Origin of the sequence: Azonexus hydrophilus (assembly GCF_001956855.1) — a bacterium.
Taxonomy (GTDB): domain Bacteria; phylum Pseudomonadota; class Gammaproteobacteria; order Burkholderiales; family Rhodocyclaceae; genus Azonexus; species Azonexus hydrophilus_A.
The window spans coordinates 398,427-454,255 of the sequence record NZ_MTHD01000002.1 but is presented as its reverse complement, the minus strand read 5'-3'; the positions used below and the strand labels follow the sequence as shown (position 1 = coordinate 454,255).

The window sequence follows — 55,829 nt, the reverse complement described above, 5'->3', positions numbered from 1 at the left end:
GGGTTTCGCCACGGGTGAACAGGGCCGAACCGTGGGTGCGCGGCAGGACGCCGGAACGCATGGTGATCGGACGCACGGTGCGGGTATTGCGGCCGTCGATACGCGGCGCGCCACTCAGAATGCGGCCACGCACGATGGCGGCTTCGATTTCATGGAACAGGTTGCCGACGGTATTCTCGTCCGGCGCACCTTCACCCTGACACAGGGCGGCGATGGCTTCGGCACGGATTTCCTTGACGGCCTGGCTGCGCGTCTGCTTGACGGTGATGTTGTAGGCTTCTTCGAGCTTGGCAGCGACCAGATCCTTCAGCTTGGCGACCAGGGCTTCGTCCTGGGCCGGCGCTTGCCAGTCCCATTCCGGCTTGCCGGCTTCTTCGACCAGTTCGTTGATGGCGTTGATCGCCTTCTGCATTTCGGTATGACCGAACACGACGGCGCCGAGCATGACATCTTCCGGCAGTTGGTCGGCTTCGGATTCAACCATCAGCACGGCAGCTTCGGTACCGGCAACGACGAGGTCGAGCTGGCTGGTCTTGAGCTGGCTCAGGGTCGGGCACAGGACATACTGGCCGTCGATGTAGCCGACGCGGGCGGCGCCGATCGGGCCGTTGAACGGCACACCGGAGATGGCCAGGGCGGCCGAAGCGCCAATCAGGGCCGGAATGTCGGAATCGACTTCCGGGTTCAGCGACATCACGGTGGCGATGACCTGGACTTCATTGTAGAAACCATCCGGGAACAACGGGCGGATCGGACGATCGATCAGGCGGCAGGTCAGCGTTTCCTTTTCGGAAGGACGGCCTTCGCGCTTGAAGAAGCCACCGGGGATACGGCCGGCAGCGTAAACTTTTTCCTGGTAATCAACGGTCAGCGGGAAGAAGTCCTGGCCCGGCTTGGCATTCTTGGCCGCAACGACAGTAACCAGAACAACGGTTTCTTCCATGGAAACGAGGACGGCACCGCCAGCCTGGCGGGCGATTTCGCCGGTCTCGATGGTGACCTGATGGTCGCCATAGGCGAAGGTTTTTTTCACGACATTAAACATATCTTCCTTTCACTCTCATCACAATTAACAACAATAACAATAGCTTGCATGACAACAAAGAACAACGGTACGACTGAAAAACAAAAAAGCGGCCGGGAAGAATCCGGGCCGCTTTTCGTGGCTGCTGCCGCGCTTACTTGCGCAGGCCGAGCTTGGTGATCAGGGCGCGGTAACGCTCGACGTTCTTGCCCTTCAGGTAGTCCAGCAGCTTGCGACGCTGGGACACGAGGTGCAACAGACCACGACGGGAGTGGTGATCCTTGACGTGTTCCTTGAAGTGCGGCATCAGATCATTGATGCGGGCGGTCAGCAGGGCAACCTGGACTTCCGGGGAGCCGGTGTCGCCCTTGGACTGTGCGTATTCGGCAACGATGCTTGCCTTCTGTTCGGTAGTAACGGACATTTCAAAACCCTCTTTCGTTAAAACGACGCAGCCCCGGTTTGATAGAGCGAACGCCAATTGGAAAATTTTTCCGACGACATCGGAAAGCGGCGGATTGTATCAGTTTACAGCGCCAACTGCACCAGTCTTTTCGGCCACAGACGCCCACCAGAGCCCGGCTCACCAACACCGATCAGGACGTCATCTGCATAGACCCGGATCTTGCCGGCAAAACCGGTCGGCAGATCGACCGGATTGCCATGGCGGAAACGCTGCTCCGCCTCGCCGGCGACATCCAGACGCGGCAGACTCTGCAACAGTGCATCGACCGGCCGCAGGCAGGCCGTACGGGCACCCTCCTCGATCGCGTCGATCTGCGCCAGCGTCAGCGCCCCGTCGAGCACCAGATCGCCGACCCGGGTCCGCCGCAACGCGGTCAGGTGCGCCCCGCAACCGAGCGCTGCCCCGATATCGGCCGCCAGCACCCGGATATAGGTACCCTTGCTGCAACTGACGGAGATACGCAGGCGGTCGCCGGCAAATTCAAGCAATTCGATCGAATGAATGGTCACCGGCCGCGCCTCGCGCTCGACAACGATGCCCTGGCGCGCCAGTTCGTAGAGCGGGCGACCATCGCGCTTGAGTGCCGAGTGCATCGGTGGCACCTGCAGGATGTTTCCGGTCAACGCCTGCAAAACGGGGAAAATGTCGCTTTCACGGACGTTGACCGCAGCAGTGGCAATCACCGCGCCTTCGGCGTCACCGGAATCGGTGACGACCCCCAGCTTGAGTTCGGCCTCGTAGGTCTTGTCGGCATCGAGCAGATCGGCGGAGAACTTCGTCGCCTCGCCGAAGCACAGCGGCAGCAGGCCGGTCGCCAGCGGATCGAGGGTACCGGTATGGCCGCCCTTCGCCGCCGAGAACAGGCGACGCGCCTTTTGCAGCGCGTCGTTGGAACTCATGCCCAGGGATTTGTCGAGCAGCAGCACACCATCAACCTGCTTCCAGGTTTTCTTGACCCTCGGCTCCATCGGCGCCTCAGTCTTCCGGCGTCTGGTCGCTGATGGCGTTGGCCTGCTGGATCAGCGCCGTCATGCTCGCGCCGTATTCGAGCGAACTGTCATAGATGAAATGCAGTTCCGGCAAGGTGTGAATGTGGATGCGCCGCCCCAGTTCGCGCCGCAGGAAACCCGCAGAGCGCTTCAGCCCCTGCTCGATCTCGGGCAGGTGCTCGGAATTGAGCGTCGTGAAGTACACCTTGGCGTGCGCGTAATCCGGCGTCAGCTCGACCGCAGTCAGACTGATCATGCCAACGCGCGGATCCTTGAGTTCCGTACGGATCAGGTCGGCCAGATCGCGGCGTACCTGCTCCGCGACCCGGTCTCCCCGTTGAAAGCCTCGTGTCTGCTGCTTCTTCATTACAGCGAACGTGCCACTTCCTGGATTTCGTACACTTCGAGCTGATCGCCTTCCTGGATGTCATTGTTGCCACGCAGCGACAGACCGCACTCGAAATTGGAACGCACTTCCTTGACGTCGTCTTTGAAGCGCTTGAGCGAATCGAGCTCGCCATCCCACTGTACGACGTTGTTGCGCAGCAGACGGACACGCGAATTGCGCTTGATGAAGCCTTCCAGCACATAACAGCCAGCAATATTACCCACCTTCGAAACGGTGATGACCTGGCGAATCTCGACCATGCCGGTAATCTGCTCACGCTTCTCCGGCGCCAACATGCCGGTCAGGGCTGCCTTGACCTCGTCGACCGCGTCGTAAATCACGTTGTAGTAACGGATGTCGACCCCGAAGCTCTCGGCCAGCTTGCGCGAACCGGCATCGGCACGGATGTTGAAGCCGATGATGACGGCACCCGAGGCTTGCGCCAGGTTGACGTCGGATTCGCTGATCGCGCCGACCGCGCCGTGAATGATCTGGACACGGACTTCCTCGTTGGACAGCTTGGCCAGGGTCTGCACCAGGGCTTCCTGCGAACCTTGCACGTCGGCCTTGACGATCAGCGGCAGGGTCTTGACTGCGCCCTCTTCCATCTGCTGGAACATGTTTTCCAGCTTGGCCGCCTGCTGCTTGGCCAGCTTGACGTCGCGGAACTTGCCCTGACGGAACAAGGCGATTTCCCGTGCCTTCTTTTCGTCAGCCAGCACAATGGCTTCTTCGCCAGCTGCCGGCACATCCGACAGACCGAGGATTTCCACCGGGATCGACGGACCTGCCTCGTTGATCGGCTTGCCGTTTTCGTCGAGCATCGCCCGGACACGACCAAAGACCTGGCCGGCCAGCACGATGTCGCCACGTTTCAGGGTGCCGGTCTGGACCAGCATCGTTGCCACCGCACCACGCCCCTTGTCGAGACGCGCTTCGATGATCAGCCCCTTGGCCGGTGCATCCTTCTGCGCCGTCAGTTCCAGCACTTCAGCCTGCAACAGCACCTGCTCGAGCAACTCGTCGATGCCGGTACCCTTCTTGGCCGAAACACCAACGAAAGGTGAATCGCCGCCGTACTCTTCCGGAATGACGCCTTCGGCAACCAGTTCCTGCTTGACGCGGTCCAGGTTGGCATCCGGCTTGTCGATCTTGTTCACCGCGACCACCAGCGGCACACCGGCCGCCTTGGCGTGGTGGATCGCTTCCTTGGTCTGCGGCATCACGCCGTCGTCAGCCGCCACCACCAGGATAACGATGTCGGTTGCCTTGGCACCACGGGCACGCATGGCGGTAAACGCTTCGTGACCCGGTGTATCGAGGAAGGTGATCATGCCGCGTTCGGTTTCGACGTGGTAGGCACCGATGTGCTGGGTAATGCCGCCGGCTTCGCCGGAAGCCACCTTGGCACGACGGATGTAGTCGAGCAGCGAGGTCTTGCCGTGGTCGACGTGACCCATGACGGTCACCACCGGCGCACGGTGCTCAAGCGGCACGTCCTTGTGCTCGGCGTGATCCTCGAGGAAGGCGTCCGGATCATCCAGCTTGGCAGCAAATGCCTTGTGGCCCATTTCCTCGACGACGATCATCGCCGTTTCCTGGTCCAGCACCTGGTTGATGGTGACCATCGAACCCATCTTCATCATGACCTTGATGATTTCGATGGCTTTCACTGCCATCTTGTGCGCCAGGTCAGAGACGGAAATGGTTTCCGGAATATGCACTTCGCGGCTGACCGGCTCGGTCGGCGCCTGGAAGCTGCCCTGCCCGTCATCGGACTTGTGCGACTTCTTGTGACCGTGGCGATTATCCTTCCAGCCACTGCCGCTGTCAGAACCGCGGGTCTTGATACCGCTCTTCTTCTTGCCATCATCGGAAGCACGACCGCCCTTGTCGCCCTTCTTGGCAGCACCCGGTGCGTCAGGCTTCTTGTGCAGCGTACCCTTCTCACCTTCGTTGGTACGCGCCTGCGCCGCCGCCTGTTGCTTGGCCTCTTCGGCAAGCTTGGCTGCCGCGGCAGCCGCTTCGGCCTGCTGGCGCATCTGCGAAAGACGGGCTTCGCGCGCCTGCTTTTCCTTGAGCTCGCGCTCCTGGATTTCACGCAGACGATTGGAACGACGAGCCTCTTCCTCGCGGTTCTTGAGTTCTTTTTCACCGATGATCGATGCCCGGTCCAGCGTACGGCGGACAGGTGCGGGCGCGCTGGCCTCAACGGCTTCCGCTGCGGCCTCGACAACCGGTTCGGGTTCAGGTTCCGGCACGATTTCCGGCTCCGGCTCGGGTTCCGGCTCAATTTCGACCACCGGCTCCGGCACTTCCTCGATCACCGGCTCGGGAGCGACATCGGCGACAGCCTCGGCCTGAATATCCAGCACCTGATCGATCACCTCGGACTCTTCGTGCTCATCGTCGGCTGCATCCGGCAGATGCTCAGCAACATCGCGCTTGACCAGCACGCGCTTCTTGCGCACTTCGACCTGGACGGTACGGGCACGACCATGCGAATCGGTCGCCTTGATTTCCGAAGTCTGCTTGCGCATCAGGGTGATCTTGGTCTTGGGATGATCCTCACCGTGCGAACGGCGCAGGTAATCAAGCAGACTGGTCTTGTCCTGATCGGACAGGGAATCGTTACCGCCTGACTTGCCGACACCGGCACGGCCCAATTGCTCGAGCAGTGCCTCGACCGGCATTTTCAGTTCAACGGCAAATTGTGAAACAGTTGTTGCGGACATACTTCCTACCTCCTGCTCACTCGAACCAGTGAGCTCGTGCCTTGAGAATGATTTCCTTGGCACGCTCTTCGTCAATGCCGGTCATTTCCGTCAGTTCATCAACCGCCAGTTCGGCGAGATCATCGCGCGTCTTGACATCGTGTTCGGCCAGTTTGGCGGCCAGTTCCTTGGTCATCCCCTCAAGACCAATCAGGTCTTCGGACACACTCTCAAGTTTTTCCTCGGTGGCAATGGCTTCCGTCAGCAACACATTACGGGCGCGATTGCGCAATTCGTTGACGATACCCTCGTCCAGACCTTCGATTTCCAGCATTTCGGCGAGCGGTACGTAAGCGACTTCTTCCAGCGTCGAGAAACCTTCCTCGATCAGCAGATCGGCGAGTTCCTCGTCGATATCCAGCTTTTCCATGAAGGTGACGCGGGTTACTGCGTATTCGGCCTCGGAACGCTTGGCCGATTCGTCCTGGGTCATCAGGTTGATGGTCCAGCCAGTCAGCTCGGAAGCCAGACGAACGTTCTGGCCGCTGCGGCCGATGGCGATCGCCAGGTTGTCTTCGTCAACCACGACATCCATCGCGTGCTTTTCTTCATCGACGACAATCGAGGTGACTTCAGCCGGCGACAGCGCGCCGATGACGAACTGGGCGGGATCGGCAGACCACAGCACGATATCGATGTTCTCACCGCCGATTTCATTACGCACGGCGGTGACACGCGAACCGCGCAGGCCAACGCAGGTACCGATCGGATCGATACGCGGATCATTGGATTTAACGGCAATCTTGGCGCGCATGCCAGGATCGCGGGCACAAGCCTTCAGCTCCATCAGGCCATCTTCGATTTCCGGCACTTCGAGCTCGAACAGCTTGATGACGAATTCCGGCGCAGTGCGCGACAGGATGATCTGCGGACCACGGGCACCGCGATCGATACGCAGCAGATAGGCACGGACCCGGTCGCCGACGCGCAGGTTTTCCTTCGGGATCATCTGGTCGCGCGGCAGCAGCGCTTCGATCTTGCCGGCTTCGATCACGGCATTGCCACGTTCCATACGCTTGATCGTACCGAAAACGACATGTTCCTTGCGGTCGAGGAAGTCAGCCAGGATCTGCTCACGCTCGGCGTCGCGGATTTTCTGCAGGATGACCTGCTTGGCAGCCTGGGCACCGATACGGCCGAAATCGATCGGCTCCAGCGGCTCTTCCAGGTAATCGCCCGGCTCGATGTCCGGATCGTCCTTCTGGGCTTCCGGCAACGGAATCTGGAGGTATTCGTTGACGTATTCGTTCTCCGGCACGACCAGCCAGCGGCGGAAGGTATCGTAATTTCCGGTGGCACGATCGATGACGACACGCACTTCGGCTTCGTCGTGGATACGCTTCTTGGTCGCGGATGCGAGCGCCAGCTCAAGGGCACCGAACACGATTTCCTTGGCGACGTTCTTTTCGCGGGCCAATGCATCGACCAGCAGCAACAGTTCACGGCTCATGGGCTAAAACCTCCAGGTACTTCAGTCGAATTTCGGCACCAGACGTGCCTTTTCGATATTGTTGAATTCGAGTTCCGTGTCTTCCTTGTCAAGGCGAAGACCAACCTTGCCGTCCTTGCAGCCGAGCAGATGCCCCTGGAAGTTGCGGCGATTATTGTGCGGGATGCGCAGCTTGATCTGGATTTCCTGACCGGCGAAACGCTCGAAGTCGGCTTCCTTCTTCACAACACGGTCCATGCCGGGCGAAGAAATCTCAAGCCGGTCAAAATCGATGTTCTCGACCTCGAAAACGCGCGTCAGCTGGTTGGAAACCTTGGCGCAGTCGTCCACATCGACACCACGCTCCTTTTCCGGGGCATCGATGAAGACACGAATGGTCCTGCCGCGCGGCGACATTTCGACATCAACGAGTTCATAACCGAGGCCGGTCACCGTCGTTTCAAGCAGCGAATTCAAATCCATAGGCACAAATAAAAAATGGGCGAAACGCCCACCTCAGAAAAATAAGATGCCTGCCGAAACGGCAGGAGGAACAAACCCGTGAATTATAACGAGTTTATTCCTCCCTAACAATCGCTTCACAGGCTACGGCGTGCTTTTTCCCGCCTCGGCCAGGGCTTCCTGGGCCTTATCGGACTTCGCCAGCTCGCGCATCAGGACCTTGACCTCGTTTTCGTTCAGTTCCTGGCAACGACCACGCTTGAGTTGCGGCGGCAGCGCAAACGGCCCGTAGCGGACACGGATCAGACGGCTGACCGTGCAACCAACCGCTTCGAACATGCGCCGCACTTCGCGGTTGCGCCCTTCGAACAGACTGACGCGGTACCACTTGTTGGCCCCCTCACCGCCGGCATCGACCAGACTGGAGAAGCTGGCCGGTCCGTCTTCGAGCTGGACCCCTTCGAGCAACTGCTGCTGCGCTTCCAGGGTCAGTTCGCCGAGCACGCGCACGGCGTACTCGCGTACCAGTTCGGAACTCGGATGCATCAGCTTGTTGGCCAGTTCGCCCGAGGTGGTGAACAGCAACAGACCGGAGGTATTGAAATCGAGGCGACCGACGTTGATCCAGCGGCCGCCGCGCATGCGCGGCAGCGCCGCGAACACCGACGGACGGCCATCCGGATCATCGCGCGAGACGATCTCGCCTTCCGGCTTGTGATAGATCAGCACGCGCGGCGGACGCGAACTGCTGCCGGTGAAGCGGATGTTGATCAGACGACCGCCGATCTTGACCTTGTCGGTCGGAATCACCGACTGGCCGATGGTGGCGACAACGCCATTGACGCTGACCTTGCCGGCGGCAATCCATTCCTCCATCTCCCGGCGCGAGCCGACACCTGCCTGGGCCAGCGCCTTCTGCAGGCGTTCCGGCTTGGCTTCGATCAGCGGCTTGCCGTTACGGCCGATCGTGCCGCGATTGGCCCGGCCGGTCTGCGGCACGCCCTGACGCCGCCGCGGCGCCGGCTTGTCGACGGCTTCGTCGGCAACCGGCGGCGCCTCGTCCTTGGTGCGCGCGACGAATTCGCGGGCTGGTGCCTTGTTGCGGTCAACACCCCGGCGCGGGCGATTTTCGGGACCGCTTTCAGCCTTGTTTTCCGCGGCGCGGAATGGCGTACGTTTATTGGTTTTCATGGTTCAGCTCCAGTGTCTGGCTGATTTGTTCAAGCGGCGGCAGTTCGCTGACGCTGCGCAGGCCCAGATCATCGAGAAATTGTTTCGTCGTGGCAAACAGTGCCGGACGACCTGGCGTGTCGCGGTGACCGACCACATCGATCCAGCCACGCTCTTCCAGGGTTTTGACTACATTGGTATTGACCGCGACGCCGCGGATTTCCTCGATATCACCGCGCGTCACTGGTTGACGGTAGGCGATGATGGCGAGGGTCTCCAGCACCGCCCGCGAATATTTCGGCGGCCGTTCGGGATTCAGGCGTTCGAGATAAGGCAGATACTCGGCCCGCGTCCGGAAACGCCAACCCGATGCCAGCTGGATCAGTTCGACCGGCCGCTCCGCCCACTCGGCACGCAACTGGTCGAGCAGCTTGCGCAGGGTATCCGAAGAAAGGTCCTCGTCGAACATTTTCTTCATGTCGTGCGTCGTCATCGGCTCGCGCGTGGCGAGCAACGCCGCCTCAAGGATTTTCTTGACCTGACTCGGTTCCATCATCCTCTTCCATGACCGGTTCGGGCTCGCCGTCGCGCAGATTGACGTAGATCGGCGCAAAGGCTTCCGTCTGCGTGATGCGGATCAGCTTCTCGCGCCCGAGTTCGAGCATCGCGATGAAATGCACGACCAGCCCGGGCGGCCCCATCGCCGGATCGAACAGCGTCTCGAACTGGACGAAACCGCCCTTCTCCTGCAGATGGCGAAGGATGATGCCCATGTGCTCGCGCACCGACAACTCCTCGCGACTGATCTTGTGGTTGCGCTTCAGTACGGCCTGGCGCACCACGTTCATCCAGGCCTCCTTGAGATCATCGACCGATACTTCCGGCAGACGCACGTGCAGCGACTTCTCGACCAGCGTCTCGACCCAGAAGAACTCACGCTCGGCCTGCGGCAGCGCGTTGAGATTCTGGCCGGCGATCTTCATCTGCTCGTATTCCATCAGCCGGCGCACCAGTTCGGCGCGCGGGTCCTCGGCTTCGTCGCCCTCGCCCAGCTTCGGTCGCGGCAGCAGCATGCGCGACTTGATCTCGATCAGCATCGCCGCCATCACCAGATATTCGGCAGCCAGTTCGAGATTGTTCGCCTCCATCTTGTCGATGTAGTCGAGGTACTGCCGGGTCAGCGGCGCCATCGGGATATCGAGGATATCGACGTTGGCCTTGCGGATCAGGTAGAGCAGCAGATCGAGCGGCCCTTCGAAGGCGTCGAGCATGATCGCCAGCGCATCCGGCGGGATGTACAGATCCTGCGGCAAAGCCGCCATCGGCTCGCCGTAGATGCGGGCAACCGGCGGGAAAAGTGCCGGTTGCGGCAGGTCGACCGCAATATTCATGCGCCGACCGCCGGACAGCGGAAGCGGAACGACGCAACGGACATCAGTGGTATTCCAGGCCCATCGACTCGCGTACGTCGCGCATCGTCTCGCGCGCCATTTCGCGTGCCTTCTCGCAACCGTCGGCGATGATGTTCTTGACCAGCGTCGGATCGTCGAGATAGACCTGAGCACGCTCGCGCATCGGCGCCTGCTCCTTCAGAATGCCCTCGATCACCGGCTGCTTGCACTCGATGCAGCCGATACCGGCAGTGCGGCAACCCTGCTGCGCCCATTCCCGGGTCGCGTCATCGGAATAGACCTGATGCAGCTGCCACACCGGGCAGCGCGCCGGATCGCCCGGATCGGTGCGACGCACGCGCTGGGTATCGGTCGGCATGCCCTTGATCTTCTTGGCCACCGACTCCTCGGATTCGCGCAGCGTGATCGTGTTGTTGTACGACTTCGACATTTTCTGCCCGTCGAGACCCGGCATCTTCGATTCCTCGGTCAGCAGGTAGCCCGGCTCGACCAGGATCATCTTGCCGGTGCCTTCAAGGAAACCAAACAGACGCTCGCGGTCCTGCGTCGACAGGTGCTGGATGTCGTTGAGCATGGCTCGCGCCTGCTCGACGGCATCCTTGTCGCCATCCTGCTGGAAGCGCACGCGCAATTCCTCGTACAAACGGGCTTTCTTGCCGCCAAGCTTCTTCACCGCCTCACGCGCCTTGTCCTCGAAACCGGGTTCGCGGCCATACATGTGGTTGAAGCGACGCGCCAGCTCGCGGGTGAATTCGACGTGCGGGATCTGGTCCTCGCCGACCGGCACCTTGTCGGCACGGTAGATCAGGATGTCGGCACTCATCAGCAGCGGATAGCCGAGGAAGCCGTAGGTCGACAGATCCTTGTTGGCGAGCTTTTCCTGCTGGTCCTTGTAGGTCGGCACGCGCTCGAGCCAGCCGAGCGGCGTCATCATCGACATCAGCAGATGCAGTTCGGCATGCTCTGGCACCCGCGACTGGATGAACAGCGTCGCCTGGTTCGGATCGACACCAGCGGCCAGCCAGTCGATGACCATGTCCCAGGTCGATTTCTCGATGCTCTGCGGGTTGTCGTAATTGGTCGTCAGGGCGTGCCAGTCGGCGACGAAGAACAGGCAGGGATATTCGTGCTGAAGCTGGACCCAGTTCTTCAGGACCCCGTGGTAATGACCAAGATGCAGCGCCCCGGTGGGACGCATGCCGGAAAGGACACGTTCTGCGTACATAGCGTTTTTTAATAAAGACCGAAAATGGTTGTGATGATCTGCGCCGAAAACAGCACCAGCGGATTCAGGATGTCGCCGAGGATACCGGTGAACAGCAGGACCAGCAAAATCGGAAAGCCCCAGGGCTCGATGCGCGAGAACTGCCAGGCGAGACGGTGCGGCAGCAGGCTGACGGCGATGCGACCACCGTCGAGCGGCGGCAACGGCAACAGATTGAGGACCATCAGCACACAATTGATGATGATGCCGTACTCGGCCATGCGCGCCAGCGGCACGCTGAAAAACTCCGGCACCGCCCAGGACAGTTTGAACATCAGCGCCCAGAAGCAGGCCATCAGCAAGTTGGCAGCCGGTCCTGCAGCGGCGACCCAGAGCATGTCGCGCTTGGGGTTGCGCAGCCGGGTGAAATCCACCGGCACCGGCTTGGCATAACCAAACAGGAAGCTGCCCGCCGAAAACAGCAGGATGGCGACCGGGATCACGATGGTACCGATCGGATCGATGTGGCGCAGCGGATTGAGACTGATGCGCCCCAACTGCCAGGCGGTCGGATCGCCGAAGTGGCGCGCCGCGTAACCGTGCGCCGCTTCGTGCAGCGTGATCGCGAAGATCACCGGCAAGGCGGCGATGGCAATCGTCTGGATCAGGGCGTTGATGTCGAGCATGTCATTCGAACCCGAACGGCGCCAGCGGCCCACGCCCGGCGCGTACCAGCTCCGGCGCCGGGCCGGTCAGATCGACCACCGTCGTCGGTTCGATACCGCAAGTGCCGGCGTCGAGAATCAGTTCGATCTGATCTTCCAGGCGATCCTGGATTTCCCAGCCTTCGGTCAGCGGATTTTCGTCGCCCGGCAACTGCAGCGTCGTCGTCAGCAGCGGCTCTTTCAGTTCTTCGAGCAGGGCCAGCGCAATCGGATGATCCGGCACGCGCACGCCGATCGTCTTGCGCTTCGGGTGCATGACACGGCGCGGCAACTCCTTGCTGCCTTCGAGAATGAAGGTATAGCTACCCGGCGTAGCTGCCTTCAGCAAGCGGTACTGGGCGTTATCGACGCGGGCGAAATGGGCGATTTCCGACAGGTCGCGGACCATCAGCGTCAGGTGGTGACGATCGTCCATCTGGCGGATCAGGCGGATGCGGTCAAGCGCTTCCTTGTCGCCGAGGTGGCAGCCAAGGGCGTAGCAGGAATCCGTCGGCAGCGCGACGATGGCGCCATTGCGGATGAATTCGGCCGCCTGCACAAGCAGGCGCGACTGGGGAGAATCCGGGTGAATATTGACGACGCGGGCCATGGTTCAATCGATGAGGCGCCAGACCGGTTTCAGGTCCTGGGGCAATTGTGGCAGGCGACCGAGGTCAACATAGCTTTCCTCGGGGCCGTGAAAATCCGAGCCGCGCGACGCATGAAAGCCATAATGGCGCGCCAGCCGGGCAAAGTGCAGCACATGGTCGGGCGAATGGCTGCCGCTCGTCACCTCGATGGCTCGCCCGCCGAGATCCTTGAACTCATCGAGGAACTTGCGCATGTCACCGCCGGACATCTTGTAACGACCGGGATGCGCGACGACGGCGACACCACCGGCTGCGGTGATCCACGCCACCGCCTCGGCCAGCCCGGCCCAGCGATGATCGACGTAACCGGGCTTGCCCGGCGTCAGGTAATGCTGGAACACGCCCGACATCTCGCGGGCGATGCCGATCGACACCAGGTAGCGGGCGAAATGGGCGCGCGAAATCAGGTTGGGATTGGTCACATACCCCATGGCGCCTTCGAAGACGCCGGGGATACCGATGGCGGCAAGCGCCTCGCCCATCCGCCTGGCGCGTTCGAGACGGCCGCTGCGCAGGGCTGCCAGGCCACCGGTCAGATCCGGGTGATGCTGGTCAAAACCAAGCCCGACGATATGGATCGGCAGATTGTTCCACTCGATCGATATTTCGACCCCGGAAACAAACCGCATGCCCGCCGCTTCGGCAGTTTCCCGGGCGATGTCGAGGCCGCCCAGATCGTCGTGATCGGTCAGCGCCCACAGATCGACGCCATTGGCAGCCGCCCGCCGGGCAACCTCCGCTGGCGGCAGCAAGCCGTCGGATACGGAAGAATGGCAATGGAAATCGAAATTGGCGGGATTCACGGAAATCAGGACAAAAGCAAACGCGGAGTTTATCACGAAGGCAGGCGCCGGCCGGCAGGCTTGTGCAGCGCAGCATGTTGCTAGGACAACGATGTCCGGCTATAGTGCGATCCATTCCGTGGGAGAGAGCAGGAACACCTGCCGCCGAAGGCGCAAACCCACCCGAAAACGCTCAGGCAAAAGGACCGCGGAATCAGTAGCTTGGCTGCTGAAACTCTGGAGAGTGATGAAGACTTTTGCGGTCGACATCCACCGATGGGGCAAATCTCTCAGGTATCGAGGACAGAGGGGTGAAACGCAAGATCCAATCTTTCGTTTCACCCCTTTTCCGTTTCTAGAACTGACGTTAAAAATCGTCTGTAAAGGATTGATATGCTGAAGAAAACAGTGCTCAACGCCGCCCATCGCGCGCTCAATGCCCGGATGGTCGATTTCGGCGGCTGGGACATGCCGGTGAACTACGGCTCGCAGATCGAGGAACACCACGCGGTGCGCAAGGACTGCGGCATGTTCGATGTCTCGCACATGTGCCCGGTCGATGTTGTCGGCGCCGATTGCCGGCCCTTCCTGTCCCGCCTGGTCGCCAACGACGTGGCCAAACTGACGGTTTCCGGCAAGGCGCTCTACGCCGCCATGCTCAACGATGCCGGCGGCGTCATCGACGACCTGATCATCTACTTCCTCACCAACACGCGTTTCCGTATCGTCGTCAATGCCGGCACCGCCGACAAGGATCTGGCCTGGATGCAGGCCAAGGTCGCCGAATGGAAGCTGGACGTGACCATCACCCAGCGCCGCGACGGCGCGAACAATCTCGGCATCATCGCCGTGCAGGGCCCGAACGCCCGCGCCCGGGTGTGGCAGGTGCTGCCGCAGGCCAAGGCGGCAATCGCCGATCTGAAGCCGTTCTTTGCCGCTGAAGTCGACCAGTATTTCATTGCCAGCACCGGTTATACCGGTGAAGACGGCTACGAAATCATGCTGCCGGCCGGCGAAGCCGAAGCCATGTGGAACGCACTGAAGGATGCCGGCGTCGCGCCCTGCGGCCTCGGTGCCCGCGATACGCTGCGCCTGGAAGCCGGCATGAACCTCTACGGCCAGGACATGGATGAAACCGTCTCGCCGCTTGATGCTGGCCTGGCCTGGACCGTCGCCATGAAGGACGAGCGCGATTTCGTCGGCAAAGCCGCGTTGACCGCAAACGGCCAGCAGAAGCAATTCCTCGGCCTCATCCTGCTCGACAAGGGCGTGCTGCGCGGACACCAACAAGTCATTACAAAACAAGGCAATGGAGAAATTACCTCAGGTAGTTTCTCACCAACGCTGCAGCAATCCATCGCCCTCGCCCGACTGCCGCTCGGCGTCGCCATCGGTGACGAAGTCGAGGTCGATATCCGTGGCAAGCTGCTCAAGGCCAAGGTCGTCAAACCCGTATTCGCCCGCAACGGCAAAGCCGTCATCTAATTCAAATTCACCCAATCAGGAGAAAACCATGTCCAACGTCCCGTCCAACCTCAAGTACGCTGCCTCCCACGAATGGGTTCTGAAGAACGCCGATGGCACCGTCACCGTCGGCATTTCCGACCACGCGCAGGAAGCGCTGGGTGATCTGGTCTTCGTCGAGCTGCCGGAAGTCGGCGCGCATTACGACGCCGAGAAGGAAATCGCCGTGGTCGAGTCGGTCAAGGCCGCCGCTGATGTCTATGCGCCGATCGCCGGCACCGTCACCGAAGTGAACCAGGCTGCTGCCGATGCGCCGGAATCGGTCAACGCCGATGCCTACGCCGCCTGGCTGTTCAAGATGACGCCGGACAACCTGGCCGATATCGACGCCCTGCTCGACGCCGCTGCCTACCAGGCTGTCGCCGACGCCGCCTGATCAAGGAAGACTCATGCCGCTCAACCAACCGCTCTCGGTGCTGGAACAGCACGACGAGTTCATCGAACGCCACATCGGCCCCTGCGCCACCGAGATGACCGAGATGCTGGCCACCATCGGCGCCGCCAGCCTCGACCAGCTGATCGATCAGACCGTGCCGGCTGCCATCCGCCTGCCGGCCGACCTGCCGCTGCCGGCGCCGCGCCGCGAACATGAAGCGCTCGCCGACCTGAAAGCCATCGCCGGCAGGAACGTGATCCAGAAATCCTGCATCGGCATGGGCTACTACGACACGCTGACGCCCAAGGTGATCCTGCGCAACGTCATGGAAAACCCGGGCTGGTACACCGCCTACACGCCCTACCAGGCCGAAATCGCCCAGGGCCGCCTGGAAGCGCTGATGAACTTCCAGCAGATGGTTGTCGACCTGACCGGCCTGGAAATCGCCAACGCCTCGCTGCTCGACGAAGCCACCGCCGCCGCCGAAGCCATGACCATGGCCCGCCGCGTCTCGAAATCGAAGTCGAACCGCTTCCTGGTCGATGCCGCCTGCTTCCCGCAGACCATCGACGTCGTTCGGACGCGCGCCGGCTACTTCGGCTTCGAACTGGTGATTGCTGCGGTCGACACGGTAAAAGACGAAGAATTCTTCGGCGCCCTGCTCCAGTACCCGAACGACAACGGTGAAGTGCGCGACCTCAGCGACATCATCGCCGGTCTCAAGTCACGCGGTACCACGGTCGCCGTGGCCAGCGACCTGATGGCACTGGTACTGCTCAAGTCGCCGGGTGCCATGGGCGCCGACATCGCGCTCGGATCGAGCCAGCGCTTCGGCATCCCGATGGGCTTCGGCGGCCCGCACGCCGCCTTCTTCGCCACCCGCGAAGCCTTCGTCCGCTCGATGCCGGGCCGCATCATCGGCGTCTCGAAAGACGCCCGCGGCAAGACCGCCTACCGCATGACGCTGCAGACGCGCGAACAGCACATCCGTCGCGAAAAGGCCAACTCCAACATCTGCACCTCGCAGGTACTGCTCGCCAACATGGCCGGCATGTACGCCGTCTATCACGGCCCGCAGGGCCTGAAGACGATCGCCGCCCGCATCCACCGGCTGACGGCAATCCTCGCCATGGGTCTGAAAAGAGCCGGCGTCAAGCTGTTGACCGCGCAATTCTTCGACACCGTGCACATCGACCTCGGTGCCCGCGCCGAGAGCATCTACAACGCCGCCGTCGCTGCCGGTTACAACCTGCGCCGCGTCTCGGCCGGCGTCCTCGGCGTCTCCTTCGACGAAACGACGACCCGCGCCGACGTTGCCGAACTGTTCAAGCTGATCACTCAGGTCACGCTCGACATGGCAACCCTCGACGCCCAGGTTGCCGCCGCCGACCCGGCGCTGCCGGCGACGCTGTTCCGTGACGATGCGATCCTGCAGCACCCGGTGTTCAACACGCACCACACCGAACACGAGATGCTGCGCTACCTGAAGTCGCTGCAGAACAAGGACCTGGCGCTCGACCACTCGATGATCTCGCTCGGCTCATGCACGATGAAGCTGAACGCGACCAGCGAAATGATCCCGGTCACCTGGCCTGAATTCGGTGGCATCCACCCGTTCGCCCCGCGCGAGCAGGTCGCCGGTTACCACGCGATGATCGCCGGCCTCACCGACTGGCTGAAGACCGTCACCGGCTTCGACGCCATCTGCATGCAGCCGAACTCCGGCGCCCAGGGCGAATACGCCGGTCTGGTGGCGATTGCCCGCTACCACGCCAGCCGTGGCGAAGGCCACCGCAAGGTCTGCCTGATTCCGAAATCGGCGCACGGTACCAACCCGGCCACCGCCCAGATGTGCAACATGCAGGTCGTCGTCGTCGATTGTGACGACAACGGCAACGTCGATGTCGCCGACCTGAAGGCCAAGGCCGAGGAACACAAGGACGACCTCGCCTGCCTGATGATCACCTACCCGTCGACGCACGGCGTGTTCGAGGAAGCGGTCAAGGACATCTGCGCCATCGTGCATGCCAACGGCGGCCAGGTGTACATGGACGGCGCCAACCTCAACGCCCAGGTCGGCCTGACCTCGCCCGGCTTCATCGGTGCCGACGTCAGCCACATGAACCTGCACAAGACCTTCGCCATCCCGCACGGCGGCGGCGGACCGGGCATGGGCCCGATCGGCCTGAAGGCCCATCTGGCGCCGTTCATGGCCAACCACGCGGTCGCCGCCATCGACGGTCCGCACGGCGGCCAGGGCGCGGTCTCGGCGGCGCCCTTCGGTTCGGCGTCGATCCTGACCATTTCCTGGATGTACCTGGCGATGCTCGGCGGCGCTGGTGTCAAGAAGGCGACTCAGGTCGCCATCCTCAACGCCAACTATGTTGCGAACAAGCTCAAGGACCACTACCCGGTGCTCTACGTCGGCAAGAACGGCCGCGTGGCGCACGAGTGCATCCTCGACATTCGCCCGATCAAGGCCGCCACCGGCATCGCCGAGATCGACATCGCCAAGCGCCTGATGGACTACGGTTTCCACGCGCCGACGGTGTCCTTCCCGGTCGCCGGCACGATCATGGTCGAGCCTACGGAATCCGAATCGAAGGCTGAACTGGACCGCTTCATCGGCGCGATGGTCAGCATTCGTGAAGAAATCCGCCAGATCGAGAACGGCGCATGGACGGCCGACAACAACCCATTGAAGAATGCCCCGCATTCGCAGGCGGATGTGATCGACGCCGACTGGCAGCATCCGTACAGCCGCCAGCAGGCCGTCTTCCCGCTGCCTTGGGTGGCCGCCAACAAGTTCTGGCCGAGCGTTAACCGCATCGACGATGTGTACGGCGACCGCAACCTGAACTGCGCCTGCCCGCCGATGTCGGCGTACGAGGACTGAGAAGCTTGCAGTGAATAACAAAACGGCCTCTTGCGAGGCCGTTTTCAATTTTGCTTACTGGCTTCGAATCAACGCAGCGCCTGACCATCCTTCTGGTACTGCGGCGAGCGCGGACCGTGCAGAATGCCGTTCGGCATACCGGCACTCAACAGACGCGAACTCGTCTGCCCGGCGATAACATGACCCTGTTCGGCGATCGTCTCGATGATCTGGCGAACAACCGCCTTGATCAACATGCCCGCCAGGCCACCGCTGTTGTTGTCGCCTTCGGCACTCGATGCCGTCGCCGCACCATGCCACAGCTGGTTGCCGGTACGCAGATCGACCAGCCGTGCCTCTGCCGTGACCCGGGTTTCACTGGCAATCACCTTGTATGACGTGCCGTATTGCTTGACGTTGATATAAAGCGCCGCATCGGCACCAAATATTTCGCGCAGCTTGGCCGGTGCCACCTCGTGAATATCTGCCGGAGCCGTCAAACCATTGTGCTTGAAGGTTTCGTCGACCAGGGTGACAGGAAAGACGTAATAACCGGATTCGGCAAGCGGTGCCGTGGCATGTGCAAGCATGCTATGCGTCGCCTTGATATCCGGGGATTCGTTCACCGGCGGCAGCACCAGAATGGATGCCGGCCGTGCCTCGCGAAAAGCAGTGTAGTCATAAGCCTTGTGTGATGTTGCACAACCACCAAGCAGGGCCAGGATAACTACCAGCAGAGGCGTTCGCGCCAGAGAAAGAAAAGTGTTTTTCATCGCGCGACCTCCTGTTTCTGATTTTTCTTGAGCAGGAAGTCGAGATAGACCGAGCTTTCGGGAAAGCTCTGCTTCTCGGCCAAAAGATTCTGCTCGAACAGATCGGTACGACCGGTCAGTCCGTAGAGCATGCCAAGATGCGCCTGCAAGCCGGGTGGCACATTGCGGCCGTTGGCACGGGCCTCCTCGCGAACCTTCTCAAGCGCGATGATGCCCTCCTCAGGCCCCTTGTCACCCTTGAAATGACTGTACTGGACCGACTGAAAATTTCCCCAGTGATAAAGAGGCTGCCGTTGCTGCGCGCACCCCGAGAACAGCACCGAGCAAGCGCATGCCAACAGCAGGCCATGTCGTATATTTTTGCTTTCCATCTCTCCCTCCGAGCCAATATCAGCGTACCGGACGCCAGGCACCGGCTTCGACACCCTTGACCAAACCATCAACCGCCTCACGGATGGCCAGATCGAGAACCTTGCCGTTCAGCGTCGAGTCGTAGCTGGCGGTGCCACCAAAACCGATCACTTCACGATTCGAGAGGGCGTACTCGCCGGCACCGAAAGTTGAATAAATGACTTCCGATGTCTCGACATCAACCACGTTCAGCGCAACCTTGGCATACGCCACTTGCTGCTTGCCCCGGCCGAGCAGACCGAAAAGCTGATGGTCGCCAACCTCTTTCCGGCCGAATTCCGTGACATCCCCGGTAATGACGTAGCGCGCCCCCTTGAGCGCTTGCTGCTTGCGGGCAATTTCCGCTTCCTGTTTGGTTTCGCTCAGGTTCTGGCGATCCAGGACGGAAAAACGGTTGCTCTGCTGCAAGTGGGAAACCAGAATTGTCTTGGCCTGACTGCCCAGGCGATCGACGCCATCGGAGAAAACCCCGCGCATGAAGCTTGAACGATTATCGAACTTGCCCACCGACACTGGCTGACGTTCGCCGACATATGGCCGCGTTGCAGCGGCAGTTTGCTGGGACTCAATCGCACGCGACGTTTCGGTTGCACATCCCGAAAGCGTGGCGACCAAAGCCACAGCACAAATTATTACGGCGTTTTTATTCGAGTTCACCGCAAGCTCCTTGAGTTGAAATAAATAGATTCAAATGGACGAACAACTTGCGAAAGTCATTCGCTAAAAAAGCTCGAATTGTCCGCCATTTCAGGATATCCAGGCAACCGTGCCAATCACGACCCGCGTAGAACATGCATTTTTGACACTGGCTAGCATGCGGAAAAATTCGACCGAGGCGCAGAACATGCATACCATGACACACACGCACTATCCGGAAGAAAAATGACTTCATCCCCCCCTCACTTTCCCGGTCAGACTAAATGGCCCAACGTCCCCGCCTGTTACGAGTGGCTTTCGCTCGACCGGCGCGGGGACTGGCGTTTGCAGGGAGAACGGGTGACGCACCGCGGCCTGATCGAGTTCATGAACCGGCAGTACGGTTCGGACGAGACAGGTCGCTGGTTCGTCCAGAACGGTCCGCAGCGGGTCTATGTTGATCTCGCCTGCACACCGTGGATCTTCCGCCGCGAGGGGGAAACCTTCATCAGCCACACCGGCGCTCCGGCCGGGCGCATTGATGCCGTGCTGCTCGATACCGATGGCAGCATCCTGCTGGCTGCCGAACTTGGCATCGGCCTGCTCGACGACCGCGATCTCGCCGGTATTCTCGCCGAGTGCCAATTGCCCGATGGGCGCCCCGCCGACGAAACGGCTTTCGCTGAATTGATGGAAAACGGCATTTCTGCCGTCAGCTGGCACGGGCTGCAGCTGACGATGATTGCTGCGGTCGACCTGCCCGAACGCTACAAATTCAAGCCGCAACCGCGCGCCTGAACCTTATTCCTCGCTGCCTTCCTCGTCACTGGCCTGCATCCACCAGAGCAAATCCTCGCCCTGCAACGGCGTCGGCACCATCTGGTTGCGCTTCCAGCGGAACACCGGCCCGAACGGCACATAACGCGCCATCACTTGACCCTGACTGGTAACACCGAAGAAGGGCCAGCCTGAACGGATTGCCGTACGAATCTGCTGATTGGTCATGATCATCTCACTGCTTGAGAACACACCCAGAGTATCCTGCGTGGGCGCTTGCCGGACAAGCCTTGTCGGCCAGACTCAGCGCAAGCCGTGGCTATCCTGCCAGTCGGCAACAGGGGGCAGGCTGTCATCGATGCTGTCGAGCATGTCCTGGTGCGCCTGTATCAGCAGCTTGCGCTGGCGCGGGCTGAGTTTGGCGGGAAAGATTGCGTCCAGCGTGACCACCAGATCGCCGGCCTGCTTGTTACCGCGACCGGGATAGCCTTTGCCCGGGATACGGATTTCGCGGGCATCGGTGCTGCCGGCATCCAGCGTGTGGACAAGCGTGCCGGCCGGGGTCGGCAGTTCGATGTCGCCGCCGGCCAAGAGGACCAGCGCACCAACCGGCATGCGGTAGTGGATGTCGCGCCCATCGAGGCGGTAGAGGCGATGGCTCGTCAGCACCACGGTCAGGTACAGGTCGCCGGCAGCCAGTTGCTCGTCGCCCGGCTCGCCCTGCCCGGCCAGGCGCAGTTCGTCGCCGGAGAGCATGCCGGGCGGGACGACGATTTCGATATTGACGTCGGCCGTTTCGCGGCCGCTACCGTGACAATCCGGGCAGATGCGCTCGGTGAAGAAACCACGCCCGCCGCAGGCCGTGCACGAGACCAGCTTGCGTTGCGCGTCGTGGGTGCGGCCGCTGCCGTGGCAAGCTTCGCAGAAGCGCGTCCGCGACATGCCGGCTTCGCCACTGCCAGCGCAGGTCGGACAGGCCTTGCCGCGCGTATAGGTGATCGTCTGGCGGCAACCGGCGGCGGCCTCTTCAAGGCTGATGGCGAGATTGAGGCGGATGTCGGCGGCACGGGCCTGCGCTTCTTCCGGCGCCGCATCCGGTGCGGCTTCGGTTTTTTCGTCTTCCGGGGCGTCGACCGCAATCAGGCACTCATAGGCCGCGCTGATTTCCTTGAACCGCTCGGTCGCCTCCGGGTGGTCGTTTCGGTCCGGATGCCAGCGCATGGCCAGACGACGGTAAGCCCGCTTCCACTCGACCGGGCCGGCCTCCGGCGAAACGCCGAGCACAGTGCAGGCTTTCAGGATCATGAGGAATGTTTGCCCGGCGGCAGGATTTCGCCGATCAGATCGGAAAGCAAGGCGGCCGTGCTGCCGTGGCGGTCGCGGTCCGGGTTGTATTCGACGATTTCCAGCGCCTGCAGACCGGGCATGCCGGCAATCCAGTGCACTGCCGTCAGCACATCGGTGGCCAGCAGGCCGTCCGGTTCCGGACTGCCGACGCCGGGCGCCAGGCGCGGATCGATCGCGTCGAGATCCAGCGTCACGCCAAAACCCGCCGGCGCTGCCGCGACGATGGCCATCGCTTCGTCCAGGCAAACGGCAAAGCCGCGCTGGCTGATTTCTTCACTGTCGATGATGCGCACGCCGGCACGGCGCAGAAAATCCAGTTCTTCCGGTTCATGACTGCGCGCCCCGAGCACGACCGTGTGTCCGGCACTGACCTGGGCGCCGGCCAGGCCGATGTTGAGCAGACGCTTGTCGCCATGACCGAGCAGGCAGGCCAGCGGCATGCCGTGGATGGCGCCGGAATAGGAGGTTTCCGGCGTATGGCTGTCGAGATGTGCGTCGATCCAGAGCAGCCCGGGCGGCTGGCCGAGATGGCGCGCGAGGCCGCTCCAGGTGCCGATGGCGACCGAGTGATCACCGCCGATGACCACCGGAAAGCGGTTGTCGGCCAGCGTCGTGGCCACTTCGTCGGCGAGATGGCGGCAGAATTCGGCAATGCGCTGCACCGGCGCCTCGCCGCTGCGCGCGGGCGGTGCATACAGCGTCCGCCCCCAATCAAGCTGCGGATGCCCGGCCAGTTCATGCCAGGCTTGCGAATGATGAAAAGCGACCGGCCCGTCCTCGCAAGCCTTGTCCTGGGCACCCAGACCGCAGGCCGCGCCGGTGATGCGGATACCGGCGCGGAGCTTGTGGCGAATTTGGCTCACGTCAGCATCGCCGGCAAGCGCCGGAAATCCGGCTTACCAGAGTTTTTCCAGCGCCTTCAGGGCGTCGCGCCGGGACAGCTGACCAACCAGCCTGCCTTCGGAGAGCACCGGGTAGCAGTGGAAATGATTGGCAACGAACAATTCGATGGCATCGGCCATCGATGACGAGGCGTCGAGCGTCTTCAGCTCGCGCGTCATGTACTGGCCAACCGGGCCGCCCGGCTGTTCGTAGTACGACGCATTGAGGGCAACGCGCAGACCGTCCTTTTCCGAGAAGAACCCGACCAGATGACCGGCCGCATCGACCACCGGCGCACCGGTCAGATGATGTTCGAGCAACTGGTGAACAGCGGTCAGCACGTCCATCTCGGGATTGAAGGCCAGATGATCGGCCGTCATGTAATCCTTGATGAGCAGTGATTTCAGCATGCCTATTCCTTTTTTTCTTCAGCTTCTGCCTGCGCCTTCATGCGCGCCAGACGCTTTTCACAGGGGTCCTTGCAGCCGGCGGCGCACTCGACGTCGATTGCCTTGTAGCCGCCGCAACTGCCGGCGATCGGCTTGCGTCCGAAGAGCACGCCAACCGCCATCAGCAGGACCAGCAGGACGATGGCCCCGAAGGTGACCAGAAACATTTCCATGGTGGTCCCTTTCTACCTTTCCTGTTTTAACCGCCGAAGTCGTCGAGCATGATGTTCTCGCGCTCGACACCCAGATCCAGCAACATCTTGATCACGGCCGAGTTCATCATCGGTGGTCCGCACATGTAGAACTCGCAATCCTCGGGCGCCGGATGGTCCTTCAGATAGTTGTCGTACAGCACGTTGTGGATGAAGCCCTTGTAGCCGGTCCAGTTGTCTTCCGGCAACGGATCGGACAGCGCCAGGTGCCACTTGAAGTTCGGGTTCTCGGCAGCCAGCTTGTCGAATTCCTCGACATAGAAGGCCTCGCGCATTGAGCGCGCGCCGTACCAGAAGGTGATCTTGCGCTGCGACTTCAGGCGCTTGAGCAGGTCGAAGATATGCGAACGCATCGGCGCCATGCCGGCACCGCCACCGACGAAGACCATCTCGTTATCCGTATCGCGGGCGAAAAACTCGCCAAACGGACCGTAGACCGTAACTTTATCGCCCGGTTTCAGGTTGAACACGAAGGAGGACATCTTGCCCGGCGGGATATCGTCGCGATTCGGCGGTGGCGAAGCCACGCGGATGTTGAACTTGACGACGCCCTTTTCATCCGGGTAGTTGGCCATCGAGTAGGCGCGGATCACCGGCTCATCGACCTTGGAGACAAAGCGCCACATGTTGAACTTGTCCCAGTCGCCGCGGTATTCCTCCTGGATGTCGAAATCCGAATACTTGGCAACGTGCGGCGGGCACTCCAGCTGGACGTAACCGCCAGCGCGGAAGTCGACGCTCTCACCTTCCGGCAGACGCAAGGTCAGTTCCTTGATGAAGGTGGCTACGTTCGGGTTGGACTCGACCGTACATTCCCACTTCTTGACGCCGAAGACCTCTTCCGGCACTTCGATCTTCATGCTCTGCTTGACCGGGGTCTGGCAGGACAGGCGCCAGCCTTCCTTGGCTTCGCGCTTGGTGAAGTGCGACTCTTCGGTCGGCAGCATTTCGCCGCCACCATCGTGCACCTGGCACTTGCACTGGGCGCAGGTACCGCCGCCGCCGCAGGCCGACGACAGGAAGATGTTGTTGGCTGCCAGCGTCTGCAGCAGCTTGCCGCCGGCCGGCACGGTGATCGTGCGCTCGCCGTTGATCTCGATATCGACATCGCCGCTGGATACCAGCTTGGCGCGGGCGGCGATGATGAAGACCGCCAACGCCAGCACGATGCCGGTGAACATGCCGATGGCGAGCAGGATTTCCTGAATGTTCATCCCCGCCCCCTTAGAGTTGAATGCCCGAGAAGGACATGAAGCCCAGCGACATCAAGCCGATGGTGATGAAGGTGATGCCCAGGCCCTGCAGGCCGTCCGGCACGTCGCTGTACTTCAGCTTCTCGCGGATACCTGCCAACAGTGCAATCGCCAGCGCCCAGGAGGCACCGGAACCGAAACCGTAGACCACACTTTCCGAGAAGTTGTAGTCACGTTCGACCATGAACAGCGAACCGGCCATGATCACGCAGTTGACGGTGATCAGCGGCAGGAAGATGCCGAGCGCGTTGTACAAACTGGGCACGTACTTGTCGAGCAGCATTTCGAGGATCTGCACGATCGCCGCAATGACGCCGATATAGGTGAGCAGACCGAGGAAGGACAGATCGACATCCGGCATGCCGGCCCACGCCAGCGCGCCTTCGCGCAACAGGTAGGTGTAGGCCAGGTTGTTGGCCGGTACGGTGATGACCTGGACGACGACAACCGCGATGCCGAGACCGATGGCGGTTTCAACCTTCTTCGAGATGGCGATGAACGAACACATGCCGAGGAAGAAGGAGAGCGCCATGTTCTCGATGAACACGGTACGGACTAACAGACTGAGTAAGTGTTCCATATCAGTAGGCCTCCCTGTCACTGACCTGCGGGGCCATGCGGAAAGTTGCGGGTTCGACCTGGCTCTTCTTCCAGCTGCGCAGCGCCCAGATGAACAGGCCGATCAGGAAGAAGGCGGACGGCGGCAGCAACAGCAGGCCGTTCGGCAGATACCAGCCACCATCCTTGATCAGCGGCAGGATTTCGACGCCCAGCAGCTTGCCGGCACCGAACAGCTCGCGAATGATACCGAGTGCGATCAGCATCGCGCTGTAACCCAGACCATTGCCGATCCCGTCCCAGAACGACAGCATCGGCGGGTTCTGCATGGCGAAGGCTTCCGCCCGGCCCATGACAATGCAGTTGGTGATGATCAAACCGACGAACACCGACAGCTGCTTGGCCAGGCTGAAGGCGAAGGCACGCAGCAACTGGTCAACCACGATGACCAGCGAGGCGATGATGACCATCTGCACGATCATCCGGATCGAACCGGGAATCTGTGCCCGGATCAGCGAGATGAACAGGTTGGAGAAGGCCGTCACCAGCGTCAGCGCGATAGCCATGACCAGTGCCGTCTTCAGGTTCGAGGTAACCGCCAGCGCCGAGCAGATACCGAGGATCTGCAGCGCAATCGGGTTGTTGTTGAAGACCGGATTGAACAGGACTTCTTTTACAGTAGGTTGTTGTGCCATGCTCAAGCCCCCTGCTGACGCAGCTTGGCGAGGTAAGGACCGAAGCCCTGCTCGCCGAGCCAGAATTGCAACAAACGATCGACGCCGTTACTGGTCAGCGTGGCGCCGGCCAGTGCATCGACCTGGTGACCAGCATCCGGACTGGCTGGATCGACACCACCCTTGACGATCTTGACGATCGGCTTGCCGGCGTCGTCAAACAGCGTCTTGCCCGGCCACAGGCTCTTCCATTTCGGATTGTCGACCTCGCCGCCAAGCCCCGGGGTTTCAGCATGCTGATAGAAACCGAGACCAACGACGGTATTGAAATCCGGCTTGATGGCAAGGAAGCCGTGCAGCGTGGACCACAGGCCATAGCCGCGGATCGGCAGGATCAGCGATTCCATCTTGCCGTCCTGCTCGACCATGTAGACCGTCGTGAATTGCTCACGCCGCTTGATCAGCGCCAGATCCTCGGCCCCCGCCAGGGCGGCGGACTGCTTCGGGTCCTTTGACGCTTTCAGCGGATCGAAAGTCACCGGATCGAGACTGGTGTTGTACTCCCCGGTCTTCAGATCGATGACATGCGCCTTGATGCGGCTGTTGAACAGTTCCTTGACCTGGGCCGACGAAAGGTCGTCGCCGAGGCCGGCGATGGCGAGAATGCTGCGCTGCTTGTCGAGCAGGCGGTTTTCAACCTGCACCGGCTTCAACGCAACCGCCGAGCCGGCAACGAAAACCGATGCCACCAGGCTGACGGTCAACGCCACCAGCAGCGTGCGTGCCGTGGATTCTTTCTTACTGGACATGGCGTGCTGCCCTCCGCTTGATGTTGGCCGCAACCACAAAGTGGTCGATCAAGGGGGCACAGAGGTTGGCGAACAGGATCGCCAGCATCATGCCCTCGGGGAATGCCGGATTGACGACGCGGATCAGCACCACCATGACGCCGATCAGTGCCCCGAAAATCCACTTGCCGGTATTAGTCATCGAGGCCGACACCGGATCGGTCGCCATGAAGATCATGCCGAAGGCGAAACCGCCAACCACCAGGTGCCAGTACCAGGGCATCGCGAACATCGGATTGGTCGTCGAGCCGACGCTGTTGAGCAGCATGCTCATGGCGACCATGCCCAGCATGACGCCGGTAACGATGCGCCACGAGGCAATCTTCATCAACAACAGCACCGCACCACCGATGAAGATGGCCAGCGTGCTGGTTTCACCGATCGAACCCTGGATGTTGCCAAGGAAGGCATCCCACCAGGTGATGCCGCCGGCTGCGATGAACTCGATGCCACCCGCCGCCGCCAGACCCAGCGGCGTCGCGCCGGTGAAGCCATCGACTGCGGTCCACACGGCGTCGCCGGAGATTTGCGCCGGGTAGGCAAAGAACAGAAAAGCCCGGCCGGTCAGCGCCGGATTCAGGAAGTTCTTGCCAGTACCACCGAAGACTTCCTTGCCGATGACGACGCCGAAGCTGATGCCCAGTGCCACCTGCCACAGCGGAATCGACGGCGGCAGCGTCAGCGCGAACAGCACCGAAGTGACGAAAAAGCCTTCGTTGACCTCATGCTTGCGGATAGCGGCGAACAGCACTTCCCAGAAACCGCCGACGATGAAGGTCACCGCGTAGATCGGCAGGAAGTAGGCCGCGCCATGCACCAGGTTGTCCCAGTGAGAGGTCGGATCGAAACCGGCAAACATGGCGATCAGCGCCAGTCGCCAGTTGTCCTGGGCAGCCAGCAGATCCGGGCTGCCGGCGAATACCGTATTGGCCTGAAAACCGACGTTCCACATACCGGCAAACATCACCGGGAAGGTGCACAGCCAGACGGTGATCATCATCCGTTTCAGATCGAGGCCGTCACGCACGTGGGCGGTCGTCTTGGTCACGCTGGCCGGCTTGTACAGGCCGGTATCGACAGCTTCGTACAGAGCGTAGAACTTCTCGTACTTGCCGCCTTTATGAAAATGATGCTCGATGCTATCGAGCCAGGAGCGCAGACCCATGCTCAACCCTCCTTCTCGATGCGCGTGAGGTTGTCACGCAGAATGGGACCGTATTCGTACTTGCCGGCACAGACGTAGCTGCACAGCGCCAGATCCTCTTCGTCGAGTTCGAGACAACCCAGCTTCTGGGCCATGTCGGTATCGCCAACGATCAGGTAGCGCAGCAACTGCGTCGGCAGGATGTCGAGCGGCATGATTTCTTCGTAATTGCCGATCGGCACCATCGCCCGCGGGCTGCCGTTGGTGCTGGTGGTGAAGTTGAACAACTTGCCGGGGTTCAACTTGGAGATGTAGAGATTCATCACCGAATGCTTTTCCACGCCAGCGCGCAGGTAATGCAGCATCTCGCGCTCGGTGCCCTCCTCCAGGCACGACACCTGCTGGTGGTAACGCCCCAGCCAGGCGCAGGCGCCACGGGCCGAGCGGCCGCCGAAGAGTGAACCGGAAATGACGCGAACCGGCTTGCCGACCTTGAGTTGACCAGCTGTCAGCTCGTCGAGGTTGGCCCCCAGACGCGTACGGACAAGGCGCGGCTTGTCGACCATAGGGCCCGCCAGCGCGACGACGCGCTCGACCGACAAGCGGCCGGTGACGAACAGCTTGCCGATGGCGATTACGTCCTGGTAACCGACCTGCCACACCGTCTTGTGCGCATTGACCGGATCGAGGAAATGAATGTGGGTACCCGGCAGACCGGCCGGATGCGGGCCGACAAACTGCTCGACCTGCACATTGTTCAGGCCACTGCCCGGCACCTTGGCATTTTCACCAACGCAGACAAAAACCTTGGCCAGACGGGCCAGCACACGCAGGCCGCGGGTGAAATCCTCGGCAGCTTCGGCGATGACCACGGCGGGGTCGGCAGCCAGCGGATGCGTATCGATGGCAGTCACGAAAATCGACGCTGGCGTCGCGTCGACCGCAGGAACCTTGCTGAACGGACGCGTGCGCAATGCCGTCCACAAACCCGATTGCTGCAGATTCCCGCGCACCTGTTCGCCCGTCAGCGCATCAAGCTGACCATCGGAATAGGCAGCAAACTCGACGGCATCATCGCCATCCAGATCGATCACCACCGATTGCAGCACCCGCTGCTCGCCACGATGGATGGCGCTGACAACGCCAGCGCCCGGCGCCGTGAAATGTACGCCAGGCGTTTTCTTGTCGGAAAACAGCACCTGACCCAACTTGACCCGATCACCCGCCTGAACGGCCATCGTCGGCTTCATACCATGGTAGTCGAAGCCGATGACAGCCACGCTGCGTACCGGCCTGGCGGCCTCGATACGCTGCTCAGGCGCCCCGGTGATGGGCAAGTCCAGACCGCGTTTAATTCTGATCATTCGCTTAGCCCGAAGAGAAGTTCAACAATACAAAGGGGTTCCTGTCGACACACAGCCTCCGCAGACCGCACACCAACCCGCCCTTGCCGCCAAATCTTTGCAGAATTGTACAAAGCCATGGATTCTAGCCGAGTGAAAACCTAATGGAAACCGACAAGCCGACAAAACCGGAGTCAACCACGAAAAAACCGGCCCGAACCCGGGCCAACGGCAAGTGATAGCAATAAAAGCGCCAGGAAAATTGGCGCTACAAATCAGTCACATGGAAAAATTTGTCGTGTCGGTTGTCGGACACAGGGCGAAGGATGAGGCCGTTCATGCTTCGCTAGGTTGATCTCGGTATCTTGGTTGGTTCTGGCGGGGAGGGGTTGGGCTGAACAAACGACGATCTTTGGGCTGGCAGTTCGGCTTGGGCCAGGCCTGCGTGGATCGGGTTGGCGCTATTGGGCTGTTGTTCGGCCAATCCGGCCGTTGTAGCTTCCTCCCACTTCGGGCAGTAATGCGTCGGTTACCTGCCAGTCGGCCATGAGTCGCAGTGAATTGCGGCTTCCCGATCTCATGAACCCACTCTTCTGACCCATAGCGGCTTTGCGAATGTCAGAAGTGCCGCGCCAGGAAGAGAGGTTTAACCCAATTCTGGCTATAAAACTGGCAAGCGGAGTCGGCCTGACTCGGTGCAATGAAACGCCTAGGTGCTTCAACGAGGACCGAGTGTATGCACGCGGGGAAAAACCTTACACTACGCATATAAAATAACTGACAAATCCCATATGAATAATTCATATCTATGGATAAGCTAAATGACTGAAGTAAGCAAACCCTTCAGGGTGTTGTGCTTGGACGGTGGCGGAATGCGCGGGGTCTACCAGGCTGCATATCTAGCGACCTATGCCGCTCGCGTGGCCAAGGCCGATCACCCGGGGGAAACTACGCTCGATATCGGCAGTGCTTTCGATTTGATCGTTGGCACCAGTACGGGCGGCATCGTGGCTTGCGCGCTCGCCAAAGGTATTCCCCTTCAAGACGTGCAAAATTTGTACTTGGAGTACGGCGGCAAAATCTTCCCCCACCAGTGGGCGAGAGCTCTGCCGATCATTGGTAACTACGTAATCCGGGGTCTCGGTATTGGTCTGCGATGCGGTGAAATCGCGTTACGGGAGGCGCTAGAGGCTAAGTTAGGGAAAAGCACCATCGCCGAGGTCTACGAAAAGCGTGGCATCGCGCTGGCAATCCCGACGATCGACATCAACCGGCACTCAGCTGTCGTCTTCAAAACCAAGCATCTCCGCAGGCTTAATGGCCGCGACGACCTGCGCACGCTGGTGGATGTGTGTATGGCCACTACCGCAGCGCCTATTCTGCGTTCGATGGCGAAGCTGGCTGAGCCTGGCGGTGACGGTGCTACAACTGCAACCTACGTCGACGGCGGTTTGTGGGCCAACAACCCAGGTCTAATCGGGATGATGGAGGCGGTCGAAATTCTTCATGACCTGGAAGAGCAGCGCCCTATCCAGCTATTCATGCTGGGTACGCTGCCCGCGCAGGGAGGAGAGGAAATCTCTGATCGAGCTCGTTATCGAGCAGCCCCTGGCTGGAAGTTCGGTTTGAAGGCTATTGAGGCCGGAATGAACGCTCAGGCCATCGGGTACGGTTACCTAACCAATAAGGTTGCTGAATTACGCCACGACGGAAGTTTTGCTTATCGCCTGCCTGCTCAGTGTCCATCAAAAGCGCTGCAGGAGTATCTGTCTAACATGGACGACGCTCGGCCCAAATTGCTGAATGCGCTCGCACGACAAGCGATCTCTGACGTTGACTACGCATGGGCAAGCCAAGCGCAGAACCCTCACATGAAGGCCTTCCGGGCCGCGCTATCTGAATCCCAGCCTCACTCACCTACAAATAAGGAAGAGAAGCATGACTGACATCAACTGTGACGCCGACATGACTGGCTACCATCGAGACGAGGTCACCCTGGCGCTTAGCCAGCAGAAGGACATGCGCGGTCGAAGGAACAATGGCCGGGACCGTCTGCGCAAAGGCCTCGACACCGCAGGCAAGCCGCAGCCACGCGAGGTGCACTCTCAGGGCTCGTACCAGATGCGCACCATGGTGCAGGACCCTGACAACGACTACGACATCGATGACGGCGCCTATTTCTGGTCCGAGGACCTGAAGGACGACGACGGTGTGGAGTTGACCCCGCTGGAGGCTCGGCAGCGTGTGTGCGACGCCTTGAAGTGGGACGGCCGCTTCAAACAGGAAGCCGAGGTCAAGAACAACTGCGTTCGCCAAGCTTATGCTGCGGGCTATCACATCGATGTGCCGGTCTACCGCATCGTGACGGAGAAGGACTGGGCTGGAAACGATGTCGAGAAGTACGAGTTGGCCAGCGGTAACTCGTGGCTCATTTCAGATGCACGTGCCGTCACGAAGTGGTTCAACGACCAAGTGGGCGAGCTCAACTCCGGTCAAGCCGACGGCAGCCAGATGCGGCGCATCACCAAACTGACAAAGAAGTTTGCCCGGCGCGCGGATTGGAAGGCGAACACGACCAGTGGGATCACTATCTCGAAACTCGTCATCGACCATTTCGTGGCCAACGCGGGCCGCGACGACAAGGCGTTGCGTCAGACCTGGCAGATGATCCACTCGGCCCTGACCTGGTCAACCCAGGTTGCTCATCCGGTTGTGACGAAGAATCTTGCGGAGCAAGGCGATGCCCAAGTCACGTACTTCCGGGACTGCTTAAAGGCGGCGCTGGACACCCTCAAGGTACTCGACCGCGACGACTGCACGCGCGCGATAGCCCGTGAAGCCTGGGATAGCGTGTTCGACACGAAATTTTTCTCCAACCGGCCTGATCCTGATACCGCCAACAAGGGGTCCAGTCTAGGCTCTGTCATGACTGTCACATCGGTTGAGACCGCGCGTCGCGAGGACGGCGGCGGGCGTTTCGGCTGAATGGTGTCTGCAGAAGATATCGCCACCATCGAAGTCGAGCTGGACCTGTGGTGTCCAGGTCAATGGCGGCGGCTCACCTTAGAGGAGATGCAACCTCACCCTCTGCCGCTGTTCCACATAGGTTGGCGTATCAAGCTCGCAGAGGGGGTTGTCCGCCCACCGGGGGTGAGCCACTTTCTGCTTGTCGTCGATGGGACGTTTCCGAATTCCCAGCCCAGGGTGCTGGCGCCCGACATGGGCAGCGACTATCGTTGGCCCCACGTCGAGCCCAAGGGGCTCTTGTGTCTGCGGCCTACGTCCATCGTCGCGCCCGTTGGTGATCGTGTCCGCGCTAACCTCGACGATGCGCTGGAGCTACTCAACTGGCCAGACGACAAGTGCGTGGCCGAGTTCGAGCGCGAGTTTGGCTCGTATTGGGCTCAACAAGCCATTGCGCCGGATGGGAAGCTACGACTGCTGAGCCTAGTGAAGCCGGGTGGTAAGCCGCGTCAGCTAGCCTTCCATCTAGACACGAAGCTGGGTCGAATCTTGGTAGCCGACACTAAGGTGGAGGTCAAGGACTGGCTGAGGAATATCGGTGCCCAGGCCAGTGACCAGAATATTCTGCCCGCACTTCTTCTGAGACTGCCTCGTCCATGGCAGCCCAGCGGTTTCCCGCAGACCGTCGGGGATGCCATCCGCGGCATCCCCGAGGAAGCGTTGCGCACGACCTTGCTGCCCGATCGCAAGTCCCTGTTCCTTTTCGAGGCCGAAACACCTACCGGCCCAGTCTTCGCGGCGGCTCTCGCCAGCGGCGCCAAGAGCTCCAAGATCAAGAACGGGTTTCGCAGTTGGGCGCAGGTGCCCTTGGACCACATCAAGCGAGCCATGGCACAACAGCGTGTCGAGCGAGTCGTGGTTAGTCGTGTCGATGCACCATGGATTCACGGCCGTGGTCATTCGCCTGAACAAGCCGATCTGCAAGCCCGCAGCGTTGCGATTGTGGGTTGCGGCGCCGTGGGTTGCGAAATCGCTGAGTTGCTAGCCAAGGCGGGCGTTGGTGAACTAACGCTGATCGATAGCGACAACTTTCTCTCCGCCAACGGTGGTCGTCACCTGCTGGGTCTCAGCTACCTGGGTTGGAACAAAGCCAAGGGTGTGGCCACCGAGTTGCAGCGCCGATTACCTCACCTGAAGATCGGCGCGATCCACCGCAACAAGTTTGAGCGTCTTACAGCGTCGGAACTCGAGAAGCTCGCCGGTGCTGACATGATCGTGACCGCAGGCCTCGACATCGAAGGCGAAGCGGCGGTGAATGCCTGGCGCCAGACCTTGGACCGTCCTCCTGCTTACCTTAGTACTTGGGTCGAGGCGTACGCCATCGTTGGGCATGCCGTGCTGCTTTACGGCAAGGATAATCTGATGTCGGCCTTTGAAGCTGAACGCCCGGGGTTTCGATTGACCGATTGGCCGTCCGGCGCCGGCGAGGTCATCATCGAGGCCGGTTGCGGCAACGTATTCCAGCCTCATGGCGCGGCAGATCTCCAACCAACCATCGCCGTGGCGACAAAGCTTGCTCTGGATGCGCTGCTCGGGCGTATTCCTGCGTCTTGCAGGCGTGTATGGTTTGGAGACCGAGATGCCGTGGCGGCACTAGGTGGCGTCGCCAGAGACGGCTTCACCGAAGTAAACACCATGCGGCAGATACCCTGGTGACCTTGCATTGTCCAAATGGCGGTGGTGCGCATTGCCTAGTCGGCCGGCTAGAATCAGTTGTCCAGCAGGTGCTGATAAGCGCCGACGCCCTGATGCATATGTATCGCTACCGGCAGTGCTCGCCTTGGGCAAAGGAAGCCGGCGGCCAACTGTTCGGAACCATCAGTGCTGAACAGATTCTAGTTACTGCCGCGACTGGACCATATGCCCGTGACGAAAGGTCGCGCTACCGCTATCGATCCGACCCCGCCGCCGCCCAGCATGCCATTCTTGCTCAGGCTGAGTCTGGTCTGCTCTACCTCGGAGAATGGCACACACATGCCGAAGATCACCCCGATGCCTCGGGCTTAGACGGTGAAGCCATGCACCAGCTCCTCGCCAAGTCCCAACTGAACAGCAACGCGCTCCTAATGCTGATTGTCGGAAGGATGCTCACGGTCGATAGCCTTGGACTGTGGAGCGTGACGGCCGAGCGCGTGGATCAATGGCATCTGGAATACATCATCACTTAACCCTTGAGGCCACCTGTTCGGAGCGACTTCGATAGCAGTTGGTGATTTGTTCCCACACTGCCTCCTTGATATTTGTCGGTGAGACCGTTCCGACGAGTTTGCGAAACTTGAATTACCGGAGTGACGTTGTCGTCATTGAGCAATCCGGCCTGCGACACGGAACGATTGGAGACTATTTGCCTTGCCCTAGCGTGTGAGAACGGCAACAAACTCACATAAGCCGCCCGAGCGTTCCCGCATGCCCAAGGTCGGCTTTGGCCGAAATCCGGCCTCATATCCGCTTGAACGCTTTGAGAAAATTTGACGGGTGCTTGCTGAACCGAATGTGGTCCGGCGAATTCAACGGGCGATTCGTTTCAGTGAATGCAGGGGTTATGTAACCCCAATCTCCAAGAGTTGAGAAATAGACGACATAGTCAATTTTTGCCCCCTGCCACTTGTTCTCGACTCGGATCGATTCGTCTTTGCTCTGAATACTCTTGACCTGTATCCGGTAGAAGCTGTCATCGTCCGCCACTACAAGATCGGTTTTTTTGCCGTGATCAATCACTGGGATCAGAACTTCCCAACCATCGCTTAGAAGCCAAGCGGATAAGAGTTGCTCATACGACAACTGTTTGTGAGCGGCCAACGTGGTTTGTTTAAGGACTGCGTTTCTTACAGGCATGACATTACCTTTTCAGGTTATGCCGTACGACAGCCGGATTGGGGCTTCCTGTATACGGACCGAGGCGGTATACCACCGACCTCCCGATAAGCATCACCGCACTGCAATAGTCAGTAGAAGAGTAGCAAAGGCTGCCAACCTTGCAGTTCGGGCAGATACCCACTTCCTGCATAAATGCCACCTTGGCCCATAGCGGACCGTGATGCGACTGTAGCTAGATTATCTGCCTCGGCACGTAGCTGTCAATGGAACTCTAATCTACAGCGAGAGCAGCAAATGACTGGTGGTAACGGCTTAGCAGCCATTGCTCAGCTGGGACGCCAATGTCCGCTTCGGCCGATGAATTATCCGTCAACTGCACGCAGTCAAACCGCCCTACCCTGCTATCTCACCCAAGCAGGCGCAAGCCAAATCCATGGCTAGCCTTCCGCCACAAGGATCTGAGACGCTTGATCAACATCCCATAGCACACCCGGATCATCCACCGGACAGCAGCGCACCGCCCCCCGGTGCGCGTCAAGAATCGTCTTGCCGCCCTGGTCGCCGGTCAAGGCCAGCAGTTCGGGCAGGTGGATGGCACTGAAGCCGACCGGGTGGCCCATTTTTTCCTGGTGGACGGGCCTGGCCAGGCTGGCGCCTTCGTGCAGTGCCACGATGATGGCCTGGTAACTGGCGGGTTCGATGTACGGCATGTCGGCCAGCGCGACCAGCCAGCCGTCGGCATCGGCGCTGGCGGCGATGCCGCGGCTCAGGCTGTGGCCCATACCCTGCAGCGCGTCGTTGCAGATGACGGTTTCCAGGCCTTCCTGCGCGAGCAGGCTGGCCAGCGCCGTGTCGTCGGGGCGGATGACGACGATGGTGCGGCGACAGGCCCGGGCCAGTCGCCGCGCCGATGCGAGCACCATCGGCGTTCCGTCGGCGAGCGGGTGCAGGCGCTTGTCGGCGCCGAAGCGCCGGCTGCTGCCTGCCGCCAGCAAAATGCCGACAATCTGCTTCATGTGGTCTGGCAGGCGTACGGATCGGCGATTGTTGCGGTCGACGGCAAATTCTGACCATTTTTCACCGCCGTCATTTCGGCCAGGATCGAGACGGCGATTTCCGGCGGCGTGCGGCTGCCGATGGGCAGGCCGACCGGGCCGTGCAGGCGTTCGACCTCGGCTTGCGAGAGATCGAAATACTGCAGCAGGCGCTCGCGGCGCTTGCTGTTGTTGGTCCGGGAGCCGAGGGCGCCAACATAGAAGGCCGGCGACTTGAGCGCTTCCAGCAGGGCCATGTCGTCAAGCTTGGGGTCATGGGTCAGGGCGACGACGGCGCTGCGCGGGTCGAGGCCGAGTTCGGTGACGGCATCGTCCGGCATGGCAGCGATGCGTTCGCTACCCGGCACATCCCAGCCGTCGGCGTATTCACTGCGCGGATCGCAGATGTAGACGCGATAGCCCAGCGCCTGCGCCATGCTCGCCAGGTAGCGCGAGATCTGGCCGGCGCCGATGATCAGCAGGCGCCAGGCCGGGCCGTGCAAGGTGACCAGCGTTTCGCCGTCCCATTGCAGGCTGTCGCCGGCGCAGCCGCCTTCAATGCTGACGATGCCGGAGGCCAGCGCCACCCGCCGCCGGGCCAGCTGGCCGGTGGCGATGCGCTGTGCCAGTTGTTCGAGCAAGGCGGCGTCCGGGGCCGGTTCAAGTACCAGTTCCAGCGTGCCGCCACACGGGAGGCCGAAGCGGTGCGCTTCGTCGGCCGTGACGCCGTACCGCAACAGGCGTGGCGCGTTGCCAGTGAATTCTCCAGCGGCGGCGCGAAGGATCAGGTCGTCCTCGATGCAGCCGCCGGAGACCGAGCCCTGCACCTGGCCGTCGTCGCGCAGGATCATCCAGGCGCCCGGCGGCCGGGGGGCGGACCCCCAGGTGCAGGCGACGGTGATCAGCGCGAAACGGTGTCCGGCCGCCGCCCAGCGTCGGGCGGCGTCGAGAACCTGCGTATCCAGGTTGTCCATGTCAGGCCACCAGCTCAGCGGTGTTGAACGGCATCCGGTGCAGGAACTTGCCGGTGGCGGCGGCGATGGCATTGGCCACGGCCGGTGCCAGCGGCGGCACGCCGGGTTCGCCGATGCCGGTTGGCGCGGCACCCGACGGCACGATGTGCACTTCGACCACCGGCATTTCATCGATGCGGATCGGGGCATAGCCATCGAAGTTACCCTGCTCGACCTGCCCTGCCTTGAGCGTGATTTCGCCGTGCAAGGCGGCGGACAGCGCGAAGCCGACGCCCCCTTCAACCTGCGAGCGGATGTTGTCCGGGTTGATCGCCGTGCCGCAATCCACCGCGCAAATGATGCGGTCGACCTTGATTGAACCGTCTTTTTTGACCGTGACTTCGGCCACCTGCGCAACAAACGAACTGAAGGATTCATGCACCGCCACACCCCGGCCGCGCCGTTCGCCGGCGGTTGCCTTGAGCGGCGTTCCCCAGTTGGCCTTGTCGGCCGCCAGTTTGAGCACGCCGGCGTGCTTCGGGTGCCCGGTCAGCAGTTCGAGGCGCAGGGCGACCGGGTCCTTGCCCATCGCCGCCGCTACTTCGTCGAGGAAAACCTCGGTCGAGTAGGCCGTGTGCGATGAACCGACCGAGCGCCACCAGAGCACCGGCACGCCGATGTCGGTCGGCGTATGCAGATCGACCAGCAGGTTGGGAATGGCGTACGGCAGATTGGACGCACCTTCGACGGAAACATGATCGATGCCGTCCTTGACCAGCATTGCTTCGAACGGCGAGCCGGTGATGATCGACTGCCCGACCAGCCGGTGACGCCAGCCGACCAGCTGGCCGCTGCCGTCGAGCGCCGCTTCCAGCGCGTGGTGGAACATGGGCCGGTAATAGCCGCCGCGCATGTCGTCCTCGCGCAGCCAGACCAGCTTCACCGGAGCCTTGCCGTTGATCGCCTTGACGATGTGCGCCGCCTCCAGCACGTAATCCGACTGCGTACAGGCCCGGCGCCCGAAGCTGCCGCCGGCGTAGAGCATGTTGAGTTTGACCTGTTCCGGCTTGAGGCCGAACAGCGCGGCGACCCGGCCCTGGTCAACGGTCTGGAACTGCTCGCCGTTCCACACCTCACAGCCATCGGCCTTGAGGTGCACGACGCAGTTCATCGGCTCCATCGCGGCATGGGCGAGGTAGGGAAAATCGAAAGAAGCGCTGACCACCTTGGCGGCGCCGGCAAAGGTTTTTGCCGTGTCGCCAGTCTGCTTGGCGACCAGCCCGGGCTTCTTGGCCATTTCCTTGTACTTGGCCAGGATTTCATCGCTGCCCAGCTTGAAGGCCTTGCTGTCGTCCCAAGTCACCGACAGCGCATCGCGCCCTTTCTTGGCGCTCCAGGTGTCAGTAGCCAGCACGGCAACGCCCTGCGGAATCTGCACGACATCGACGACACCCTTGATCGCCTTCGCCTTGCTCGCGTCGAAGGACTTCACCGTGGCGCCGAATTGCGGCGGATGGGCAACGACGGCAACCAGCATGCCGGGCAGGAAAACGTCCTGCGTGAATTGCGCCGTGCCGTTGGTCTTGGCTGCGCTGTCCTTGCGTTTGGCCTGCTTGCCGATCAGGCGGAAATCCTTCGGGTCTTTCAGCTTGACCTCGGTCGGCACGGTTTCATTGGCGGCATCGAGCGCCAGTTCGCCAAAACTCGCCTTGCGGCCGCTGCCGGCATGGCTGACGATGCCATCGCGCACGACGATCTCCGCCGCGCCAACCTGCCAGCGCCTGGCGGCGGCCGACACCAGCATCGCCCGCCCGCTGGCCCCGGCCTTGCGCATCTGCTCCCAGGAATTGGCCATCGCCGTGCTGCCGCCGGTGCCCTGCGCCGGCCCCCAGAAAGTGTTGTTGTAGCGTTTGGCATCGGCCGCAGCGCCTTCGACGCGAACCTGCGCCCAGTCGGCATCGAGTTCGTCGGCCAGAATGGTCGCCAGACCGGTGTAAGTGCCCTGCCCCATTTCGAGGTGCTTGGACATGACGGTCACGCTGTTGTCGGTGCCGATTTGCAAAAACGCGTTGATTTCGGCGTTGACCGCAGCAGCGGCGCCCAGCTTGCCAGCGGCGGCGGTAGCGACGGCCGGCAGGCAAAAGCCCAGCGTCAGGCCGGCGCTGCCTTGCAGGAAACGGCGGCGGCTGAGGTTTTCAATGATGATTTCGCTCATGATTTATCTCCTCAGGCCAAAGCCTTGGCGGCTTCGTGAATGGCAGCGCGGATGCGCACGTAGGTGGCGCAGCGGCACAGGTTGCCCGCCATGGCGTTGTCGATATCGGCATCGCTCGGTTTGCGGTTCTGGGTAAGCAAGGCGACGGCGCTCATGATCTGGCCGGACTGGCAGTAGCCGCACTGGACGACATCGAGTTTGCGCCAGGCTTCCTGGACGACCTTGCCGACGCGCTCGCCATCGACCGCCTCGATGGTCGTAATCCTGCGCCCCACCACATCCGAAACCGGCGTCGAACAGGCGCGCACCGGTTCGCCATCGACATGCACGGTACAGGCGCCGCACAGCCCCTGACCGCAGCCGTATTTGGTGCCGGTCATCTGCAGGCTGTCGCGCAGCACCCACAGCAGCGGGGTATCGGGCGCGACATCGACGTGTTGCGCCTTGCCATTAATCGTCAGTTGGATCATCTGCAAGCTCCTCGTAAAAGCAGAACAGCGGCAAACCCGATTGCGCTGTTGATGCGAGTAGTGTGGTTGAGAGCGCGCGGCTGCCGATAACCCAATCGTGCAGACTTATTGCCTGATCCTCCAGAAACGACATCCCGCCTCTCGTCGGACCCGGCCAAAACCGCTACGCTGTCGGCCATGGATACTGCCGCTCTGACCTCACCTCGACCGAATGATTCCAGCGCCATGGACAATGCCACGCTGAGCCGCCAGCGCGACGAAATCGCCGCGATACTTCACCGCCATTGCCAGGATGACGGGACGGTCGAGACGGCGATCCCCGGCCTGCTGCTGTTTCGTGGTTCGCGTACGGACGTCCCGACCTGCGCCATCATGGCCTCGGTTTTTGCGCTGATGGTCCAAGGGGCCAAGCGGATCACCGTCGGCGACGAGACCTACGATTACGACGCCCGTCATTGCCTGATTTCGTCAGTCGATCTGCCGATGTTCTCGCGCATCACCCGGGCCTCGGCCAGCGAACCCTATCTGGGCCTTGGGCTGCTGCTCGATCCGCTGAAGATCAGCGAACTGGCTGCAGCCATCCCGCAAAACAGGCTGCCGGGGAACGTTGACCGTGGCATTGCCGTCGGCATGCTCAGTGCCGAAATTCAGGGCGCCGCGCTGCGCCTCGCCCGCCTGCTCGATGCGCCGGCCGACATCCCGGTGCTGGCGCCGATTTTCGAGCGTGAACTGCTCTACCGCCTGCTCACCAGCGCGCTCGGCTCCCGCCTGCGCCAGGCCGCCGCCAGCGGCAGCCACAGCCACCAGATCGTCCGCGCCATCGACTGGCTGAAGAGCAACCTCGACCAGCCGATCAGCATCGACCGCCTGGCCAGCCTGTCGAACATGAGCAAATCGTCGCTGCACCACCATTTCAAGGCACTGACCGCGATGACGCCACTGCAGTATCAGAAGCAGATGCGCCTGCACGAGGCACGCCGGCTGATGCTGGCCACCGACACCGATGCGGCATCCGCCGCGCATCACGTCGGCTACGAAAGCCCATCACAGTTCAATCGGGAATATCGCCGCATGTTCGGCACACCGCCGGGCCGGGACATTGCCCAGCTGCGCCACTCGCCGCCATGACAAAAAAATAAAGCCCTTATCGCAGGATAAGGGCTTTATCAATCGTCGTATTGCTTGGCGGACACGCAGGGATTCGAACCCTGGATCCAGGTTTTGCCCGGATGCACCCTTAGCAGGGGTGTGCCTTCGACCACTCGGCCACGTGTCCTTGCCTGCTACAACGAGGCGCGGATGATATAGCCTCCGCGCCCTTTGGTCAAACTTTTACTGGTCGAGACCGAAGGTGCGGTGCAGGACGCGGACGGCCAGCTCCAGGTACTTCTCGTCGAGGACGACGGAAATCTTGATTTCGGAAGTCGAGATCATCTGGATGTTGATGCCTTCGTCGGCCAGCGCCTTGAACATCTTCGAGGCAACGCCCGGGTGCGAGCGCATGCCGACACCGACGGCAGAGACCTTGCAGATCTTGTTGTCGCCGGTGACTTCACGGGCGCCGAGCTTCTGCTTGACGCCTTCCAGGATGCCCTGGGCCTTGGCGAATTCGCCGCGGTTGACGGTGAAGGAGAAATCGGTGGTGCCGTCGTGGCCGACGTTCTGGATGATCATGTCGACGTCGATGTTGGCATCGGCGATGGCGCCCAGGATCTGGTAGGCGATGCCCGGGGTGTCCGGAACGCCGAGCATGGTCAGCTTGGCTTCGTCGCGATTGAAGGCGATACCGGAAATGATCGGTTGTTCCATGTTCTTGTCTTCCTCAACAGTGATCAGCGTGCCTTCCCCTTCGTCCTGGAAGCTGGACAGCACGCGCAGTTTGACCTTGTACTTGCCGGCGAATTCGACCGAGCGGATCTGCAGCACCTTGGAGCCGAGGCTGGCCATTTCCAGCATCTCTTCGAAGGTGATGGTATCGAGCTTCTTGGCTTCGGGCACGACGCGCGGGTCGGTCGTATAGACGCCATCGACATCGGTGTAGATCTGGCACTCGTCGGCCTTCAGCGCCGCCGCCAGGGCAACGCCCGAGGTGTCGGAGCCGCCGCGACCAAGCGTGGTGATGTTGCCGTCGGCATCAACGCCCTGGAAACCGGCAACGATGACGACCTTGCCGGCATCGAGATCGCGACGAATGTTCTCTTCGTCGATCGACAGGATGCGCGCCTTGGTGAAGGTGCTGTCGGTCAGGACCTTGACCTGGGCGCCGGTGTAGCTCTTGGCATCGACGCCGATGGCCTTCAGGCCCATGGCCAGCAGGCCGGTGGTGACCTGTTCGCCGGTACACACCACCGCGTCGAGTTCGCGCGGGTCCGGTGTGGCCTGCATTTCCTTGGCCAGTGCGATCAGCTTGTTGGTTTCGCCGCTCATCGCCGAGACGACGACGACGACCTGATGCCCCTGCGCCCTGAAACGGGCAACGCGACGGGCAACATTCTTGATGCGCTCGGGATTGGCGACCGAGGTGCCGCCATACTTCTGAACAATCAACGCCATGGATTTATCCGTAAAAACGTTGGAAACATGAAAAAAGAGGGCTGGATTTTACCCCAGCCCGGCCTTTTTCCAAAGGAAGCGGCCATCAGAGATCGGCCAGCACCCGCAGGTGCGCGCCGACGCTGCGCGCCAGCGAGGTCATCACGTAACCACCTTCGAGCATGGAGACGATGCGCTTGTCGCACATTTCCGCCGCCAGTTTCTTCAGATGATCGGTACACCACGCGAAATCCTTCTCGAGCAGCTTGAGGCCACCCATGTCGTCTTCGTAGTGACCGTCGAAACCAGCCGAGATGAGGATCATCTGCGGCTTGAATTCCTTGAGGCGCGGCGTCCATACCTGCAGCACCGCGTCGCGGAACTCTTCGCCACCGCTGCCGGCAGCCAGCGGCACGTTGCACATGTTGGCGGCCGGCTTGTCGGCACCGGAGTACGGGTAGAACGGGTGCTGGAAAATGCTGCACATCAGCACCTGCTCGTCGCCGGCAAAGCAGTCTTCGGTGCCGTTGCCGTGATGCACGTCGAAATCGATGATGGCGACGCGCTCCAGACCGTGCACCTTGAGCGCATGGCGGGCGGCGACACCGATATTGTTGAAGAAGCAGAAGCCCATCGGGTTGGCCTTTTCGGCGTGGTGACCGGGCGGGCGAACGGCGCAGAAGGCATTCTCGGATTCGCCGCTCATTACCAGGTCGACCGCCAGGCAACCGGCACCGGCGGCACGCAGGGCAGCCTGCCAGGTGTGCGGGTTCATCGCCGTATCGGGGTCGAGATGGACAACCCCGAGTTCCGGCGAGGCGCGCTTGATGCGTTCAAGGTGCGATGCCGGATGCACGCGCATCAACTGTTCGAAGGTCGCCAGCGGTGCGTCGTAATAAACGAAATAAGCGTCGATACCCTGGGCGATCAGGTGATCGTTGATGGCGGTCAGACGTTGCGGGCATTCGGGGTGATGCGTACCCATGTCATGCAACTGGCAGTCGCGATGGGTGATGAAGGCAGTGGTCGTCACTTGTTCTCTCTCTGCGATGCGGCGCACTGGATGGCGCTCGTCGAAGAATCATTATCGTCTTATTTCCCGAGGCGCTTCAAGCATTAGAATGCGTCAGAACTGCCTCCCCGAACGGAAAGCTGCATGACCAACACAAAAACACATCAAACGGGCAGTCGACCGCATGCCTTCATGCCGGTGCTCGACGCTGCCAACCGGATCATCCTCGGCAAGGAAACCGAGGTCAGGCTGGCCGCCGCCTGCCTGCTCGCCGGCGGCCACCTGCTGATCGAGGACCTGCCCGGCCTGGGCAAGACAACGCTGGCGCATACCCTGGCACGCCTGCTCGGCCTGCAGTTCGCGCGCATCCAGTTCACCGCCGACCTGCTGCCCGCCGACATAACCGGCGTCTCGATCTTCGATCGCGAGCAGGGCAGCTTCCGCTTCGTTCCCGGGCCGGTGTTCTCGCAACTGGTGCTGGCCGATGAAATCAACCGGGCCACGCCGAAGACCCAGAGCGCCCTGCTCGAAGCCATGGAAGAAGGCCAGGTGACCAGCGAAGGCGAAACGCGCGCCCTGCCCCACCCGTTCTTCGTCATCGCCACGCAGAATCCGGCACACCAGATCGGCACCTTTCCCTTGCCCGAATCGCAGCTCGACCGCTTCCTGATGCGCATCGAACTGGGCTATCCCGGCCGCGACGCCGAACGCGCGCTGCTGGCTTCCGGTGGCCGGCGCCAGGCAGTCGAACAACTGGCCAGCCTGCTGCCCCCCGAGCAGTTGCCGCAACTGCAGGCGGAGATTGCCAACCTGCATGTGGCGCCGGCGCTGATCGACTACATCCAGGCACTGGTCGCCGCCAGCCGCCACAGCCCGAGCTTCCGCCACGGCCTGTCGCCGCGAGCCGGGCTGGCCCTGCTGGCCGCTGCCCGGGCCTGGGCCTGGCTGGCCGGACGCGACATGGTGCTGCCCGACGATGTGCAGGCGGTGTTTCCGTCGGTCGCCCGCCATCGCCTGCATTCCGCGCAGGGTGGCGGCCTTGCCGGCACCAGCGACATCGACGCCCTGATCAGCAGCGTCGCCATTCCCTGAACGCCGTGCGTCTGATCGACAATCTGCAGCAGCGCCTGTTCCGCTGGCAGGATGACGGGACAACCAGCATCCGGCTGGGCCAGCGGCGCATCTTCATCGTGCCGTCGCGCGGCGGTCTGCTGTTTGCGCTGGCCCTTGTCGTCATGCTGATCGGCGCCATCAATTACAACCTGGCGCTGGGCCACGCGCTGGTTTTCCTGCTGGCCGGGATCGGCATCAGCGGCATGGTGCACACTTTCCGCAACCTGCACGGTCTGAGCATCACACCTGGCCGCTGCGCGCCGGTTTTTGTCGGCGAAAAGGCCGAATTCGAGCTGATCCTCGACAACGATCGGCCGATGACCCGACGCAGCCTGGTTTTCGAGGCCGACAAGGGAATGTCGGCAATTGTTGCGGTCAACGGCCATGACCGGGCAAAAATCACGGTCCCTGTCGGCAGCCATCGGCGTGGCTGGATGGCGCTGCCGCGGGTACGTCTGAGCACCCGTTACCCGCTCGGCCTGTTCACCGCCTGGAGTTATCTGCAGCCCGCCATGCGCTGCCTGGTATATCCCTGTCCGCGCCCCACCCCGCTCCCGGAAAACACGCTGCGCCCCTTGGGCGGCATCAGCAACGGCCAGGGGGGACAGGAAGACTTCTCCGGCTTTCGCGAACGCCAGCCGGCCGACTCGCTGCGCCATGTCGCCTGGAAGGCCAGCGCCCGTGACAACGGCCAGCGCCCCTTGCTGATCAAACAATTTGCCGGCGGCAGCGATGCCGAACTGGATCTTGCCTGGTCGGCAACCGACCCCGCACTGGCTGACGAAACGCGGCTGTCGATGCTGACCGCCTGGGTGCTGGAAGCCGGCAGCCGGCACCTGCATTTCGCGCTCTCGCTACCCGGGCAGGAAATTCCCGCCGGCAGCGGCGAGGCGCACCAGCAACGCTGCCTCGAAGCACTGGCCTTGTTCCCGTCATGAGCACAGCCCAGCCCGAAGCCCTGGCCCGCGATGTGCCGCCCTGGCTGTTCGCAGCGGCGGCGGTCACCACGCTGCCGCATGCGCTGCACCTGCCGCTGTGGCTGTCGCTGCTGACCGGCCTGCTGTGCGGCTGGGCTGCGTGGTTGTGGTGGCAGGACCGGCGACTGCCCCGACGCTGGCTGCTGCTGCCGCTGGCCGTGGCCGGCAGCATCGGCATCGTGGCCGATTTCGGCACGCTGCTCGGGCGCGATGCGGGCGTCGCCATGCTGGTCATGTTCATGGCGATGAAGCTGCTGGAAATGCGCAGCCGGCGCGATGCGATGGTGGTCATCTTGCTCGGCTACTTCCTGCTGCTGACGCATTACTTCTACTCGCAGGACATGCCGACCGGACTCTGGCTGCTGCTGTCGCTGTGGCTCGTCACCGCCGCGCTGATCCGGCTCCACGCCGGCACCATCGGCATCCGCGAGAACCTGCGCTATGCCGGCCTGCTCGCCGTGCAGGCACTGCCCTTCATGCTTGTCCTTTACCTGCTGTTCCCGCGCATCAGCGGGCCGCTCTGGGGTTTGCCGCAGGATGCCTTCAGCGGCAAGACCGGCCTCTCCGACAGCATGACGCCGGGCAGCATTGCCAATCTCGTGCAGAGTGGGGAAATCGCCTTTCGCGTGCGTTTCGACGCTGCACCGCCGGCGCGCCCACAACTGTACTGGCGCGGCCCGGTCATGGAACATTTCGATGGCACGACCTGGCGCCAGTCAAGGCAACGCCGGGCGCCGGAAAGCATTCAGCCGGCCGGCCCGACGATCGGCTACGAAACCACGCTGGAGGCCCACAGCCAGCGCTGGCTGCTGGCCCTCGATGCGCCGGTCACGCTGCCTGACGGCGCCAGCCTCGACGGCCGCCTGAGCGCCCTGGCCCAACAACCGCTGGAAACGCGCCAGCGCTTCCGGCTTGCTGCCGCCACCGCTTACCGGTTCAATGCCGAAGAAGCACCGGCCGTCCTCCGCGACAACCTGCAGTTGCCGCCGAACAGCAATCCGCAGACGCGGATGCTGGCCGAAAGCTGGCGTCAGCAGGCAGTCCAGCCCGAACGCGTGGTCGCCCTGGCGCTGCGCCACTTCTCGACCGAAGATTTTTACTACACCTTGCAACCACCGCTGCTCGGGCGCGACGGCATCGACGATTTCCTGTTCCGTTCGCGCCGTGGTTTCTGCGAGCACTACGCCGCCGCCTTCGTCGTCCTGATGCGCAGCGCCGGCATTCCGGCCCGCGTGGTCGGCGGCTACCAGGGCGGTGAAATGAATCCGCGCGACGGCTATCTCGTCGTTCGCCAGTCTGAAGCCCATGCCTGGGCGGAAGTCTGGCTGGCCAACCGGGGCTGGGTACGCGTCGATCCAACCGCTGCGGTGGCGCCGGAACGCATCGAACAGGGCATCGCCAACGCCCTGCCCTTCGGCGAACCGCTACCGGCCTTCCTGCAGGTCCGCGCCGACTGGCTGCGCGACATCCGCCATCGCTGGGAAGCCCTGAACAACGCGTGGAACCAGAACATTCTCGGCTATGACGCCAGGCGCCAGCGCGAACTGTTGTCGCGGCTCGGTCTGCCCGATGCCGACTGGCGCAGCCTGGCCATTGCCCTCGGCGTCGCCTGTACGCTGGTACTGGCGCTGATCACGCTGTGGACGCTGCATCATCGCCGCCGCGTCGCGCCGGAATTAATGCTCTGGCATCGTGCGCTGCGCCGAATCAGGGTAGACTGCGCGCCGGGGGAAACACCACTGGCGCTTGCCGCCCGGGTTGGCAACAGCAAGCCTGAACTGGCGGCGGATTTCGCTGCCGTCGTGCACCATTTCCTGCTGGCCCGTTATGCCCCCGAGAACCCCGAACACCTGGCGGCGCTGCGCGCGGCCGTTGCCCGACTTCCCCGACGGAGAAACCCTTGAACAAGACCCTGGCCGCTCTCGCCCTCGCCCTTGTCACCCAGATCAGCACGGCCGCGCCGGACAGCATCGCCACGCTGCCGGAAGCCGAAGCCTTTGCCCGTGACCTCGAACAGCGCCATGGTTTCGCTGCCGCCACGATCCTCGGCCAGTTCGCCGAAATCCGGCCCAATGCCCGCGTGCTGCAACTGATCGCGCCGCCAACATCACCCACGCAGCGTTCCTGGGAGCGTTACCGCCCACGCTTTGTCAATGAACAGCGCATCGCCGGTGGCGTCCGCTTCTGGCAGGACAATGCCGTTACCCTGGCCCGCGCCCGCGCGCTGTATGGCGTGCCGGAAGAAGTGATCGTCGCCATCATCGGCGTGGAAACGGTGTATGGCCGCAACACCGGCGGCTTCAGCGTGCTCGAGGCACTGGCCACGCTGGCTTTCCAGTATCCGCGCCGGGCCGACTATTTCCGTACCGAGCTTGAACAGTTCCTGCTACTGACCCGCGAGAACGGCCTCGATCCGCTGGCGGTCAAGGGCTCGTTTGCCGGCGCCATCGGCATCCCGCAATTCATGCCGGGCAGCCAGCGCCGCTATGCCGTCGATTTCGACGGCGACCAGCGCGTGGATCTGGCCAACAGCGTCGACGATGCCATCGGCAGCGTCGCCCGCTTCCTCGAACAACATGGCTGGCAGGCCGGGCAACCGGTTGCCGTGCCGGCAAACCTGCCGGGCACGCCGGATGCGTCGCTGCTCGAAGCCGGCATCCGCCCCAGCCTGCGCGCCGGCGATCTGTTCGATCGCGGCATTCTCGCTGCCGCCGCGCCGGAATCGACGGTCACGCTGGTCGACCTGGTGTCGCCCGAACGTGAAACGGAATACTGGCTGGGCTTCGAGAATTTCTACGTGATCACGCGCTACAACCGTTCCAGCTTCTATGCCATGTCGGTGTATCAGCTGGCCGAGGAGATCCGCCGGGCGATGCCTGCCAACGGCGCTGCAAAAACGGCCCGAATGGACCGTTGACCGCAATATTCAGAGCAGCGAATCGCGCGTGATGTTGCCGCGCTTGATGATCTTGCGCAAACGCTCCAGGCCTTCGATCTGGATCTGGCGGACACGCTCCCGGGTCAGACCGAGATCGCCGGCAATGGCATCGAGTGTCGCGATCTCGCTGCCATTCAGGCCATAACGCCGCTCGATGATCTGGCGCTGGCGTTCACTCAACTGGGCAAGCCAGTCTTCCAGCAGCGAACCGACCTCGCTCGACTGCAGCAGGCTTTCCGGATCGGCGCTGTCGGCTTCATCGGCGATGAACTCGGCCATCGTGTGATTCGGATCGATGTCGAGCGGCGCATCAAGCGAGGCGATATGTTCGTTGAGCGACAGGATGCGGCGCACATCGTCCGCCGGCCGGTCGAGCAGCAGGGCGACCTTTTCCACGGTCGACTCGCGGCTGTCGGCAGATTCCAGGTGGCGCATCGCGCGCAGCACCAGGTTGATTTCCTTGACCACATGCACCGGCAGGCGGATGGTCCGCGAGTGGTTCATGATGCTGCGCTCGATGCTCTGGCGTATCCACCAGGTGGCATAGGTCGAAAAACGGAAACCGCGCTCGGGATCGAATTTTTCCAGCGCGTGGATCAGGCCGAGATTGCCCTCCTCGACCAGGTCGAGCAAGGGAATGCCGCGATTCAGGTAATGCTTGGCGATATTCACGACGAGCCGCAGGTTGTGCTCGATCATTTTCTGGCGCGCGGCAAAATCGCCGGCACACACCAGGCGGCTGGTCGCCAGTTCTTCCGCCGGCGTCAGTAGCGGCTTGGCGCCGATTTCATTCAGGTAAAGCTGGGTGACATCTTCGAGCAGACTGCCTTCGGCGAGCGACATCTCGACTGCCGCGGGGAAAAGATCCTCCCCCTCGGCAGCCACCGGTAGGGTGGCTTCGTCGCCATCCTCGTCAGCGAGGCTCATCGTTTGGGCAGGAAGGGCGTCGGATCGACCGGCTTGCCCTGTTTGCGGATCTCGAAATGCAGCTTGACGCTGTCGGTGCCGGTACTGCCCATTTCGGCAATCTTCTGTCCAAGTTTCACGGCCTGGCCTTCCTTGACCAGAATCCGGCTGTTATGGGCGTAGACCGAAAGATGATCGGTGCTGTGCTTGACGATCACCAGTTTGCCGTAGCCGGCCAGCGCGTCACCAACGTAGAGCACCCGGCCATCACCGGCAGCCTGCACCGCCTCGCCCTGCTTGCCGGCAAAGTCGATACCCTTGTTGGTGCTGCCGTTGTATGCCGACTTGATCTTTGCTGCCGACGGCCAGGCCCAGACGATGCCCTCGACCTGTACCGTGCCTTCCGGCTCGGCGGGGGCTGCAGCCGTGGCGGCCACCGGCGGCGTTGCCGGCAATTGATTGTTCAGGCGGGCATATGCCTCGTCGGAGTAAGGCTCCTTGCCTCCCCTCGGTTCGCGCAGCGTGCCGCTGGCCTGTACCGGAGCTGGCGTCGGCGCGGCGCCTTCGAGCGGACGGGATTCGACACCGCTGCCGACACCGATCGGTGTTGCCACCGTGGCCACTGCCGGTGCGGGCTGTTCGGCCGGACGCAGGCGAAGGATCTGGCCTTCGCGCAGGGTAGACGGGTTATCGATCTGGTTCAGCGCCGCCAGTTCAACATGATCCAGGCCGTTGTCGCGGGCAATGCGGTAGAGCGTGTCACCACGCTTGACGACATATTCGCCGGGCCCGGCAACCCTGGCCTGGGCAGTCGGTGAACGATCGATGGTAGGCGCCGGCGCCTGGGTACAGGCGGTGATCGAAGAGACAAGAAAAAGCAGTACGAAAACTCTGATCATTGTGTTCCAGATAGCAGGGGGACGAACCGGACCGGGTCGAGTCGCGTCTCCGTGAAGCCGTTTGGCGTGTGTTCGACGAGGCAAAGATACTGCTCCTGCCCCCCGACAGGCAAGACCATGCGTCCGCCCGGGGCCAGTTGCCTGAGCAGGTCCGGCGGGATGGCCGAACCGGCAGCGGCAACGATGATGCTATCGAATGGACCGGCTTCTGGCAAACCAAAATGTCCGTCGGCATGTTTCAAACGCACGTTGAACTGCTGCAGCACGCGCATGTTGGCCTTGGCCTTTTCCAGCAAGGGCGCGATCCGTTCGACCGCGTAGACATCCTTGCTCAACTGCGCCAGCACTGCCGCCTGGTAGCCGCAACCGGCACCGATCTCCAGCGTCTTGCCCAGCCCGGGACGGCCATTGAGCAAGAGTTCGATCATGCGGGCAACGATATAGGGCTGCGAAATCGTCTGCCCCATTCCCAGCGGCAACGCGGTGTCTTCATAGGCGCGCGAGGCTAGCGCTTCCTCGACGAAGACATGGCGCGGCACCGCGGCCATCGCCTGAAGCACCGCCGCACTCCGGATACCCTTCTCGCGCAGACGCTCGATCATGCGTGCGCGCGTCCGCTGCGAGGTCATGCCGATACCCTGCAAACCGTGAGTCGTCATTGCAGCCACTGACGGATGGATGGCAACTGGCTGGTATGGGTCAGATCGATCTGCAATGGCGTGATCGAAACCCGGTTCTGTTCGATCGCATGGAAATCGGTTCCCGGCCCGGCATCGGCCGCCGCACCGGCAGCACCGATCCAGTACACGGTTTCCTTGCGCGGCGAAGTCATGCGTACCACCGGCTCCGCCTTGTGACGGCGTCCCAGTCGGGTCACTTCCATACCGGTCAATTGGTCATAAGGAATATCCGGGACATTCACATTGAGCAATACCGGACCGGAAATCGGGTTATTTACATAACGCTCGACCAATTCACGCGCCACGCGCCCGGCGGTTGCGTAATTCAGCCCTTCAAAACTGGTCATCGAAACGGCAATTGACGGAATGCCGAGCAAATACCCTTCGGTTGCCGCAGCGACCGTACCGGAATAAATGGTGTCGTCGCCCATATTGGCACCCGAATTGATTCCGGAAACAATAATATCCGGCAGATAATCGAGCATGCCGGTCACCGCCAGATGGACGCAATCGGTTGGCGTGCCATTGACGAAATGAAAGCCGCTGGCCGCCTGCCGGAGCATCAGCGGCCGGTCGAGCGTCAGCGAATTGCTGGCGCCACTGCGGTTCTGCTCCGGTGCAACCACGACGATCTCGCCAAGGCCGGACAAGGCCTCGGCCAGCGCCGCGAGCCCCGGAGCAAAATAACCATCGTCGTTGCTGAGCAATATACGCATGGGTCAGACCAGCAGGGCATCCATGGAAGCGCCCTCAGCCAGCCAGGCTTCAACCCATTTCGGCTTGCGACCACGGCCAGTCCATTCCAGTTCGGCATTCTGCGGATGACGGTATTTGACCTTCACCTTGCCACCACCGCCAGCAGCCTTGACCTTGACTTCCTTGCCCAGCAGATCCTCGATGGCAAACCCGCGGGCTTTGGCAAAAGCACGCACTTCGTTAAGCACGTTTGCTTTTTCGGCAGACTCGCGACGCTTCAATTCAGCGGGAATCTGTTGCTGCAGATCACGAAGCTCGGCAAGGGAAAGTGCAGACAAATCCATAATATTCTCCTGGTTAAATATAGAATCAGCAGTGTAATTTAATTTGTCCGTATATATTTTTCAATATACAAATAAAAACAGCCAGATCCGGTTTTTCCTTATTTGACCGGGCAAGCCAGCCACCCTGCACTCCTTCTCGCGCCAGAATCAAAAATGTCGCGCATCCGGAAGGGGTAGCATTGTACCCGCTTCGCACAAAATTCCGGAGACCCCGGGGGGAGACATGACAATCGGGATAGACGCTTAGAATCGATGCTTATAAGCATCGAAGCAATACGTCTATTTGCCTGCCACCACTCTCCGTAAAATCTCGCCTTCAAATACGTCTACCGGACAATCCAGATGGCCAACTGGCCCTATGCCGCAGCACCCGGAATCACCCGGATCAACTGGAGTGATGTCGAAATCGAGCAGATCGGCAATCTGCTCAAGGCAATCGCGCATCCGCTGCGCCTGAGCATCGTCTGCCTGCTCGGCGAAGGCGAGCGCTCGGTCGGCGATATCAGTCAGGCCATCGGCACCTCACAGCCGAATATCTCCCAGCACCTGAGCCTGCTGAGCAACCGCCAGTTGCTGAAGTCGCGCAAGGAAGGCAACCGGATCTATTACCGGATCGGTGATGAACGACTGACCAGCATCATCGGCATGCTGCGCGGGATTTACTGCCCGTGATGCCAGCCCTCAGCGGATGAAGGGCAAAGCAAGATCTGCCGTGCTGTCGGCGCCCGCGCTGGCGGCAAGACAAGCCTGCCTGAACAGGCGGCCCGCCGCCCCGGTATTGCGGCGCCGGTGACTGGCAAAGTAGAAATGCCGGCGCAGGTCAAACTGCGGCGTTGGCAGTTCGATCAGGCTGCCACGGCGGAATGCCTCGCGCAGGGACAGGCGCGACAGACAACCCAGACCGAGACCTGACTCCACGGCCCGCTTGATCGCCTCGGTATGTTCCAGTTCCAGCCCCAGCCGGAACGTGCTCATCCGGCTACCGATACAGCGATCGAACTGGCTGCGCGTTCCCGATCCCGGTTCGCGCAATATCCATGATTGTGCCGACAGGGTGGCATTGTCGACTGCTGCGCCGCCAGCGAGCACATGGTCCGGCGCGCAGAAAACCACCAACTCGTCGGCCAGCCAGGGCTCGACCACCAGATCGGGATGAACCACCTCGCCTTCGATCAACCCGAGATCGCATTCGAAACGCAGCAGACGCTCGACCACGGTATCCGAATTGGCGACCTGCAACTGCACCGGCGATTGCGGATACTGCTTCATGTAGTCGACAACGATCAGCGTCGCCAGGTAATTGCCAATGGTCAGCGTCGCACCGACATTCAGCGGCCCCGGCCGTCCACCAGACAGATAATCCTCGAGCTCCCGGGCCTGGCCGATCAATGCTTCGGCCAGCGGCAGCAGCCCGCGCCCGGCACTGTTCAGATGAAGACTCTTGCCGATCCGGTCGAACAGCGGACAGTCGTACAAGCGCTCCAGTTCGACCAATGCGCTGCTGGCAGCCGATTGCGACATGGCGAGACGACCGGCAGCCTGCGAAACATTCTCGCTGCGGGCCACCGCGGCAAAGATTTCCAGTTGACGCAGCGTCAGCCTCATATCGATCCAATAGATAAGCAATAACCGAATTATCCGCTTTTACATTGATCGCACAACGCCTAAGCTGATTGCATCATCTCCAGCCAGGACCCACCATGAGCAACTTCAATCACGAAACGGTCGTTTCCGTTCACCACTGGAACGACAGCCTCTTCACCTTCCGCACCACGCGTGATCCGGGCCTGCGTTTCATCAACGGGCAATTCGTGACCATCGGCCTGGAAGTCAATGGCCGGCCGGTGATGCGCGCCTATAGCGTCGCCAGCGCCAATTACGAAGAACATCTGGAGTTTTTCAGCATCAAGGTACCGGACGGTCGGCTCACCTCACGCCTGCAACACCTGCAACCGGGCGACAAATTGCTGGTCAGCCGCAAGCCGACCGGCACGCTTGTCCTGCGCGACCTGAACCCAGGCAAGCGGCTGTTCATGTTCGCCACCGGCACCGGCCTGGCGCCCTTCATGAGCCTGATCCACGATCCGGAAACCTATGAACGTTTCGACAAGGTGATCCTGATCCACGGCGTCCGCCGGACCAACGAACTGGCTTATCACGACTACATCGAAGAGGATCTCAGGAAGCACGAATACCTGGGTGAGGAAATCCGCGAAAAACTGATCTACTACCCGACCGTCACCCGTGAACCGTTCCGCAACGAAGGCCGGCAAACCGAACTGATCCTCTCCGGCAAGCTGTTCGCAGACATCGGTGAGCCCCCCCTCGACCCAGCCACCGACCGCGGCATGATCTGTGGCAGCCCGGCCATGCTCAAGGAAGTCTCGGCCATGCTCGACAGCTTCGGCTTCAAAATTTCGCCCCACATCGGCGAGATGGGCGACTATGTCATCGAACGGGCATTCGTCGAGCAATAGACCCTGCCGGGTCAGGCGTTCTTGACCGGAGCTTCGGGCAAGGCAGCAAGCTTCTCGACGACCATCGCCCCGACCATGTCCCCTTCGACGTTGACTGCCGTGCGCACGGTATCGAGGATGCGGTCGATGGGCAGCAGGATGGCGATGGCCTCGGTCGGCAAACCCACCGATTCGAGAACCAGCACCATCGACAGCATGCCCACGCTGGGGATGCCCGGGGCGCCCATCGCACCCAGCATGGCAACGGCAAAAACGATGATCTGGTGCACCAGATCGAGTTCCACCCCAGCCAGACGGGCGACAAAAAGCACCGCCGCCGCTTCGTACAGCGCCGTGCCATCCATGTTGGCTGTAGCCCCCAGCGGAATGACGAAACTGGCAATCTCCTTCTTCACATGCAGCTGCTGCTCGGTACAGCGCAAGGTGATGGGCAAGGTGGCGGCGCTGGAACTGGTGGCAAAAGCCGTGATCAGCGGCTCGCGGGCCCGCTTCAGGAACTGCAGCGGCGACATCCGGGTGAATAACCAGAGGATCAGTGGCAGCACGACGATGCCGTGAAACAACGTGGTCCCGAACACCACCGTGATGAAATGCGCCAGGCTGCCGAGCAGCGCCACGTTCTGGCTGGCCACCAGTTGCAGCAGCAGGGCCGCGATGCCCAGCGGCGCCAGGCGCATGATCCAGCCGACGACCAGCAGGCAGAGTTCCTGCAATTCCTCGATGATCTGGCGAATATTCCGGTAACGATCACCGCCGACCACCAGGGCGATACCGAGAAACAGCGCCGCCACCACCACCGCCAGGATCTCGCCCTGCGCCAGCGCCTTGAACGGATTCTGGAACATGCCGCGGAGGAACTGGGCAATGTAATCCGGCAGCGGCATCTGCCGCGCCTGAAAATTCTGCGTGGCTTCGGCAAACATCGCGAGTTGCATGCCTTCGCCCGGACGAAAGATATTGGCCGCAGAAAAACCGAGCACGATGGCCAGGCCCATGGTGATGAAGAAAAACAGCAGCGTGGTCACCCAGACTCGGTGCATGCGGTTGTGCGTGCGCAAACTGGCCACCCCGACAACGATGGACGAAAAAACCAGTGGAATCAGGACCAGCCGCAGCAAATCGAGAAACAGATTGCCCAGCAATTTTGCTGCATAAAGCGTACCGCCGCTGACGGCTGCGGATGGCGCTGCGGCGGATAGCCACCAG

General features: G+C 61.6%; 57 protein-coding genes, 1 tRNA gene and 2 riboswitches (2 of these 60 cut by a window edge). Of the genes, 15 read left to right on the top strand and 43 right to left on the bottom strand.

The genetic code is table 11. The features are described from left to right. The 14 genes from pnp to BJN45_RS06665 all read right to left on the bottom strand — a co-directional run. Nucleotides 1-1,045: the beginning of a polyribonucleotide nucleotidyltransferase gene (gene pnp / locus BJN45_RS06730; RefSeq protein WP_076093322.1), read on the bottom strand. The gene continues 1,082 nt to the left of window position 1, outside the view; 1,045 of the gene's 2,127 nt are visible here — the first part of the coding sequence; the start codon lies at nt 1,043-1,045; the stop codon falls past the left edge of the window. A 133-nt stretch (nt 1,046-1,178) separates the two neighbouring features. Further along, a complete protein-coding gene (gene rpsO, locus BJN45_RS06725; RefSeq protein ID WP_076093320.1) occupies nt 1,179-1,448 on the bottom strand; it encodes a 30S ribosomal protein S15 in 270 nt (89 codons plus the stop codon). Between the two features lie 104 nt (nt 1,449-1,552). Further along, complete coding sequence (gene truB / locus BJN45_RS06720; RefSeq protein ID WP_076093317.1) at nt 1,553-2,458, bottom strand: tRNA pseudouridine(55) synthase TruB; 906 nt, start codon at nt 2,456-2,458, stop codon at nt 1,553-1,555. 7 nt (nt 2,459-2,465) lie between these two features. Then, nucleotides 2,466-2,846, bottom strand: a complete 381-nt coding sequence (gene rbfA / locus BJN45_RS06715) for a 30S ribosome-binding factor RbfA (protein ID WP_076093315.1) — start codon at nt 2,844-2,846, stop codon at nt 2,466-2,468. Next, nucleotides 2,846-5,602 carry a translation initiation factor IF-2 gene (infB, locus tag BJN45_RS06710; RefSeq protein WP_076093314.1) on the bottom strand — a complete coding sequence of 919 codons (2,757 nt, stop codon included), beginning with the start codon at nt 5,600-5,602 and terminating at the stop codon, nt 2,846-2,848. Before infB ends, rbfA begins: the two co-directional genes overlap by 1 nt. A gap of 16 nt (nt 5,603-5,618) precedes the next feature. Next, the gene (nusA, locus tag BJN45_RS06705; protein WP_076093312.1) at nt 5,619-7,091 is read right to left on the bottom strand and encodes a transcription termination factor NusA; all 1,473 of its coding nucleotides are present in this window, start codon (nt 7,089-7,091) and stop codon (nt 5,619-5,621) included. Between the two features lie 21 nt (nt 7,092-7,112). Beyond that, complete coding sequence (gene rimP, locus BJN45_RS06700) at nt 7,113-7,553, bottom strand: ribosome maturation factor RimP (protein WP_076093310.1); 441 nt, start codon at nt 7,551-7,553, stop codon at nt 7,113-7,115. Between the two features lie 123 nt (nt 7,554-7,676). Beyond that, the gene (rluB, locus tag BJN45_RS06695; protein WP_076093308.1) at nt 7,677-8,723 is read right to left on the bottom strand and encodes a 23S rRNA pseudouridine(2605) synthase RluB; all 1,047 of its coding nucleotides are present in this window, start codon (nt 8,721-8,723) and stop codon (nt 7,677-7,679) included. After that, nucleotides 8,710-9,255 carry an SMC-Scp complex subunit ScpB gene (gene scpB / locus BJN45_RS06690; protein WP_076094172.1) on the bottom strand — a complete coding sequence of 182 codons (546 nt, stop codon included), beginning with the start codon at nt 9,253-9,255 and terminating at the stop codon, nt 8,710-8,712. Before scpB ends, rluB begins: the two co-directional genes overlap by 14 nt. Further along, on the bottom strand, nt 9,224-10,093 hold the full coding sequence (locus BJN45_RS06685) for a segregation and condensation protein A (RefSeq protein ID WP_076093306.1): 870 nt from the start codon (nt 10,091-10,093) through the stop codon (nt 9,224-9,226). The genes scpB and BJN45_RS06685 overlap by 32 nt, the downstream gene beginning before the upstream one ends. Before the next feature lie 43 nt (nt 10,094-10,136). After that, nucleotides 10,137-11,339, bottom strand: coding sequence for a tryptophan--tRNA ligase (locus BJN45_RS06680; protein WP_076093304.1), 1,203 nt, complete (start codon nt 11,337-11,339; stop codon nt 10,137-10,139). Nucleotides 11,340-11,347: 8 nt separating this feature from the next. Further along, nucleotides 11,348-11,995 (bottom strand): site-2 protease family protein, encoded by a 648-nt coding sequence (locus BJN45_RS06675; protein ID WP_076094169.1) that lies wholly within the window; start codon nt 11,993-11,995, stop codon nt 11,348-11,350. A gap of 10 nt (nt 11,996-12,005) precedes the next feature. Further along, entirely contained in the window at nt 12,006-12,632 is a 627-nt protein-coding gene (locus BJN45_RS06670) for an L-threonylcarbamoyladenylate synthase (protein WP_076093302.1), read from the bottom strand. A 3-nt stretch (nt 12,633-12,635) separates the two neighbouring features. Continuing rightward, a complete protein-coding gene (locus BJN45_RS06665) occupies nt 12,636-13,475 on the bottom strand; it encodes a 3',5'-nucleoside bisphosphate phosphatase (RefSeq protein ID WP_076093300.1) in 840 nt (279 codons plus the stop codon). A gap of 109 nt (nt 13,476-13,584) precedes the next feature. Beyond that, a riboswitch (glycine riboswitch) is annotated at nt 13,585-13,673 on the top strand. Nucleotides 13,674-13,681: 8 nt separating this feature from the next. Continuing rightward, nucleotides 13,682-13,771, top strand: a riboswitch (glycine riboswitch). Between the two features lie 76 nt (nt 13,772-13,847). Between BJN45_RS06665 and gcvT the strand changes: the two genes are divergently transcribed. Genes gcvT through gcvP form a run of 3 tightly spaced genes read left to right on the top strand, consistent with a single transcriptional unit; the run spans nt 13,848 to nt 18,250 of the window. Beyond that, nucleotides 13,848-14,939, top strand: a complete 1,092-nt coding sequence (gcvT, locus tag BJN45_RS06660) for a glycine cleavage system aminomethyltransferase GcvT (protein ID WP_076093298.1) — start codon at nt 13,848-13,850, stop codon at nt 14,937-14,939. A gap of 28 nt (nt 14,940-14,967) precedes the next feature. Beyond that, nucleotides 14,968-15,354: a glycine cleavage system protein GcvH gene (gene gcvH / locus BJN45_RS06655; RefSeq protein WP_076093296.1), complete on the top strand. Its 387-nt coding sequence runs from the start codon at nt 14,968-14,970 to the stop codon at nt 15,352-15,354. Nucleotides 15,355-15,367: 13 nt separating this feature from the next. Then, on the top strand, nt 15,368-18,250 hold the full coding sequence (gcvP, locus tag BJN45_RS06650; protein ID WP_076093294.1) for an aminomethyl-transferring glycine dehydrogenase: 2,883 nt from the start codon (nt 15,368-15,370) through the stop codon (nt 18,248-18,250). 68 nt (nt 18,251-18,318) lie between these two features. Here the strand turns inward: gcvP and BJN45_RS06645 are convergent, their stop codons facing one another. The 3 genes from BJN45_RS06645 to BJN45_RS06635 are packed head-to-tail and all read right to left on the bottom strand — an operon-like array spanning nt 18,319 to nt 19,926. Beyond that, nucleotides 18,319-19,002 carry a DUF799 domain-containing protein gene (locus BJN45_RS06645; RefSeq protein WP_083650945.1) on the bottom strand — a complete coding sequence of 228 codons (684 nt, stop codon included), beginning with the start codon at nt 19,000-19,002 and terminating at the stop codon, nt 18,319-18,321. Next, nucleotides 18,999-19,373 (bottom strand): DUF4810 domain-containing protein, encoded by a 375-nt coding sequence (locus tag BJN45_RS06640; RefSeq protein ID WP_076093292.1) that lies wholly within the window; start codon nt 19,371-19,373, stop codon nt 18,999-19,001. The genes BJN45_RS06645 and BJN45_RS06640 overlap by 4 nt, the downstream gene beginning before the upstream one ends. A gap of 19 nt (nt 19,374-19,392) precedes the next feature. Beyond that, nucleotides 19,393-19,926, bottom strand: a complete 534-nt coding sequence (locus BJN45_RS06635; protein ID WP_276205205.1) for a CsgG/HfaB family protein — start codon at nt 19,924-19,926, stop codon at nt 19,393-19,395. Between the two features lie 369 nt (nt 19,927-20,295). On the opposite strand from BJN45_RS06635, the gene BJN45_RS06630 reads away from it, so the two are divergent. Beyond that, nucleotides 20,296-20,847 (top strand): DUF2946 family protein, encoded by a 552-nt coding sequence (locus tag BJN45_RS06630; protein WP_076093288.1) that lies wholly within the window; start codon nt 20,296-20,298, stop codon nt 20,845-20,847. Nucleotides 20,848-20,850: 3 nt separating this feature from the next. On the opposite strand, the gene BJN45_RS06625 is transcribed toward BJN45_RS06630, so the two are convergent. The 11 genes from BJN45_RS06625 to BJN45_RS06575 all read right to left on the bottom strand — a co-directional run bounded on the left by BJN45_RS06625 (nt 20,851) and on the right by BJN45_RS06575 (nt 29,557). Then, nucleotides 20,851-21,054, bottom strand: coding sequence for a hypothetical protein (locus BJN45_RS06625; protein WP_139326309.1), 204 nt, complete (start codon nt 21,052-21,054; stop codon nt 20,851-20,853). Nucleotides 21,055-21,129: 75 nt separating this feature from the next. Then, the gene (locus BJN45_RS06620; protein ID WP_076093284.1) at nt 21,130-22,131 is read right to left on the bottom strand and encodes a DnaJ C-terminal domain-containing protein; all 1,002 of its coding nucleotides are present in this window, start codon (nt 22,129-22,131) and stop codon (nt 21,130-21,132) included. Then, entirely contained in the window at nt 22,128-23,036 is a 909-nt protein-coding gene (locus BJN45_RS06615; protein WP_139326308.1) for an arginase, read from the bottom strand. The genes BJN45_RS06620 and BJN45_RS06615 overlap by 4 nt, the downstream gene beginning before the upstream one ends. Nucleotides 23,037-23,069: 33 nt before the next feature. Continuing rightward, nucleotides 23,070-23,465, bottom strand: a complete 396-nt coding sequence (locus tag BJN45_RS06610) for a CBS domain-containing protein (RefSeq protein WP_076093281.1) — start codon at nt 23,463-23,465, stop codon at nt 23,070-23,072. Nucleotides 23,466-23,467: 2 nt separating this feature from the next. Then, on the bottom strand, nt 23,468-23,677 hold the full coding sequence (nqrM, locus tag BJN45_RS06605; RefSeq protein ID WP_076093279.1) for a (Na+)-NQR maturation NqrM: 210 nt from the start codon (nt 23,675-23,677) through the stop codon (nt 23,468-23,470). Between the two features lie 26 nt (nt 23,678-23,703). Continuing rightward, the gene (nqrF, locus tag BJN45_RS06600; protein WP_076093277.1) at nt 23,704-24,930 is read right to left on the bottom strand and encodes an NADH:ubiquinone reductase (Na(+)-transporting) subunit F; all 1,227 of its coding nucleotides are present in this window, start codon (nt 24,928-24,930) and stop codon (nt 23,704-23,706) included. Nucleotides 24,931-24,940: 10 nt separating this feature from the next. After that, the gene (gene nqrE / locus BJN45_RS06595) at nt 24,941-25,549 is read right to left on the bottom strand and encodes an NADH:ubiquinone reductase (Na(+)-transporting) subunit E (RefSeq protein WP_076093274.1); all 609 of its coding nucleotides are present in this window, start codon (nt 25,547-25,549) and stop codon (nt 24,941-24,943) included. Nucleotide 25,550: 1 nt separating this feature from the next. Beyond that, nucleotides 25,551-26,222 (bottom strand): NADH:ubiquinone reductase (Na(+)-transporting) subunit D, encoded by a 672-nt coding sequence (locus tag BJN45_RS06590; RefSeq protein ID WP_076093272.1) that lies wholly within the window; start codon nt 26,220-26,222, stop codon nt 25,551-25,553. Between the two features lie 2 nt (nt 26,223-26,224). After that, nucleotides 26,225-27,010 carry a Na(+)-translocating NADH-quinone reductase subunit C gene (locus BJN45_RS06585; RefSeq protein ID WP_076093270.1) on the bottom strand — a complete coding sequence of 262 codons (786 nt, stop codon included), beginning with the start codon at nt 27,008-27,010 and terminating at the stop codon, nt 26,225-26,227. After that, complete coding sequence (locus BJN45_RS06580; RefSeq protein WP_076093268.1) at nt 27,000-28,214, bottom strand: NADH:ubiquinone reductase (Na(+)-transporting) subunit B; 1,215 nt, start codon at nt 28,212-28,214, stop codon at nt 27,000-27,002. Before BJN45_RS06580 ends, BJN45_RS06585 begins: the two co-directional genes overlap by 11 nt. Nucleotides 28,215-28,216: 2 nt before the next feature. Next, a complete protein-coding gene (locus BJN45_RS06575) occupies nt 28,217-29,557 on the bottom strand; it encodes a Na(+)-translocating NADH-quinone reductase subunit A (protein WP_076093266.1) in 1,341 nt (446 codons plus the stop codon). Nucleotides 29,558-30,357: 800 nt separating this feature from the next. Here BJN45_RS06575 and BJN45_RS06570 point away from each other — a divergent pair. The 4 genes from BJN45_RS06570 (at nt 30,358) to BJN45_RS06555 (ending at nt 34,728) form a co-directional block, all read left to right on the top strand. Further along, nucleotides 30,358-31,482, top strand: coding sequence for a patatin-like phospholipase family protein (locus tag BJN45_RS06570; protein ID WP_076093264.1), 1,125 nt, complete (start codon nt 30,358-30,360; stop codon nt 31,480-31,482). Then, entirely contained in the window at nt 31,475-32,521 is a 1,047-nt protein-coding gene (locus tag BJN45_RS06565) for a cyclic GMP-AMP synthase DncV-like nucleotidyltransferase (RefSeq protein ID WP_076093262.1), read from the top strand. Before BJN45_RS06570 ends, BJN45_RS06565 begins: the two co-directional genes overlap by 8 nt. After that, a complete protein-coding gene (locus BJN45_RS06560; protein ID WP_076093260.1) occupies nt 32,522-34,216 on the top strand; it encodes a ThiF family adenylyltransferase in 1,695 nt (564 codons plus the stop codon). It begins immediately after the preceding gene. 92 nt (nt 34,217-34,308) lie between these two features. Continuing rightward, nucleotides 34,309-34,728, top strand: a complete 420-nt coding sequence (locus tag BJN45_RS06555) for a Mov34/MPN/PAD-1 family protein (protein WP_170873042.1) — start codon at nt 34,309-34,311, stop codon at nt 34,726-34,728. A 271-nt stretch (nt 34,729-34,999) separates the two neighbouring features. Here BJN45_RS06555 and BJN45_RS06550 read toward each other — a convergent pair whose 3' ends face one another. The 5 genes from BJN45_RS06550 to BJN45_RS06530 form a co-directional block, all read right to left on the bottom strand. Further along, nucleotides 35,000-35,395 carry a group I intron-associated PD-(D/E)XK endonuclease gene (locus BJN45_RS06550; protein WP_076093255.1) on the bottom strand — a complete coding sequence of 132 codons (396 nt, stop codon included), beginning with the start codon at nt 35,393-35,395 and terminating at the stop codon, nt 35,000-35,002. A gap of 419 nt (nt 35,396-35,814) precedes the next feature. Beyond that, nucleotides 35,815-36,393, bottom strand: a complete 579-nt coding sequence (locus BJN45_RS06545; protein WP_076093253.1) for a nucleotidyltransferase family protein — start codon at nt 36,391-36,393, stop codon at nt 35,815-35,817. After that, complete coding sequence (locus BJN45_RS06540) at nt 36,390-37,385, bottom strand: XdhC family protein (protein WP_076093251.1); 996 nt, start codon at nt 37,383-37,385, stop codon at nt 36,390-36,392. Before BJN45_RS06540 ends, BJN45_RS06545 begins: the two co-directional genes overlap by 4 nt. Nucleotide 37,386: 1 nt before the next feature. After that, the gene (locus tag BJN45_RS06535) at nt 37,387-39,579 is read right to left on the bottom strand and encodes a xanthine dehydrogenase family protein molybdopterin-binding subunit (RefSeq protein ID WP_076093250.1); all 2,193 of its coding nucleotides are present in this window, start codon (nt 39,577-39,579) and stop codon (nt 37,387-37,389) included. Between the two features lie 11 nt (nt 39,580-39,590). After that, nucleotides 39,591-40,049, bottom strand: coding sequence for a (2Fe-2S)-binding protein (locus BJN45_RS06530; protein WP_076093248.1), 459 nt, complete (start codon nt 40,047-40,049; stop codon nt 39,591-39,593). A 177-nt stretch (nt 40,050-40,226) separates the two neighbouring features. On the opposite strand from BJN45_RS06530, the gene BJN45_RS06525 reads away from it, so the two are divergent. Then, the gene (locus tag BJN45_RS06525; RefSeq protein ID WP_076093246.1) at nt 40,227-41,177 is read left to right on the top strand and encodes an AraC family transcriptional regulator; all 951 of its coding nucleotides are present in this window, start codon (nt 40,227-40,229) and stop codon (nt 41,175-41,177) included. 55 nt (nt 41,178-41,232) lie between these two features. Here the strand turns inward: BJN45_RS06525 and BJN45_RS06520 are convergent. The 3 genes from BJN45_RS06520 to BJN45_RS06510 all read right to left on the bottom strand — a co-directional run bounded on the left by BJN45_RS06520 (nt 41,233) and on the right by BJN45_RS06510 (nt 43,614). Next, nucleotides 41,233-41,325: transfer RNA gene (locus BJN45_RS06520), tRNA-Ser, on the bottom strand. Nucleotides 41,326-41,381: 56 nt separating this feature from the next. Further along, nucleotides 41,382-42,602 (bottom strand): aspartate kinase, encoded by a 1,221-nt coding sequence (locus BJN45_RS06515; RefSeq protein ID WP_076093244.1) that lies wholly within the window; start codon nt 42,600-42,602, stop codon nt 41,382-41,384. A gap of 85 nt (nt 42,603-42,687) precedes the next feature. Continuing rightward, complete coding sequence (locus tag BJN45_RS06510) at nt 42,688-43,614, bottom strand: histone deacetylase family protein (protein ID WP_076093242.1); 927 nt, start codon at nt 43,612-43,614, stop codon at nt 42,688-42,690. Nucleotides 43,615-43,737: 123 nt separating this feature from the next. Here BJN45_RS06510 and BJN45_RS06505 point away from each other — a divergent pair, with 123 nt between their 5' ends. The 4 genes from BJN45_RS06505 to mltB are packed head-to-tail and all read left to right on the top strand — an operon-like array spanning nt 43,738 to nt 48,600. Next, nucleotides 43,738-44,685 (top strand): AAA family ATPase, encoded by a 948-nt coding sequence (locus BJN45_RS06505; RefSeq protein WP_170873041.1) that lies wholly within the window; start codon nt 43,738-43,740, stop codon nt 44,683-44,685. 5 nt (nt 44,686-44,690) lie between these two features. Beyond that, on the top strand, nt 44,691-45,644 hold the full coding sequence (locus tag BJN45_RS06500) for a DUF58 domain-containing protein (protein ID WP_083650939.1): 954 nt from the start codon (nt 44,691-44,693) through the stop codon (nt 45,642-45,644). Then, nucleotides 45,641-47,587 carry a transglutaminaseTgpA domain-containing protein gene (locus BJN45_RS06495; protein ID WP_076093236.1) on the top strand — a complete coding sequence of 649 codons (1,947 nt, stop codon included), beginning with the start codon at nt 45,641-45,643 and terminating at the stop codon, nt 47,585-47,587. Before BJN45_RS06500 ends, BJN45_RS06495 begins: the two co-directional genes overlap by 4 nt. Continuing rightward, complete coding sequence (gene mltB / locus BJN45_RS06490) at nt 47,584-48,600, top strand: lytic murein transglycosylase B (protein ID WP_076093234.1); 1,017 nt, start codon at nt 47,584-47,586, stop codon at nt 48,598-48,600. Before BJN45_RS06495 ends, mltB begins: the two co-directional genes overlap by 4 nt. Before the next feature lie 9 nt (nt 48,601-48,609). Here mltB and rpoS read toward each other — a convergent pair whose 3' ends face one another. Genes rpoS through BJN45_RS06465 form a run of 5 tightly spaced genes read right to left on the bottom strand, consistent with a single transcriptional unit; the run spans nt 48,610 to nt 52,146 of the window. After that, nucleotides 48,610-49,548 (bottom strand): RNA polymerase sigma factor RpoS, encoded by a 939-nt coding sequence (rpoS, locus tag BJN45_RS06485; protein WP_076093232.1) that lies wholly within the window; start codon nt 49,546-49,548, stop codon nt 48,610-48,612. Next, nucleotides 49,545-50,426, bottom strand: a complete 882-nt coding sequence (locus BJN45_RS06480; RefSeq protein ID WP_076093230.1) for a peptidoglycan DD-metalloendopeptidase family protein — start codon at nt 50,424-50,426, stop codon at nt 49,545-49,547. Before BJN45_RS06480 ends, rpoS begins: the two co-directional genes overlap by 4 nt. Beyond that, on the bottom strand, nt 50,423-51,085 hold the full coding sequence (locus BJN45_RS06475) for a protein-L-isoaspartate(D-aspartate) O-methyltransferase (protein WP_076093228.1): 663 nt from the start codon (nt 51,083-51,085) through the stop codon (nt 50,423-50,425). The genes BJN45_RS06480 and BJN45_RS06475 overlap by 4 nt, the downstream gene beginning before the upstream one ends. Further along, complete coding sequence (gene surE / locus BJN45_RS06470) at nt 51,082-51,822, bottom strand: 5'/3'-nucleotidase SurE (RefSeq protein ID WP_076093226.1); 741 nt, start codon at nt 51,820-51,822, stop codon at nt 51,082-51,084. The genes BJN45_RS06475 and surE overlap by 4 nt, the downstream gene beginning before the upstream one ends. A gap of 3 nt (nt 51,823-51,825) precedes the next feature. Further along, complete coding sequence (locus BJN45_RS06465; RefSeq protein ID WP_076093224.1) at nt 51,826-52,146, bottom strand: H-NS family nucleoid-associated regulatory protein; 321 nt, start codon at nt 52,144-52,146, stop codon at nt 51,826-51,828. Nucleotides 52,147-52,488: 342 nt separating this feature from the next. Between BJN45_RS06465 and BJN45_RS06460 the strand changes: the two genes are divergently transcribed. Then, a complete protein-coding gene (locus BJN45_RS06460) occupies nt 52,489-52,818 on the top strand; it encodes an ArsR/SmtB family transcription factor (RefSeq protein WP_083650937.1) in 330 nt (109 codons plus the stop codon). Between the two features lie 9 nt (nt 52,819-52,827). On the opposite strand, the gene BJN45_RS06455 is transcribed toward BJN45_RS06460, so the two are convergent. Further along, on the bottom strand, nt 52,828-53,751 hold the full coding sequence (locus tag BJN45_RS06455) for a LysR substrate-binding domain-containing protein (protein ID WP_076093222.1): 924 nt from the start codon (nt 53,749-53,751) through the stop codon (nt 52,828-52,830). A gap of 95 nt (nt 53,752-53,846) precedes the next feature. On the opposite strand from BJN45_RS06455, the gene BJN45_RS06450 reads away from it, so the two are divergent. After that, nucleotides 53,847-54,623 carry a ferredoxin--NADP reductase gene (locus tag BJN45_RS06450; protein WP_076093220.1) on the top strand — a complete coding sequence of 259 codons (777 nt, stop codon included), beginning with the start codon at nt 53,847-53,849 and terminating at the stop codon, nt 54,621-54,623. Nucleotides 54,624-54,634: 11 nt separating this feature from the next. Here the strand turns inward: BJN45_RS06450 and BJN45_RS06445 are convergent, their stop codons facing one another. Then, nucleotides 54,635-55,829: the 3' portion of a dicarboxylate/amino acid:cation symporter gene (locus tag BJN45_RS06445; protein ID WP_076093218.1), read on the bottom strand. 62 nt of this gene lie beyond the right edge of the window; the window shows 1,195 of its 1,257 coding nt (coding positions 63-1,257); its start codon lies beyond the right edge, outside the window; the stop codon is at nt 54,635-54,637.

Excerpts from the sequence above, each read along its gene's own strand:
- rpsO (WP_076093320.1), bottom strand. The coding sequence starts at position 1,448 with ATGTCCGTTACTACCGAACAGAAGGCAAGCATCGTTGCCGAATACGCA.
- truB (WP_076093317.1), bottom strand. The coding sequence starts at position 2,458 with ATGGAGCCGAGGGTCAAGAAAACCTGGAAGCAGGTTGATGGTGTGCTG.
- rbfA (WP_076093315.1), bottom strand. The coding sequence starts at position 2,846 with ATGAAGAAGCAGCAGACACGAGGCTTTCAACGGGGAGACCGGGTCGCG.
- infB (WP_076093314.1), bottom strand. The coding sequence starts at position 5,602 with ATGTCCGCAACAACTGTTTCACAATTTGCCGTTGAACTGAAAATGCCG.
- nusA (WP_076093312.1), bottom strand. The coding sequence starts at position 7,091 with ATGAGCCGTGAACTGTTGCTGCTGGTCGATGCATTGGCCCGCGAAAAG.
- rimP (WP_076093310.1), bottom strand. The coding sequence starts at position 7,553 with ATGGATTTGAATTCGCTGCTTGAAACGACGGTGACCGGCCTCGGTTAT.
- rluB (WP_076093308.1), bottom strand. The coding sequence starts at position 8,723 with ATGAAAACCAATAAACGTACGCCATTCCGCGCCGCGGAAAACAAGGCT.
- scpB (WP_076094172.1), bottom strand. The coding sequence starts at position 9,255 with ATGGAACCGAGTCAGGTCAAGAAAATCCTTGAGGCGGCGTTGCTCGCC.
- BJN45_RS06685 (WP_076093306.1), bottom strand. The coding sequence starts at position 10,093 with ATGAATATTGCGGTCGACCTGCCGCAACCGGCACTTTTCCCGCCGGTT.
- BJN45_RS06680 (WP_076093304.1), bottom strand. The coding sequence starts at position 11,339 with ATGTACGCAGAACGTGTCCTTTCCGGCATGCGTCCCACCGGGGCGCTG.
- BJN45_RS06670 (WP_076093302.1), bottom strand. The coding sequence starts at position 12,632 with ATGGCCCGCGTCGTCAATATTCACCCGGATTCTCCCCAGTCGCGCCTG.
- gcvT (WP_076093298.1), top strand. The coding sequence starts at position 13,848 with ATGCTGAAGAAAACAGTGCTCAACGCCGCCCATCGCGCGCTCAATGCC.
- gcvH (WP_076093296.1), top strand. The coding sequence starts at position 14,968 with ATGTCCAACGTCCCGTCCAACCTCAAGTACGCTGCCTCCCACGAATGG.
- gcvP (WP_076093294.1), top strand. The coding sequence starts at position 15,368 with ATGCCGCTCAACCAACCGCTCTCGGTGCTGGAACAGCACGACGAGTTC.
- BJN45_RS06645 (WP_083650945.1), bottom strand. The coding sequence starts at position 19,002 with ATGAAAAACACTTTTCTTTCTCTGGCGCGAACGCCTCTGCTGGTAGTT.
- BJN45_RS06640 (WP_076093292.1), bottom strand. The coding sequence starts at position 19,373 with ATGGAAAGCAAAAATATACGACATGGCCTGCTGTTGGCATGCGCTTGC.
- BJN45_RS06630 (WP_076093288.1), top strand. The coding sequence starts at position 20,296 with ATGACTTCATCCCCCCCTCACTTTCCCGGTCAGACTAAATGGCCCAAC.
- BJN45_RS06625 (WP_139326309.1), bottom strand. The coding sequence starts at position 21,054 with ATGACCAATCAGCAGATTCGTACGGCAATCCGTTCAGGCTGGCCCTTC.
- BJN45_RS06620 (WP_076093284.1), bottom strand. The coding sequence starts at position 22,131 with ATGATCCTGAAAGCCTGCACTGTGCTCGGCGTTTCGCCGGAGGCCGGC.
- BJN45_RS06610 (WP_076093281.1), bottom strand. The coding sequence starts at position 23,465 with ATGCTGAAATCACTGCTCATCAAGGATTACATGACGGCCGATCATCTG.
- nqrM (WP_076093279.1), bottom strand. The coding sequence starts at position 23,677 with ATGGAAATGTTTCTGGTCACCTTCGGGGCCATCGTCCTGCTGGTCCTG.
- nqrF (WP_076093277.1), bottom strand. The coding sequence starts at position 24,930 with ATGAACATTCAGGAAATCCTGCTCGCCATCGGCATGTTCACCGGCATC.
- nqrE (WP_076093274.1), bottom strand. The coding sequence starts at position 25,549 with ATGGAACACTTACTCAGTCTGTTAGTCCGTACCGTGTTCATCGAGAAC.
- BJN45_RS06590 (WP_076093272.1), bottom strand. The coding sequence starts at position 26,222 with ATGGCACAACAACCTACTGTAAAAGAAGTCCTGTTCAATCCGGTCTTC.
- BJN45_RS06585 (WP_076093270.1), bottom strand. The coding sequence starts at position 27,010 with ATGTCCAGTAAGAAAGAATCCACGGCACGCACGCTGCTGGTGGCGTTG.
- BJN45_RS06580 (WP_076093268.1), bottom strand. The coding sequence starts at position 28,214 with ATGGGTCTGCGCTCCTGGCTCGATAGCATCGAGCATCATTTTCATAAA.
- BJN45_RS06575 (WP_076093266.1), bottom strand. The coding sequence starts at position 29,557 with ATGATCAGAATTAAACGCGGTCTGGACTTGCCCATCACCGGGGCGCCT.
- BJN45_RS06570 (WP_076093264.1), top strand. The coding sequence starts at position 30,358 with ATGACTGAAGTAAGCAAACCCTTCAGGGTGTTGTGCTTGGACGGTGGC.
- BJN45_RS06565 (WP_076093262.1), top strand. The coding sequence starts at position 31,475 with ATGACTGACATCAACTGTGACGCCGACATGACTGGCTACCATCGAGAC.
- BJN45_RS06560 (WP_076093260.1), top strand. The coding sequence starts at position 32,522 with ATGGTGTCTGCAGAAGATATCGCCACCATCGAAGTCGAGCTGGACCTG.
- BJN45_RS06555 (WP_170873042.1), top strand. The coding sequence starts at position 34,309 with ATGCATATGTATCGCTACCGGCAGTGCTCGCCTTGGGCAAAGGAAGCC.
- BJN45_RS06550 (WP_076093255.1), bottom strand. The coding sequence starts at position 35,395 with ATGCCTGTAAGAAACGCAGTCCTTAAACAAACCACGTTGGCCGCTCAC.
- BJN45_RS06545 (WP_076093253.1), bottom strand. The coding sequence starts at position 36,393 with ATGAAGCAGATTGTCGGCATTTTGCTGGCGGCAGGCAGCAGCCGGCGC.
- BJN45_RS06540 (WP_076093251.1), bottom strand. The coding sequence starts at position 37,385 with ATGGACAACCTGGATACGCAGGTTCTCGACGCCGCCCGACGCTGGGCG.
- BJN45_RS06535 (WP_076093250.1), bottom strand. The coding sequence starts at position 39,579 with ATGAGCGAAATCATCATTGAAAACCTCAGCCGCCGCCGTTTCCTGCAA.
- BJN45_RS06530 (WP_076093248.1), bottom strand. The coding sequence starts at position 40,049 with ATGATCCAACTGACGATTAATGGCAAGGCGCAACACGTCGATGTCGCG.
- BJN45_RS06525 (WP_076093246.1), top strand. The coding sequence starts at position 40,227 with ATGGATACTGCCGCTCTGACCTCACCTCGACCGAATGATTCCAGCGCC.
- BJN45_RS06515 (WP_076093244.1), bottom strand. The coding sequence starts at position 42,602 with ATGGCGTTGATTGTTCAGAAGTATGGCGGCACCTCGGTCGCCAATCCC.
- BJN45_RS06505 (WP_170873041.1), top strand. The coding sequence starts at position 43,738 with ATGACCAACACAAAAACACATCAAACGGGCAGTCGACCGCATGCCTTC.
- BJN45_RS06495 (WP_076093236.1), top strand. The coding sequence starts at position 45,641 with ATGAGCACAGCCCAGCCCGAAGCCCTGGCCCGCGATGTGCCGCCCTGG.
- rpoS (WP_076093232.1), bottom strand. The coding sequence starts at position 49,548 with ATGAGCCTCGCTGACGAGGATGGCGACGAAGCCACCCTACCGGTGGCT.
- BJN45_RS06480 (WP_076093230.1), bottom strand. The coding sequence starts at position 50,426 with ATGATCAGAGTTTTCGTACTGCTTTTTCTTGTCTCTTCGATCACCGCC.
- BJN45_RS06475 (WP_076093228.1), bottom strand. The coding sequence starts at position 51,085 with ATGACGACTCACGGTTTGCAGGGTATCGGCATGACCTCGCAGCGGACG.
- surE (WP_076093226.1), bottom strand. The coding sequence starts at position 51,822 with ATGCGTATATTGCTCAGCAACGACGATGGTTATTTTGCTCCGGGGCTC.
- BJN45_RS06465 (WP_076093224.1), bottom strand. The coding sequence starts at position 52,146 with ATGGATTTGTCTGCACTTTCCCTTGCCGAGCTTCGTGATCTGCAGCAA.
- BJN45_RS06460 (WP_083650937.1), top strand. The coding sequence starts at position 52,489 with ATGGCCAACTGGCCCTATGCCGCAGCACCCGGAATCACCCGGATCAAC.
- BJN45_RS06455 (WP_076093222.1), bottom strand. The coding sequence starts at position 53,751 with ATGAGGCTGACGCTGCGTCAACTGGAAATCTTTGCCGCGGTGGCCCGC.
- BJN45_RS06450 (WP_076093220.1), top strand. The coding sequence starts at position 53,847 with ATGAGCAACTTCAATCACGAAACGGTCGTTTCCGTTCACCACTGGAAC.